Annotated in this window: 44 protein-coding genes and 1 pseudogene (1 of these 45 running past the window's edge); 38 read left to right on the top strand and 7 right to left on the bottom strand. The window is 44.4% G+C overall.

Translation table 11 applies throughout. From position 1 onward, the window contains the following. From MHI37_RS25535 to MHI37_RS25510, 6 genes are all read left to right on the top strand, one after another. Positions 1-1878 carry the 3' portion of a glycoside hydrolase family 78 protein gene (locus tag MHI37_RS25535; RefSeq protein ID WP_076338027.1) on the top strand. It extends 807 nt beyond the left edge of the window, so 1878 of the gene's 2685 nt are visible here — the last part of the coding sequence; its start codon lies beyond the left edge, outside the window; its stop codon occupies positions 1876-1878. A gap of 73 nt (positions 1879-1951) precedes the next feature. After that, positions 1952-2317, top strand: coding sequence for a metalloregulator ArsR/SmtB family transcription factor (locus tag MHI37_RS25530; RefSeq protein ID WP_076338026.1), 366 nt, complete (start codon positions 1952-1954; stop codon positions 2315-2317). A gap of 199 nt (positions 2318-2516) precedes the next feature. Beyond that, positions 2517-3539 carry a LacI family DNA-binding transcriptional regulator gene (locus tag MHI37_RS25525; protein WP_076338086.1) on the top strand — a complete coding sequence of 341 codons (1023 nt, stop codon included), beginning with the start codon at positions 2517-2519 and terminating at the stop codon, positions 3537-3539. Positions 3540-3576: 37 nt separating this feature from the next. Further along, on the top strand, positions 3577-4131 hold the full coding sequence (locus MHI37_RS25520) for a glycerol-3-phosphate responsive antiterminator (protein ID WP_144023733.1): 555 nt from the start codon (positions 3577-3579) through the stop codon (positions 4129-4131). A 32-nt stretch (positions 4132-4163) separates the two neighbouring features. Continuing rightward, a complete protein-coding gene (gene glpK, locus MHI37_RS25515; RefSeq protein ID WP_076338025.1) occupies positions 4164-5654 on the top strand; it encodes a glycerol kinase GlpK in 1491 nt (496 codons plus the stop codon). Positions 5655-5841: 187 nt separating this feature from the next. Then, positions 5842-7527 (top strand): FAD-dependent oxidoreductase, encoded by a 1686-nt coding sequence (locus tag MHI37_RS25510; RefSeq protein ID WP_076338024.1) that lies wholly within the window; start codon positions 5842-5844, stop codon positions 7525-7527. A 1406-nt stretch (positions 7528-8933) separates the two neighbouring features. On the opposite strand, the gene MHI37_RS25505 is transcribed toward MHI37_RS25510, so the two are convergent. After that, complete coding sequence (locus tag MHI37_RS25505; RefSeq protein WP_076340136.1) at positions 8934-9608, bottom strand: hypothetical protein; 675 nt, start codon at positions 9606-9608, stop codon at positions 8934-8936. Positions 9609-10416: 808 nt separating this feature from the next. On the opposite strand from MHI37_RS25505, the gene MHI37_RS25500 reads away from it, so the two are divergent. The 22 genes and pseudogenes from MHI37_RS25500 (at position 10417) to MHI37_RS25395 (ending at position 40659) form a co-directional block, all read left to right on the top strand. Further along, positions 10417-12066 (top strand): helix-turn-helix domain-containing protein, encoded by a 1650-nt coding sequence (locus MHI37_RS25500; RefSeq protein ID WP_076340135.1) that lies wholly within the window; start codon positions 10417-10419, stop codon positions 12064-12066. A gap of 133 nt (positions 12067-12199) precedes the next feature. Further along, the gene (locus MHI37_RS25495; RefSeq protein WP_076340134.1) at positions 12200-13207 is read left to right on the top strand and encodes an ABC transporter substrate-binding protein; all 1008 of its coding nucleotides are present in this window, start codon (positions 12200-12202) and stop codon (positions 13205-13207) included. Between the two features lie 34 nt (positions 13208-13241). Beyond that, positions 13242-14267, top strand: coding sequence for an NAD(P)/FAD-dependent oxidoreductase (locus MHI37_RS25490; RefSeq protein WP_076340133.1), 1026 nt, complete (start codon positions 13242-13244; stop codon positions 14265-14267). A 2-nt stretch (positions 14268-14269) separates the two neighbouring features. Beyond that, positions 14270-14581: pseudogene (locus MHI37_RS25485) on the top strand (IS5/IS1182 family transposase); the annotation flags it as partial. A gap of 691 nt (positions 14582-15272) precedes the next feature. Continuing rightward, positions 15273-16625 (top strand): IS5/IS1182 family transposase, encoded by a 1353-nt coding sequence (locus tag MHI37_RS25480; RefSeq protein ID WP_076340184.1) that lies wholly within the window; start codon positions 15273-15275, stop codon positions 16623-16625. A gap of 1445 nt (positions 16626-18070) precedes the next feature. After that, positions 18071-22390 (top strand): S-layer homology domain-containing protein, encoded by a 4320-nt coding sequence (locus tag MHI37_RS25475; protein ID WP_076339687.1) that lies wholly within the window; start codon positions 18071-18073, stop codon positions 22388-22390. Between the two features lie 232 nt (positions 22391-22622). Further along, positions 22623-24260: a helix-turn-helix domain-containing protein gene (locus MHI37_RS25470; RefSeq protein WP_076339688.1), complete on the top strand. Its 1638-nt coding sequence runs from the start codon at positions 22623-22625 to the stop codon at positions 24258-24260. Positions 24261-24405: 145 nt separating this feature from the next. Beyond that, positions 24406-25401 (top strand): ABC transporter substrate-binding protein, encoded by a 996-nt coding sequence (locus tag MHI37_RS25465; protein WP_256710708.1) that lies wholly within the window; start codon positions 24406-24408, stop codon positions 25399-25401. A gap of 54 nt (positions 25402-25455) precedes the next feature. Next, on the top strand, positions 25456-27171 hold the full coding sequence (locus MHI37_RS25460; protein WP_076339705.1) for an ABC transporter ATP-binding protein: 1716 nt from the start codon (positions 25456-25458) through the stop codon (positions 27169-27171). A 155-nt stretch (positions 27172-27326) separates the two neighbouring features. Continuing rightward, on the top strand, positions 27327-27974 hold the full coding sequence (locus MHI37_RS25455; protein WP_076339689.1) for a 2OG-Fe(II) oxygenase: 648 nt from the start codon (positions 27327-27329) through the stop codon (positions 27972-27974). 208 nt (positions 27975-28182) lie between these two features. Beyond that, a complete protein-coding gene (locus MHI37_RS25450) occupies positions 28183-28950 on the top strand; it encodes a DeoR/GlpR family DNA-binding transcription regulator (protein ID WP_076339690.1) in 768 nt (255 codons plus the stop codon). 200 nt (positions 28951-29150) lie between these two features. After that, positions 29151-29957, top strand: coding sequence for a phosphonoacetaldehyde hydrolase (phnX, locus tag MHI37_RS25445; RefSeq protein ID WP_076339691.1), 807 nt, complete (start codon positions 29151-29153; stop codon positions 29955-29957). Further along, positions 29954-31093, top strand: coding sequence for a phosphonoacetaldehyde reductase (locus MHI37_RS25440; RefSeq protein ID WP_076339692.1), 1140 nt, complete (start codon positions 29954-29956; stop codon positions 31091-31093). The genes phnX and MHI37_RS25440 overlap by 4 nt, the downstream gene beginning before the upstream one ends. A 61-nt stretch (positions 31094-31154) precedes the next feature. After that, a complete protein-coding gene (locus MHI37_RS25435; protein ID WP_076339693.1) occupies positions 31155-32549 on the top strand; it encodes a hypothetical protein in 1395 nt (464 codons plus the stop codon). Positions 32550-32563: 14 nt separating this feature from the next. Next, on the top strand, positions 32564-34204 hold the full coding sequence (locus MHI37_RS25430; RefSeq protein ID WP_076339694.1) for an ABC transporter substrate-binding protein: 1641 nt from the start codon (positions 32564-32566) through the stop codon (positions 34202-34204). Positions 34205-34253: 49 nt separating this feature from the next. After that, positions 34254-35240 (top strand): ABC transporter permease, encoded by a 987-nt coding sequence (locus MHI37_RS25425; RefSeq protein ID WP_083676563.1) that lies wholly within the window; start codon positions 34254-34256, stop codon positions 35238-35240. Position 35241: 1 nt separating this feature from the next. After that, the gene (locus tag MHI37_RS25420; RefSeq protein ID WP_179090324.1) at positions 35242-36093 is read left to right on the top strand and encodes an ABC transporter permease; all 852 of its coding nucleotides are present in this window, start codon (positions 35242-35244) and stop codon (positions 36091-36093) included. Between the two features lie 12 nt (positions 36094-36105). Next, positions 36106-37167 (top strand): ABC transporter ATP-binding protein, encoded by a 1062-nt coding sequence (locus MHI37_RS25415; RefSeq protein ID WP_076339696.1) that lies wholly within the window; start codon positions 36106-36108, stop codon positions 37165-37167. Continuing rightward, the gene (locus tag MHI37_RS25410) at positions 37115-38092 is read left to right on the top strand and encodes an ABC transporter ATP-binding protein (RefSeq protein ID WP_256710709.1); all 978 of its coding nucleotides are present in this window, start codon (positions 37115-37117) and stop codon (positions 38090-38092) included. The genes MHI37_RS25415 and MHI37_RS25410 overlap by 53 nt, the downstream gene beginning before the upstream one ends. A 2-nt stretch (positions 38093-38094) precedes the next feature. Continuing rightward, on the top strand, positions 38095-39063 hold the full coding sequence (locus MHI37_RS25405) for a metallophosphoesterase (RefSeq protein ID WP_076339698.1): 969 nt from the start codon (positions 38095-38097) through the stop codon (positions 39061-39063). A 275-nt stretch (positions 39064-39338) separates the two neighbouring features. Next, positions 39339-39884, top strand: a complete 546-nt coding sequence (locus MHI37_RS25400) for a 50S ribosomal protein L25 (RefSeq protein ID WP_076339699.1) — start codon at positions 39339-39341, stop codon at positions 39882-39884. A 181-nt stretch (positions 39885-40065) separates the two neighbouring features. Beyond that, on the top strand, positions 40066-40659 hold the full coding sequence (locus MHI37_RS25395) for a DJ-1/PfpI family protein (RefSeq protein WP_076339700.1): 594 nt from the start codon (positions 40066-40068) through the stop codon (positions 40657-40659). 159 nt (positions 40660-40818) lie between these two features. Here MHI37_RS25395 and MHI37_RS25390 read toward each other — a convergent pair whose 3' ends face one another. After that, on the bottom strand, positions 40819-40986 hold the full coding sequence (locus tag MHI37_RS25390) for a hypothetical protein (RefSeq protein WP_179090325.1): 168 nt from the start codon (positions 40984-40986) through the stop codon (positions 40819-40821). A 255-nt stretch (positions 40987-41241) separates the two neighbouring features. Between MHI37_RS25390 and MHI37_RS25385 the strand changes: the two genes are divergently transcribed. The 4 genes from MHI37_RS25385 (at position 41242) to MHI37_RS25370 (ending at position 43860) form a co-directional block, all read left to right on the top strand. Next, on the top strand, positions 41242-42264 hold the full coding sequence (locus MHI37_RS25385) for a cation diffusion facilitator family transporter (protein WP_083676564.1): 1023 nt from the start codon (positions 41242-41244) through the stop codon (positions 42262-42264). 80 nt (positions 42265-42344) lie between these two features. Next, positions 42345-42656, top strand: coding sequence for a hypothetical protein (locus MHI37_RS25380; protein WP_076339701.1), 312 nt, complete (start codon positions 42345-42347; stop codon positions 42654-42656). Positions 42657-42921: 265 nt separating this feature from the next. Continuing rightward, the gene (locus MHI37_RS25375; protein ID WP_076339702.1) at positions 42922-43470 is read left to right on the top strand and encodes a hypothetical protein; all 549 of its coding nucleotides are present in this window, start codon (positions 42922-42924) and stop codon (positions 43468-43470) included. A gap of 120 nt (positions 43471-43590) precedes the next feature. Further along, a complete protein-coding gene (locus MHI37_RS25370; RefSeq protein WP_076339703.1) occupies positions 43591-43860 on the top strand; it encodes a DUF2277 domain-containing protein in 270 nt (89 codons plus the stop codon). Positions 43861-43961: 101 nt separating this feature from the next. Here the strand turns inward: MHI37_RS25370 and MHI37_RS25365 are convergent, their stop codons facing one another. Continuing rightward, the gene (locus MHI37_RS25365) at positions 43962-44087 is read right to left on the bottom strand and encodes a hypothetical protein (RefSeq protein ID WP_256710710.1); all 126 of its coding nucleotides are present in this window, start codon (positions 44085-44087) and stop codon (positions 43962-43964) included. A 253-nt stretch (positions 44088-44340) separates the two neighbouring features. Between MHI37_RS25365 and MHI37_RS25360 the strand changes: the two genes are divergently transcribed. Continuing rightward, complete coding sequence (locus MHI37_RS25360; protein ID WP_076340179.1) at positions 44341-45792, top strand: IS1182 family transposase; 1452 nt, start codon at positions 44341-44343, stop codon at positions 45790-45792. Positions 45793-45947: 155 nt separating this feature from the next. Here the strand turns inward: MHI37_RS25360 and MHI37_RS25355 are convergent, their stop codons facing one another. From MHI37_RS25355 to MHI37_RS25340, 4 genes are all read right to left on the bottom strand, one after another. Next, positions 45948-47339 (bottom strand): alpha-glucosidase/alpha-galactosidase, encoded by a 1392-nt coding sequence (locus tag MHI37_RS25355; RefSeq protein WP_076339892.1) that lies wholly within the window; start codon positions 47337-47339, stop codon positions 45948-45950. A gap of 11 nt (positions 47340-47350) precedes the next feature. Next, complete coding sequence (locus MHI37_RS25350; protein ID WP_076339891.1) at positions 47351-48190, bottom strand: carbohydrate ABC transporter permease; 840 nt, start codon at positions 48188-48190, stop codon at positions 47351-47353. Beyond that, entirely contained in the window at positions 48187-49083 is an 897-nt protein-coding gene (locus MHI37_RS25345) for a sugar ABC transporter permease (RefSeq protein WP_076339890.1), read from the bottom strand. Before MHI37_RS25345 ends, MHI37_RS25350 begins: the two co-directional genes overlap by 4 nt. A 96-nt stretch (positions 49084-49179) precedes the next feature. Continuing rightward, positions 49180-50502, bottom strand: a complete 1323-nt coding sequence (locus MHI37_RS25340; RefSeq protein ID WP_076339889.1) for an extracellular solute-binding protein — start codon at positions 50500-50502, stop codon at positions 49180-49182. 256 nt (positions 50503-50758) lie between these two features. Between MHI37_RS25340 and MHI37_RS25335 the strand changes: the two genes are divergently transcribed. From MHI37_RS25335 to MHI37_RS25315, 5 genes are all read left to right on the top strand, one after another. Further along, positions 50759-51490, top strand: coding sequence for a response regulator (locus MHI37_RS25335; protein WP_076339888.1), 732 nt, complete (start codon positions 50759-50761; stop codon positions 51488-51490). An 8-nt stretch (positions 51491-51498) separates the two neighbouring features. Next, a complete protein-coding gene (locus MHI37_RS25330; protein WP_076339887.1) occupies positions 51499-53250 on the top strand; it encodes a histidine kinase in 1752 nt (583 codons plus the stop codon). A gap of 25 nt (positions 53251-53275) precedes the next feature. Beyond that, positions 53276-53413 carry a hypothetical protein gene (locus tag MHI37_RS25325; RefSeq protein WP_179090336.1) on the top strand — a complete coding sequence of 46 codons (138 nt, stop codon included), beginning with the start codon at positions 53276-53278 and terminating at the stop codon, positions 53411-53413. A gap of 236 nt (positions 53414-53649) precedes the next feature. Beyond that, positions 53650-56067: an RNA polymerase recycling motor HelD gene (gene helD / locus MHI37_RS25320; RefSeq protein ID WP_076339886.1), complete on the top strand. Its 2418-nt coding sequence runs from the start codon at positions 53650-53652 to the stop codon at positions 56065-56067. An 83-nt stretch (positions 56068-56150) separates the two neighbouring features. Continuing rightward, positions 56151-57647: an MDR family MFS transporter gene (locus MHI37_RS25315; RefSeq protein ID WP_076339885.1), complete on the top strand. Its 1497-nt coding sequence runs from the start codon at positions 56151-56153 to the stop codon at positions 57645-57647. Positions 57648-57671: the final 24 nt, after the last annotated feature.

Here is a 57671-nt window from a genome sequence, read left to right as displayed (position 1 = left end):
TATGATGCAAGGCTTGAACGAGCGGACTGGAGCACCGCTGCTTATCATGAGCCTGCGAGTGAGTGGCACGCCGTAGAAATATTGCAGCACGGGAAAGAGATGCTGAAGCCTCAAATCAATGAGCCCGTTCGCAAGCAGGAGCATCTGAAGCCGATCGCTCTTTTGGTGACAGCAAAGGGAGAGCGTGTGCTTGATTTTGGCCAAAATATGGTCGGTTGGGTGCAATTTACGGTGCAGGGAGAGCCAGGTGCTGAGGTAAAGCTGCTTCATGCCGAGGTGCTGGATCATGAGGGCAATTTCTACACCGATAATTTGCGTAACGCCAAGCAATGCATTCGCTATGTGTTGAAGGGTTCAGAGCAGGAAGCCTATGAGCCGCGCTTCACCTTCCAAGGCTTCCGTTATGTGCAGCTGATCGGATTTCCAGAGACGTTAGCGCTTGATGATTTTACAGGTGTCGTGCTGCATTCGGATATGAAGGAAACGGGGCAATTTGAGTGCTCGGAGCCGCTTGTCAACCAGCTTCAGCATAATATCAAATGGGGCCTGAAGGGCAATTTCCTCGACGTACCAACCGATTGTCCACAGCGGGATGAACGGCTTGGCTGGACGGGTGACGCGCAAATGTTCATCCAAACCGCGTCCTATTTATCGAACGTAGCTCCCTTTTTCACGAAATGGGTGCGGGATCTGGCGTCCGATCAAGGGGAGGACGGAGGTGTCCCGTTCGTCATTCCGCAAGTATTGGCTGAAAAAGATTCATCCTCTGCTGCTTGGGGAGACGCAGCGGTGATCTGTCCTTGGACGATATATGTTTGTTATGGGGATAAACGGATTTTGGAAGAGCAATATGACAGCATGAAGGCTTGGGTATCTTATATCCAGCGTCAAGGAGAAAACGAATTTTTGTGGAATACGGGCTTCCATTTCGGTGATTGGCTGGGGCTTGATGCGAAATCAGGCGATTATGTAGGGGCGACCGATCGGGACTTTATCGCAACGGCTTTTTATGCGTATTCGGTATCGCTCGTTAAGAAGACCGCAGACGTGCTGAATGAAGCGGAGGATGCCGCCAAATATCAGGAGCTGTATGACAAGATTGTAGCTGCGCTGCGAGAAGAGTTTGTGACTGCTGCAGGAAAGCTTGCGATTCCGACACAAACCGCTCATGTCCTTGCGCTAATGTTTGGTTTGCTCGATGAGAAGGCCGAGAAGCGGGCTATTGATAAGCTGTCAGAGCTGCTGGAGCAAAGTGATTTTCACCTGACGACGGGCTTTGTCGGTACACCGTATTTAAATCATGTGCTTAGTCTTCATGGCCGTAACGATCTGGCCTATAAGCTGCTGCTGCAGCAAACGTATCCATCCTGGCTTTACCCGGTGACCAAGGGTGCTACTACGATTTGGGAGCATTGGGATGGCATCAAGGAGGACGGCAGCTTCTGGAGCAAGGATATGAACTCGTTCAATCATTATGCGTATGGTGCAATTGGCGATTGGATGTACCGGGTTGCGGCGGGCATTCAAACCGTGGAGGAAGCGCCAGGCTATAAGCAAATCGTGATTGCGCCGCAGCCTGGCGAGGGAATTCGTTGGGCAGAGGGCAGCCTAGAAACCTTATACGGGAAGGTTAGTTCAAAATGGAGCTGCTCAGAAGACGGAGCCTTCACGCTGGACGTGAGCATTCCACCGAATACGAGTGCACATATTATTTTTCCAGATGCAGCTGCGGGTACCGTGGTTACCGAGAGCGGCGCGGCTCTTAATGAAGCAGCGGGCATTGAGGTGGTGACTGATGAGGCTGCGAGCATCGCTGTTAAGGCAGGATCAGGCAGCTACTCCTTTGCATGGCAGGGAGTGGCTGCGCAGTTAATCTAGCCGATCAGACTCACCCTTAAATCCTAAACATGTTATAATGTGCTTTAGGACAAATAGGGCTGGTGGGATGATAATGGATAATCCAATTGCCGCAGCATGCGACGATTCGTGTGCAGGCTCGGAGGCAAATATAGAAAATGTAAAAAGCAAATTGATACCGGAGACAACCGCTGCCCAGCTGGCGGATCTGTTCAAGGCGCTTGGCGATCCAACGCGGGTGAAAATGATTCACGCGCTCGTCCAATCGGAGCTTTGTGTTCATGATCTGACGCAGGTGCTCGGCATGGGGCAATCAGCTGTGTCTCATCAGCTGCGGCTGCTGCGGAACATGCGTATCGTAAAACGCAGAAAGGTCGGCAAGACGGTGTTCTATTCGCTTGATGACGATCATGTGGAGCAAATCTTTTTACTTACGCTTCAGCATCTAAAGCATGAATAATAGCTGGGAAAAGGCTGTACGACAGGACGTTGACCTGTTGTGCAGCCTTTTCTATCTATAGGACCTTTCAAAATAAAATTTCTTGATTTTAAGTAAAAATACGTTATAATTTTACTTAATAAATAGGGGAATCGCTTACATGACTGCATATGCTTCCAATCTTGAAAGTATGAAAAATGTGTTCAGAAAGGAACGGAGCATGGCAACGATTAAAGATATTGCACAGAAAGCAAATGTTTCGATCGCAACGGTGTCGCGGGTGCTTAACTATGACCCGGGCATATCGGTAGCGGACGATACGCGTAAACGCATCTTTGAAATTGCGCAGCAATTGAATTATAAGACGCTGCGTCAGCGCAATGGCGTAGTAGCCAAGGACCGTTATCGGATAGGTCTAGTTAACTGGTATTCTGATCAGGAGGAAATGCTCGATCCTTATTATTTGGCGATACGGCTCGGTATTGAGCGCGAATGCTTCCAGCGGCAAATAGATCTGGTTAAGCTGTTTCTGCCCGGTGAATCGGATGGGAAAGAAAGCACTGGCGATTCATTCGACGGCATGATTGCGATTGGCCGCTTCGAGAAGGAGGACCTTGCTCGTTTTCCAGAGGGCTTCGAAAATATTGTGTTTGTAGATTCATCGCCAGATGATAACCGCTTCGATTCTGTTGTAATCGATTTGCGGAAGTCGGTATCAGAGGTGCTTGATTATTTGATCGAGCTCGGACATACGTCGATTGGCTATATCGGCGGGCATAATATCGTCAATAACAAACATGTTCGTGACGAGCGTGAGCTTGCGTTTATGGAGCGGCTTAACGCGGGCAGGCTGTTTGATGCGGGGCTGATCTTTACGGGCGAAAACTTATATTCCGAGGATGGCTATAAGCTGATGAAGAAGGCGATTAACGGCAAACAGCTTCCGACCGCATTTTTTATTGAAAATGATTCAATGGCAGTTGGCGCGCTTCGCGCCCTTCATGAAGCAAAGCTTCGTGTTCCGCAGGACGTCTCCATCGTTGGCTGCAATGATATCGCTATTTCTGAATTTTTGCAGCCGCCGTTAACGACGGTTAAGGTGCATATGGAGCATATGGGGGAGACTGCGGTTGAGCTGCTCGCAGATCGAATGGCTGCCAAGCGGGACATCGCGAAGAAGATAGTGCTGCCTACCCGTCTTCTAGTGCGTGAGAGCAGCGGAAAGCCAGCGGAGAAGCAATAATGTGGATGAGGAAAAATGTGAGGTGGCGAGCATGTCATTGCTGTTGAACGGTCAGAACGTATTGCCAGCTGTGCATAAGCTGAAGGATGTGGAAGCGGTGCTTGCTTCTCCTTTTTCGTATATGGTGCTGCTCGGAGGACATTTGGGTCAATTAAAACACATTGTTGATTTGGCAAGTCAGCATGGAAAAAAGGTGCTGCTGCATGCCGATCTGATTGATGGCTTAAAAAATGATGAATATGCTGCGGAGTTTCTTTGTCAGTCCATTCGTCCAGCTGGCATTATATCGACGCGCTCCAGCGTGATCGGCCGCACGAAGCAGAACGGGCTGATCGCGATTCAAAGGCTGTTTCTTATCGATTCGGATGCTTTAGAGAGAAGCTATACGGTGCTGGACAAGGTTCGTCCAGATTTTATTGAGGTGCTGCCGGGCGTTATTCCGGATATCATTAGTGAAGTGAAGCAGCGCAGCGGAATTCCCATCATTGCAGGCGGGCTTATTCGAACGCGGGAGCATGTGAGGCTGGCGCTGGAAGCAGGGGCTTCGGCCATTACGACATCTAGAAAAGAGCTGTGGAAGAACGAGTTATAGGACGGGTGCTGTATCGTAAAGGAGGAATAAAATTGGAAACCTATATGTTATCCATCGATCAAGGCACGACGAGCACGCGCGCGTTGCTCATTGATCGGAGTGGAACTATTTTAGATATAGTTATAGAGGAGCTGCCGCTCCATTACCCGCATTCAGGGTGGGTGGAGGCAGATGCTTTGTTTATTTGGGAATCAACGAAGCGGGTTATTCAATCGCTGCTGGTTAAAACAGGAGCAAAGGCTGAGCAAATTGCCGGAGTTGGCATAACGAATCAACGGGAAACGACTGTCGTCTGGGACAAAGCGACAGGAAAGCCGATTTATCACGCTATTGTGTGGCAGTCCCGCCAAACAGCAGAGATCAGCGACGGGCTGAAGCAAGCTGGCTATGGACAATTATTTCATGAGAAGACCGGACTTTTAGTAGATGCTTATTTTTCGGGAACGAAGGTTAATTGGCTGTTGGAAAATGTCGAGGGCGCACGGGAACGGGCAGAAAATGGCGAACTGCTATTTGGCACCATTGATACTTGGTTGATCTGGAATTTGACGGGCGGCCATGTCCATGTGACGGATGTATCCAATGCATCGCGAACCTTGATGTTCAACATTCATGAACGATGCTGGGATGAGGAGCTGCTGAAAATCCTCAACATTCCGGAGGCGATGCTCCCGGAGGTGCGTTCCTCTTCTGAGGTGTATGGTCACCTTGATGCCAGCCTGTTAGGGCATAGTATACCGGTAGCAGGTGCGGCCGGTGATCAGCAGGCAGCTTTGTTTGGCCAAAATGCTTATGAAGAGGGCAGTACCAAAAATACGTATGGCACAGGCTGCTTTATGTTAATGAATACAGGCGCGAAGGCGATTGTATCTGAGAAAGGGCTGCTCACTACTATTGCCTGGGAAATCAACGGCAAGCTGGAATATGCGCTGGAGGGCAGTGTGTTCGTTGCCGGTGCAGCTATTCAATGGCTTCGTGATGGCATGGAGCTTATATCGTCGGCCTCTGAGACGGAAGCACTTGCGAAGCAAGTAGAATCGTCGGACGGCGTATATGTTGTACCGGCGTTCGTAGGACTCGGAACGCCTTATTGGAACAGTGATGTGAGAGGTGCTGTATTTGGGCTGACAAGAGGAACGTCAAAGTCTCATTTTATTCGGGCGGTATTAGAATCATTGGCTTATCAGACGAAGGATGTTCTCGCTGTTATGGAGGAGGAGTCAGGCTATACGCTGCAGTCGTTGTCTGTAGATGGAGGTGCAGTGTCGAATAATTTGCTTATGCAGTTCCAAAGCGATTTGCTCGGCGTGCCTGTGGAGCGTCCGCTTGTTAATGAATCAACGGCGCTTGGCGCTGCCTATTTGGCAGGTCTTGCTGTCGGATTCTGGGAAAGCCGCGAGGAGCTTGCTAAGCTTCGAAAGGTCGATAAAGTGTTCTCGCCCGTTATGGACGAGGAAAAGCGCGCTTCTTTATACGAGGGCTGGCATCGCGCGGTTAAAGCGGCCATGGCTTTTTCACAATAAATATGCTATGATGGACATAAGTTAATAATCGGTTGGAGATCAGGAGAAACCACGAAGACCGCTTCCAAACCCTATTTAGGGGCTAGGAAGCGGTTTGAGTGGTTTTTTTGTTTATATTCAATATGTACGAGTAACTATGCGCTTATGGCAGAACAATAATAAATAAGAAGATCGGGAGGAATCCATCATGACAATCCATGCTGAACAAGAAATATTTGCAGCACAAAATCGGGAGAAAGTACTGGCTCAGATGCAGCATTCCCAATTAGATGTATTAGTAATAGGCGGGGGCATTACAGGTGCCGGCATCGCGCTCGATGCTGCTTCACGCGGTATGAAGGTAGCTCTAGTGGAAATGCAGGATTTTGCGGCAGGCACTTCGAGTCGTTCGACGAAGCTTGTTCACGGAGGCTTGCGTTATTTGAAGCAGCTTGAAATTGCTGTCGTTGCAGAGGTTGGCAAAGAGCGGGCTATCGTATACGAGAACGGCCCGCATGTGACAACACCGGAATGGATGCTGCTGCCGTTGTATAAGGGCGGTACTTTCGGCAAGTTCTCGACATCGATTGGCTTGCGGCTGTATGACTTCTTGGCAGGAGTGAAAAGAAAAGAGCGCCGCAAGATGCTGAGCGTAGCCGATACGTTGTCGAAGGAGCCGCTTCTGAAACGTGACGGACTAAAGGGCGGCGGCTATTATGTGGAGTACCGGACAGATGATGCGCGTCTGACGATTGAAGTGATGAAGAAAGCAGTAGAAACAGGCGCTATGTCGGTCAATTATGCGAAGGTGGAGACGCTGCTTTATGGCAAAGATAACAAAGTAACAGGCGCATTGGTTAAGGATACAATTAGTGGTGCAGAATATGAGATTAAGGCGACTAAAATTATTAATGCGACCGGTCCTTGGGTCGATGATATTCGCCAGATGGACGGCTCGAAGAAAGGAAAAACGCTTCGTTTGACGAAGGGTGTCCATATTGTATTCGATAAGAGCAGATTTCCATTGCAACAGGCAGTTTACTTTGATACGCCAGATGGCCGGATGGTGTTCGCCATTCCTCGTGCTGGCAAAACCTACTTCGGTACAACCGATACGAATTATAAAGGCGATACGGTAAATCCTGTGATGACGCTTGAGGATCGTACTTATTTATTGAAGGCTGTTAACTTTATGTTCCCGGACCTGAAGCTTGTTGTTGCAGATGTCGAATCAAGCTGGGCAGGCCTTCGCCCGCTGATTCAGCAGGAAGGCAAGTCGCCTTCTGAAATCTCACGCCGAGATGAGATATTTGTATCGGACTCTGGATTGGTTTCGATTGCAGGCGGCAAGCTGACCGGCTACCGCAAGATGGCGGAGACGGTTGTGGACAAAGTCGCTCAACTTATTGGGGAGGATGGAGGCGGCAGCTTTCCTAAAAGCGATACGACAACGATCACGATGTCAGGCGGAGACCTTGGCGGCTCTCAAAACTTTGAGTCCTTTGTTCAGAAGAAAACGAAGGAAGGCGCTGGGTTCAACTTCAGTAAGGAAGAAGCAGCTTTTCTTGCACAGCGCTACGGATCGAATGTAGACCAGCTGTTTGCATTAGCAAAAAACATGTCATCGCAGGCAGCAGCTTTGCAGCTTCCACTTGTATTGGCGGTGCAGCTGCGTTATTCAATAGAAGCGGAGATGACGGTGAAGCCCGTTGATTTCTTCATTCGTCGCACAGGTGATCTATTCTTCCGAATCGGCTACGTACAGCAATGGAAAGTACCGGTCATTGCCGCGATGACAGAGCTTCTTAATTGGACGCCGGAGCAGCGCGCTGCATACGCAGCGGAGCTGGAGGAGAAGCTGGCGGAGACAGTCGAGGCACCACCGCAAGGCTAATGGATGTTTTTAGATAGTAGGCCGTTGGTATAGAGTTTCAAAAGGTTGAGTCGCAGAAATGTGGCTAGAGAATATAGGACTCGTATTAAGGATCTAAATAGAAGAGACTATTCCAAAGCCAGATTTCCTGGTTAATGGTATAGTCTCTTATTTTTAGAGGCTATTCTTGCAGTGTCCTTAGCTGCGTACGACCCGAAATTTCTATATCATGCACTAAAGTCTCCACTAGAGTAAGGAGATGCGCCTACACTGCACTTAATACAATGAAAACCTCACATGAGAGCTGTTTCAGACGGCTACAATGTACTATTGCAGTAGAATGAGCGCCAAACGAACGAATATCGCCCTAGAATGGGCATTCTATTGCACAAACTACAGTGTACGTGCCCGAGATAGGCGAGTAACGTCGATTACGTTGTACAAACTGCAACGTAGCCTCTTCCTATAGCACTGAACGAAGCGGGCTAGCACGACCAATCTAAGAACCGGAGAAAGAAGGCTAAAGGGTAAGCCAACTAGTACATCATCAGTCTTTAAATTGTGGATAAAGGCGCTTTAATTTGATCCGAGCGTCAGAGGTAGTATTTCTTGAGGTGAGGCTTAAGTTCGCCTTTTTTAGAATACTATCTACTGTGTCTTACGACAGGCTATCGATATACTGCAGTTCGATTGCTCGATCCGCAAGCAACCGCAGCGTCCAACGACACCTTCCCCTGGGAGGTTCAGTGCAACACAACCATCATACACGGGCTTCCATCTGACTACTAGGTGGGGCCTATTTGACGCTCACATAAGTGCGATTGCTACAGTTGGTATATATGTAGTGATTGCTCATTTTTCTAGTACAGATATGAAAGCCATTGATCTGGCAATGAGTCATTATCTGGCTATTAAAGGGGTCATTCTAGCCCTATATCATGATGTCGCTGCGTCTGTTAGGGGGAATTGTTAAGTTGATCGGGAGGTCGATTATGTTTATTTACAAAGATTAATTTAACTTTTGAAAGCAGTTGTTGTAATTTTTGGAAAGCGGAGTTTGGAAGAACCCGTAATCGATGACGCAAGTAGGGTCTAACTAAAAAATGAGAGGTACTGTGACAATGGAACCAAAGATTAACATCACCCGCAGCATCTCATTCTCTAAGAATATAAGCTGATTTCACTCTGCGAATTTAGCCCCTGATTAATGGGTCAACCTAATAATCAGTGCTTGACAGCCTAAAGTAGATTGAGAGGAGAGTAAGAGGGGGCTGAAGAAGCGGAGCGTTTGCCTTTGTTCCCAGATATCACCCCTTAGGTGGGTGAATACAGAATATCTGGGAACAACAGCGATCGGAAGCCCCCTCTTGCTCGCAGCGGTAGTTCAGCTTCCCCAGGTCAAGCACTGATTTCGGTTTGGAGCCTGATTAATCAATCTGAATAAGAAATGGAAGGTTTGAACCACCACCTGTTCCGGCGAAGGATATGAAGCATACTGCATAATTACCATCTAGTGATATATTTCCAAATTCAACAAATTGATTATTTAACACTATAATCGTCTCTTTCTCGATTTTAACATTTTCCACTCTTGAAATTGCATTTATATTAATAAATAATATTTTATTTTCCATACCAGATAAGTCTTTAATTGCATCTTTGTCTACTTTTTTTAAGATTTCATTAAAATGTGAAATGGATAAAAGTTTCTCATAACCTCTTTTATTAGTTGTTTGAGTTGTCAATGTTATAAGACCATTATCTCTTATTTGGTAGTTTTTTAAAACTAATCGGTCTTCGATGTAATAAAATATTGAAAAGGAGATACTGATAACAGACTCCGAAACAGATAATTGAAATCTCGATAAAAATACATTTTCCTCAATAAAATCTTTATCAAGACTTTCAGTGGTCATAATTGCGGGTAAGATCCATTTCCCAATATCACTGTCCGTATTATCCATTCTTAATTCAGGCAGATCTATATGATATTGCAACAAGGGTGATTCATGTCTGTTGTTTAAAGCAAGATATATACCTGTCACTATTACAAGAGAAGACAGTAAAATAAAACTTAAGAAAGTACGCTTTTTTGAATTCATACTTATCACCCCACCATCATTTAGTGAGAAAGATAGGTGCCACTTAATGATGAACACCTATCTTTTGCTATCTAAAGTTAGAACCAGCTATATGGATAGACTCTAGCTTTTTAGTAATCTCTGTGGTGATAACTTTAGCATTGAAGTTTTCCTTCTAAATGGTAAATTATTAACACAAAAACCTTTTTTGGTAATTTGAGTAAGTGAATTATTTCATTTATGTACATGCGTGTCAACCCAATTTGAGTATTTAATAGAATCTTATTATCACAACATCTAGCATTGTGTTAAATTTCTGGTCTATACGTATGGCTTGTACGTTATGCTTCTCCTAATTTGAACCATTAAGTGCAAGTCTTGTTCCACTGCCTATTGGGGTATTAACTACTCACTTTCGGATGAAATAGTTGATCCTACAACTCGTCACACAATAACCATTATGTGACGAGTCTGTTCATAGGGAATAAAACTCTAGGCGATATATGCTGTTAACTCGTCGTACTATGCCTTTTATAACTTGTCGTACAATAACGCCGCAGGAGTGATTACGTATGAAAATCCAGGTCTTGATATCTCGATATCTGCATCCTCTTGCGCCCGAGGGAAATTCTGAAAACACAGTTAAGGGTTATGGTATGCGCGATACAAAAAAACGATGTGAAGTAGTCGTGTTTCGCTTGAGGGGCCACAGGGAAGTCGCCTCAGTCCGAAGGATAGCATTATGATTCGACGCTTAAAACGAGTTCGTGCTACAATTAATACAGGATTTAGGTAGCATGAGATAGATAAACTAGGGTGGTGAGCTTCCTTGTTTAACAAGAAACAGAATGCTAGAAACCATATCTATGCTTCCCTTGAAGGCATGTGCTTTAAGGTTAGAGAGCTGCAGCATATAAATAGAAATAACAGTTCAAATGAATGGGAGCTAAGAGTACAGTTTCTTGAATCACATATGATGATAGTCATCGCGAGCGGTCAGGGCTGGCTAACGATTGATGGACGTTTTTTCGAGTTGCGTGAAGGTAGGACCTATTTTTGTTCACCTGGACAGCTTGTAGAAGGTTTCCTCCAGTCTTTTGATGAGCGAGGTTTTTATGAATTGCGTTTTGATGTAATTGTTGATGATGGAGTAACTGTCGACTACACAGACATTGTGAGACAAGAGGAACTTTTTCCTGTAAAGGGAGAGGTCATTGCATCATCCCCAGTATCCATAATCGTATTATGTGAACGGATTGGTGATCATCTGCAAAGAGATGAGGACTTGCTGAAAAGATTCCGTGGACAAATTTATTTTCAAGAGCTGTTGCACACTATTTTGGCAGACGCTCTGCTGCTAAAGGAACGTGATTCGGAAACCGCGCTTGAGAATGCAAAGTGCTACATTGAAGAGTACTATCAGTTGGATTTAAAGATTGAGCACTTGGCCAAAGTTGCGGGAATGAGCGAAAGACATTTTATGAGGTTGTTCAAAAAAAGATATGGTTGCAGTGCGATTGAATATTTGACCATTTATCGAATTAGTCAGGCACAGCAGCTAATGCGCTCAGGCGGGCAATATCGACTCAAGGATATTGCAAGGCATGTTGGTTACAATGATGATGCGTACTTCAGACGGAAATTCAAACGGGTGTCAGGCATTCCTCCAGCAGCGTTTATGAGAAATTGTAAGCTTAAAATCGTCGCATACCATCCAGCGATTATCGGGCAATTGCTCGCGCTAAAGGTTATACCTTGCGCTGCACCTTCCGACCATCCATGGACTGATTATTATCATAGAAAGTTTGAAACGAATAACGTTCTGCCCTTAAGCACGGATACCTCGCTAAAACTAGCAGAGCTTAGGCTTGCGGCTCCTGACTTCATTGTTGGCTTGGATAATTTGCTAACTGGGGAGGAGCAAGCAAGTCTTCGGGATATTGCGCCTGTTTTATTGCTGCCCTGGGAGGAAATTGATTGGCGCAGCCAATTGACTCTTATCGCCCAGTTTCTGAATAAAAAAGGTGCAGCGGAAGCTTGGCTCGAACATTACGAACGTAAGGCTCGTTTTGTAGCCGAGCAGATCACACCGGACATACATGGAGATCGCCTCCTTATACTGAGAATTAACGGAGCAGGGCTGGAAATGATGGGGAACAGAAGCATACGAACTGTATTTTACGATGATTTACGCTTGCAGCCAGCAGTCGGTATCGAATATATGAACAAGAATCGGCAGATTACAATCGCTCAGGTTGCTGAATATACTGCCGATCGGTTATTGCTGTTTATAGATGAGAACGCCCATCCAAAAATAAGCAAGCAAACGCTTATGCGATCGGAGAAATGGTGTGTTATTCCAGCAGTTCGAAATGGTCGTGTGGATGTGCTTCCAGTCTATCCATGGACTGAGTATACTGCATTTACCAATGAACTTATGTTGGATGAAGTACTGAAGTTGTGGCGGGATCGTACATGAAATAAAGTCATTTTCATCAGTATTACATCATAAGAAAATGAACTATACTACTAACTAATGATAATGATAATCAAAATCTATTGATACATTCAATAGTTGTTTTCATTACAAATAGTTGTAGGGGGATTAATGAATGAAAAGTAAGTGGAAGATTGGTTTATTTATTATGTTGTTATTGTTGGTAGGAACGGCATGTGGTGCTGTCAACAATAAGGGGGAAAGTACTACTCCTGTATCGGAAGCTCCTGCGACGTCGTCAAACGCCACGGATTCCGCAGCAAATCCATCCAGTCCGTCGAAGATTGTGAAGAGCGAAAAGGGGGATATTAGTATTCCGGCCGAGCCTAAACGAGTGATCGGACTTTCTGTTGTATATCCAGAGTTTTTGTACGCGCTGGGCGTAACTCCGATTGCTGTGCAAAATTATCATGAAGAGTTTCAGAGTTATCTGGAACAACCTTTTAAAGATACGAAAAAAATGGGAATTGCAAAAATCCCAAATTTTGAATCTATTTTGGATAGTGAGCCTGATTTGATTATTGCCCCTGCATGGTGGTCTGATAAGGATTATGATCAGCTATCATTAATTGCACCAACAGTGCTTTTGCCGCAACGTGACGATTGGAGAGATGAACTGCGAGATATTGGCGAGGTTCTGGGTAAGCAGGATGCAGCTGAGAAGGTCATTGAAGACTTGAAAATTAAAGAAGCGAAAGCCAAGGAGCGGCTTGACGAGCTTGTCAAGGATGAGACAGTGCTGTATCTGCGAATAATGGCTAAAAGTATCGTTATTAATGGACCGAATATTGACCGAGGTAGCTTTATCCATAATCAGTTGGGTCTGAAGCCGGTCGAAAATTTCCCGCAGAATGAGTCTGCTCTGTCCATTTCGTTGGAAGTGCTCCCGGAGTATGATGCTGACCATATAATTGTACAGCTTGATGATGAGACGAACGCTGAGCTAAAGGATAGATATGAGCAAATACTGAACAGCTCTTTGTGGAAAAACATGAAAGCTGTCAAAGCAAATCATGTTTACATGGTCGGAGGCAAGGAATGGTTTAATCTGGGTATGGCTCCGCTTGCCGATAGTTATGCCATAGATGAGGTTGTTGCCATATTTGAAAGCAAACAACAATAGTCGGAAACGGCCAGCAAAAAGGAGATTACTGATCATGAACAAAGATGAGCTTTACGATGTCACGATCATTGGTGGTGGACCGGCTGGCATGTATGCAGCATTCTACGGCGGCATGCGTAATATGAAGATTAAGCTGATAGAGGGAACAGGTGAATTGGGTGGATTTCTACATACCTACTCGGAAAAAACGATTTGGGATGTAGGGGGCATTCCCCCCATTCGCTGCGATAAGCTTATTTCGTGGCTCACGAGCCAAGCTTTAACTTTTAAACCGACACTAGTGTTTAAACAGCGAGTAGACGAATTGCAGCGTCAGGCAGATGGAACATTCGCATTAAGAACGAAAACAGGGCAACGACATTACACTAGAACGGTTATTATAGCTGCTGGACGTGGGATTACAGAGCTGCAGAAGCTGGACATTGAAGGTGCGAATCGGTATGAGCTCACCAACCTTTACTATACTGTTCAGGATTTGAATAGCTTTCGTAATAAACATGTACTCATTTCTGGTGGTGGCAACTCAGCAGTGGATTGGGCGCTTGAGCTTGCTGAAGTTGCGGAGCGAGTAACGGTTGTTCATCGTAGCAGGGAATTTCGCGCTATGGAGCGGAATGTAGCCAGCGTACATGAATTGACGAATATCCGAACACCCTATCAGATCATTCAATTGCATGGACAAGGAGAGCAAATTCGACAGGTTACAATTGCTCATATGACGAACAATGAAACCGAGCGGTTTGACGTTGATGCTGTCATTATTAGTCATGGCTATAGCGGGAACTATGGATCGCTCCTAAATTGGGGGCTTAATATTGGTGAAAATGGGCTACTTGTAAATGAGCAGGCAGAAACGAATGTGGCTGGCATCTTTGGCGCAGGTGACTGTGTCACTCATAAGAGCAAGGTGAGGCTGATTGCCGGTGCATTCAACGATGCGGCTCTGGCAATCAATAGCGCGAAACGTTATCTCGACCCGGAAGCGCCCGGAATGGCTTATGTTTCTTCTCACAATGAGCGGTTCAGGGAGCTGAATAAGCAATTATATAACAAGAAGTGAGTGCGGCTTACTCCGAAAAGGATAACATTACGTATACGAAAATGAACGGGATTAAACTTGTTGCAAAGCTCAATCCCCTCATTGCACAAGGTGCACGCAAGAAAGGAGACGAATTTCTATTCAACAAGGATGCTGGCATGTATGTATGCCCTGCTGGTCACATGGCCATCCGAAAGGCTCGACAAGGAAAATAAGGCGTCGGTAATAACCAAGTGGACACCTATTACTTTGACGTGGAGCGATGCAAGAATGGTTTGCTCAGAGAAGGCTGTTACAAAGAAAACGCCAAAAGCAAGAGCTATTCCGTAAGTATTATCATACCAATCAGGAAATCGGATTCTTATTCTCAACAAGAGTTCATACTTGAAGGGGAAGTTATGACACACGATTCTATCTGTGATATTGTTCAAATTACTTTCAAAGCTAGTACAGACGGATATAAAGCGAGTAATTTCCGTGTTATCCGTACCCAAAATACAATCTTCCATTCAGCTAAGGGGATACTATGGCGTCACAATCACCAGGACGAGGCTGCCAGCATGACACGGTAGCCTCGTTGAGCTAGCGGTCCAATCTGTGGTATTGTTTTTATGGATGATTCAGGTGATCCCATCAATGCTAAGGCGTCTATTTTACTCTTTCATATTTTGCTGGTAAATGGTGATTGAAAAATGTTTGTTTTCGGCGGTATATTATTTATTTTTATTGGCATTTCAATGATGCTAAATCCAAAATTTTTTTGGGAACTAAATGATCAATGGAAGTCTAAAGATGGAACAGAACCTTCAGATCTTTATATTTTTAATAAAAGAATTGGAGGAATAATCTGTACTGTTGTAGGAGTTATATTATTATTGATAAAAATTTTATCTTAACTGAATCAATTTCATAAATATAAAGCCTTGCTACGACTAGCTTCTTAAGGCATAGAAAAAGGAGTACCTCCCCAAATCTCGAATAGGTAAAGTTACCACACCATACCAAAGAGAAAAGGAGGAACTCCCTATGCCGTATATTCGACATGAGAGCTTATTTACCCTGCAAGAGCTTTATCAGATGGAACAAAAAGATCGTTTTAGGGAGATTTTTTCTACCATTGAGATTACGCCTATTTTGCGTTTGGTCAGGAAAACATCTCTTTATGGGGCCCCCATCGAAGTGAATTATAGGGCGATGGTCTATTCCTTGATAGTCAGGATCATGGAACGTATCCCTACGATTAAAGACTTAATCAAGCGACTTCAACATGACATCTTATTCCGTCTTGATTGTGGGTTCATGCTCTCTGAGCCCATTCCATCTGCCTCTTCCTACTCTCGGTTGGTACGCAAGATGAGCCAAGGTCATGCGCTGGAAGACATGCAAGAACAGTTGCTAAAGCAAGCCACAGTAGAAGGTTTTATTACAGATGATACGGTCGCCATAGATGCGACCCATATCGAAGCTCGGGATCAAGCACCTGCAAAGCAAGAAAAGAGAAAAACAGAGCCGAAAAAGCGTGGACGAAAATCAAAAGTTGATCGTGAAGCTTGGCTGGAACAAAAACAACAAGAAGAGGAACAAAAGTCAATCTTCGAAAAAGAAATCGCTGCACAACTGGATGAACCATTCCATCTTCTTCGGGATCAAATGCCTCTTGACCCGAAATGGGGAGTCAAGAAGAATAGTGATGGGAAAAATATCTTCTGGTATGGCTATAAAGGTCATCTTGCAGTAGGAACTAAGAGTCAATATATCCTTGGAGCCATGCTCTCTTCTGGGAACTTGAATGATGGTAAAGCCGCGATTCCGCTCCTAAAAGGGGTTGCTTTGCAGTATCCAAATTCCCATTTCAAATATGCAGCCATGGATGCGGGTTATGATTATGAGCCCATATATAAGCAAGTTCGAGAAGCGAAGGCTCATGCCGTTATTGCTTATAACCGTCGGCGGGAACCCGAACTTGTCGGGTTTGATGAACACTTCGCCCCAACCTGTGTTAGAGAGCATTCTTATCGTTATGAAAGCTACGACTCGAAATATGAAACGCTCAAATACGTTCGACCTAAAGAATGTGAGAGCTGTCCATTAGCGCAAGATTCACTTTGTCAGAAGGTTTACAAGATGAAGATCACGATTGATCTTAGAAAGTATACAGCTCCGGCTCGAGGCTCGAAACTTTGGAAAGAAATCGCTAAAAAACGATCCGCAGTCGAAAGAGTGAATGCTTACCTAAAGGAATTCTTCCAGTTGAACAATGTGAGACATCGAACAGGTCAAAAAGCGAAAGCACATTTTAACTTGGTAACGCTGGTTTATAATTGCACAAAGTTAGTATGCGATCGTCTAAGTCGCCAATTACAAGAACTAACAGCATAATTTTAAAAAACGAAAATGCTCAAATTCGGTTAGTCTACGATTCTATAACTAAGCATTATGAAATTGATTCAACTAAGAAATAAAATCGTTAAATTAATCTATTAAAGTAACGGATAACGTTAGTTGAATAGCTTAAAACGATGAGCAGGTACTGCGGTAGCTTGCCCTTTTTTATAAATTTAGCGGTTAACTAGAGCTTATTGGTGCTTGAAAATGATGGAGAAAATATTCTGTATATAAGAGGTATTGCATCCCTGCACCTCCACCATGTAAATCCACAACCACAAGAGGTTGTGGATTTTTACATTTTCTCGACCTCTAACACATCTCCACGAATGTTTTATGCCGATGGTACATTAATTGATTTAAAGCTGACGCATCAGTGTGTAGCATGGACACACTTAGAAATATATTTAAGGCAATATGAGTTTAATTATTTGCAAAATGTAATCACGATTACAGATCGATTACCTTAAATGAATTTACAATAGTAGAGGATTACTTTCTATGACGGTATAGGACAACGATTTGATCTATATAAGTTGAAATGAAAAAATGAAGTTGAGACGAAGTGAGATGATCGTTGTGGAGAAACGGACTATTCGTTTTTGCAGCCCTTATTCTTGGTCTTTAACCGTCTAAGAAAATCAAAGCAGTTTGCTGTACTCGCGACACTCAAAAATGATCTACTCGCGCAGCGCTCAAAACGTAAATCCCTAGTTCAACTTATCTCGTTGGGATACTTTAGCTATCTTTCTGCAACTCTTGGATTGCTCGTGTTAGCTCGATGGGTTCAGTGCTAAAGGAAGAGGCTGCGTTGCATTTTGTACAACGTAATCGACGTTACTCGCCTAACGAAGGCGCGTACACTGTAGTTTGTGCAATAGAATGCCTATTTTAGGACGATATTCGTTGGTTTGGCGCTCATTCTACTGCAATAGTACACTGTAGCCGTCTGGAACAGCTCTCATGTGAGGTTTTCATTGTATTTAGTGCAGTGTAGGTGCTTCTCCTTCATCTAGTGGAGACTTTAGTGTAGGATATAGCGGAATTTCGGGTCGTACGCAGGTAAGGATACTGCAAAGATAGCTGTGCATTGGAGCCTTTATTCTCACCTGGGAATCTATAGCATAGATAAGATGGTGCCGCTCGTATACTTTGACGTGTTATGGATGGGAAGTGGCATCGGTTCATCATCAGGAACATTGCCATCGAGAACGTAGCAGTCAACGTGAGGATCTCCGGCGAATGTCAGCGCATTATGCCCGGATCGAAATGTTTACGGGTTTCAACAACGAATGATTCTCTATACGAAAGGAAGGAAGAATGGGACAAGCTTAAGTAGAAAATTAGCAATTATGGTTTTGATTATTCTTTTAACAATAGGTAGTATTCTGATTCCGAGAATAGTATATTGATATTTTTTGATGAAATGGGGAGTAATAATGAAAGAAAGAATTCTAATTCTATTAATGACTATTGTTATTGTATTCACGATAATCACACCCGGGTTGGTACCAGGAGCTGAAGCGGCAGGGGGCACAGTTACAAAGTCCTATACAGCCACGATGGATACCATGGAATTAAATGGTCATATTCAGTATGACGGCATTCATGATAATGATGGGGATGGTTATCTTAGTATTGGCAGGAGTAACGACGAGTACGGGAATGTTCGGCAGAGGGCTGGCATAACGTTTGATTTGGGTGTGCCAGAAGGGAGTATTATATCAGCAGAGTTGGTCTTGACTGTTGCTGCTGTTATCAGAAATTCTAACCATACTTTGTATATGGAAGCCAGGGGATCTGCGGCGAATAATTTGAATTATGCAGCCTTCCCCTCGTTAGATACGAATAGTCCTTATGCAGATAAATTCACTGCGAAAAGCATTGCGGAAGTGCCTATAGGTACGTATCTTCAAAATCAATCCATTACATTTAATGTGAAAAGTGCTGTAGATGCTTTCACAGATATCTCGGATCGTAAAATTACCTTTATGCTCAATGGAAATGAGACAGATGCAGATAGCGGCTGGTTCTCCATTCATTCCTTGGAGACTTACGGGAATGCTGCATACCGCCCGAAACTGGTCATTACTTATGAGACTGGACCGGTTAATACTCCTCCTTCGGTTTTTTTTACGATTATGGAGGGAGTAATGACAAGCACAAGCACTGTCAATCTATCCATAGCAGGATCAGATCCTGATGCGGGGGATAGCGTTACCCATATGAGGTTTGCGAATAGCACTGCGAATTTATCAGCGGCATCCTGGCTACCATTCAGCAATACAGCAACATTCAGCCTAACTGGAGGAGATGGGGTGAAGACCATCTATATGCAGCTTAGAGATTCCAACAATGGGATCTCAGCCAATTCTTTTCAATCCATTCTATTGGATCAGACTGCTCCAACAGGTACGCTGATTATTAATGAAGGTGCTACATGGACGAAATCAAACACGGTCACTTTGAAGGGAACCTATACGGATGGAAGCGGCTTAGGAGTTGAGCAGGCACGTCTCTCCAATATTAACGGCAGTTGGCAGACCAGCTGGTTCAATATCGCTGACCTTAGCGGGAGGTCATGGGTCCTTTCGGCTGGCGAGGGAGATAAGACCGTATATGTACAATATAGAGATAAAGTCGGAAATTCGAACAGTTCTGTTATTAGCAGTACGATTACAGTAGATACGATCGCTCCTGTTATTACGAATGTAGAGAATGGCAAAGTATATAATAGCACAGTTACGCCTCTATTTAACGAAGGCAGCGGATTGCTCAATGGGAACCCCTATTCCAGTGGTACAACGATTACGCAGGATGGAGCGTATACGCTGTCCGTTACTGATCCAGCAGGCAATGTAACGACGGTAAGTTTCACGATTGATAGAGTCGCACCTATCGTGGCGGGAGTAGCGAGCGGTGGAATATACAACACAAACAAAACGATTACCTTTAACGAAGGGACAGCGACCTTAAACGGAGCAGCTTTTGTTAGTGGTTTACAGATTACTCTAGATGGAGCTTACACACTTGTCGTAACGGATGCGGCAGGGAATGTTACGGCGGTAAGCTTCACGATTGACAAGACGGCACCTACCGTTACTGGAGTAAACGCTGGAGGAACATACAAAGAACCCGTGACAGCTACGTTTAACGAAGGAACGGCGACGTTGAATGGGGCGGCTTTTGTCAGTGGTACGGAGATCGAGCTTGATGGAGCTTACACGCTTATCGTGATGGATGCGGCAGGCAATGTAACGACGGTAAGCTTCACGATTGATAGAGTCACACCTATCGTGGCGGGAGTAGCAAGCGGTGGAATATACAACACAAACAAAACGATTACCTTTAACGAAGGGACAGCGACCTTAAATGGAGCAGCTTTTGTTAGTGGTTTACAGGTTACTCTAGATGGAGCTTACACACTTGTCGTGACGGATGCGGCAGGCAATGTAACGACGGTAAGTTTCACGATTGATAGAGTCGCACCTATCGTGGCGGGAGTAGCGAGCGGTGGAATATACAACACAAACAAAACGATTACCTTTAACGAGGGGACAGCGACCTTAAACGGAGCAGCTTTTGTTAGTGGTTTACAGGTTACTCTAGATGGTGCTTACACGCTTATCGTGACGGATGCAGCAGGCAATGTAACGACGGTAAGCTTCACGATTGACAAGACGGCACCTACCGTTACTGGAGTAACCGCTGGTGGAACGTACAAAAAAGCCGTGACGGTTACATTCAACGAAGGAACGGCGACGTTGAATGGGGTGGCTTTTACAGGTGGTACGGAGATCGAACTAGATGGAGCTTACACACTTGTCGTAACGGATGCGGCAGGCAATGTAACGACGGTAAGCTTCACGATCGACAAGACGGCACCTACCGTTACTGGAGTAAACACTGGTAGAATGTACAAAGAAGCCGTGACTGCTACATTCAACGAAGGAACGGCAAAGCTGAATGGAGCGGCTTTTGTTAGTGGTACGGAGATCGAACTTGATGGGAATTACACGCTTATCGTGACGGATGCAGCAGGGAATGTAACGACGGTAAGCTTTACGATTGACAAGACGGCACCCACGGTTACTGGAGTAGACGCTGGAGGAACATACAAAGAACCCGTGACAGCTACGTTTAATGAAGGAACGGCAAAGCTGAATGGGGCGGCTTTTGTCAGTGGTACGAAGATCGAGCTTGATGGGAATTACACACTTATCGTGACGGATGCAGCAGGGAATGTTACGACGGTAAGCTTCACGATTGACAAGACGGCACCGATTGTTACAGGAGTAGTCAACACTGGTGAATACACTAATAAGGTAACAGTCAGTTTCAATGAAGGAACAGCAACATTAAATGGTGCAGCATTTGTCAGCGACACAGAAATTGATAGGGTTGGAGCTTACACACTTGTCGTAACGGATGCAGCGGGCAATGTAACGACCGTTCAGTTCCGCGTAATTGAATATAGTGGAAGCACAGGGAACACGGAAACCCCCTCTCAATCAGAAGTATTGATTAGCTTAGGTGGAAAATCAGTAAAAGCACCTAATTTGGATGTGCATTTCGATACAGATGGGAAAAAAGTAACTACCGTTAGTTTGGACGAAAAACAGCTCCTAGAGATGTTGAAGGGAGCAAGCGATAACTCTGTCATTACGGTTACGATTCGCAATCAGTCCGATATCGTTATCTGGGAGATGAACGCGGCGCTCCTAGATATCTTAGGAAAAAGCAACGTTATCATTCAAATGCTTACAGAAAACGCAGCATATAATTTCCCATTAGATCAAGTTCATGTTGATGAATGGCGTAATCAATTAGGAGACAATATCCCTCTGGAGGATATAAAGATCAAGGCAGAGATGAGTAAACTTCCGAATTCGGCTTTTGTGTTTAACAATTCGGGCGATGGGCAGGTTTCACTTGTCGTCCCGCCGGTAAGTTTTTCTATAAAAGGGTCGCATGGGAACAAGGAAATAGAATTAAATCAATTCGATACTTTTGTAGAAAGGCGCATTGCAATACCCGTAGGGATAGATCCTAAACGTATTACGACGGGAGTAAAGCTTATGTCGGATGGTACGATTATTCATATCCCGACGAAGGTAGTACGTGAAGAAGGACACGATTACGCTATCCTTAATAGTATGACCAATAGCATTTATGGACTTATTTATCATAATAAAACCTTTAATGATGTATCCACACATTGGGCTCAAGAAAGTATCAATAGCTTAGCATCAAGACTCATCATTAAGGGAGCAGACGAGCAGCGGTTTTTACCGGATAGCGAAATTACGCGCGCAGAGTTTATGGCTATTATTACCAGAGCATTAGGCTTAAGCTCAGCTAACAAGACGTTTCAATTCAAGGATATAGCGGAGAAAGCATGGTATTATCAAGCAGTTCAGATCGGATATTCTTATGGGCTGGTTGATGGATATAGCGATGGTTTCTTCAAACCTAATGAGAAGATTACTCGACAGGAAGCGATGGTTATTCTATCTAGGGCAATGATGCTTGTGGAGCTGAATATGGAGATAGATAATACGAAGCAGCAAGGTATAGTCAACAATTTCGCAGATAGCGAACAATTGGCTTCTTGGGCTCGTCAAGCTGCAGCGTTAACCATTGAAATCGGCGTTATAGGTGGTTACAATAGCGAACTGCGTCCTCTGCAAAATATTACGAGAGCAGAAACCGCAGCGATCATTCAGCGATTTCTTCAAAAAGCGGAATTCATTTCATAAATGGTTCGCCTCCACCATGAAAAGCCCGACCTTAAGTGGTCGGGCTTTTGTCATGCCTACATAATGTACACATTGCTGTTTTCTATATAAACGTGTATTTATGAGGAACGACTCTTCACCCCTATATTTAATTATATTCTTTGGTTATAATGAATTATTGAGAACGATTATCACTATAATGAATTTATTTGATTTTCTTATAAAAAAATATAGTAAAGAAGTTGGAGATCATATGGGGAGCATTGGCGATTCTAGCAACTATAAAGATATATATGTACAAAGAATTAATGTATTGAAAGAAGCATCGATATTTCGAAATGAGATGGGACAGGGCCCGTTCATTAAGCATGTGAATTCACCAACCTTGCTTTCAATTGGTAACGGAAGGGCTGAACTCTTAATTAATGACAAATCAATAGACCTTCAACAAGGGAATATTGTGTTTATATGTCCGGACACGACCTTCGAATTTCATAATCACAGTGCTAAATCATTGCAGATCTATCTGATTTCGTACGAGACTTATGAAATGCGGCAGCGAACGGAGCAGGACATCATTTATACGTTGTCTCGTGATCCATTAGGTAATACTGGCATTACCGAAGGCCAATTAATCAAAAAAACAGTGGATCTCATTAGAGAACTTGCCGACTGCTGGGAGAGAATGAAGGAGACGGGACGTGCTCATGATTTGCTAACTCAATTGCTTCATCTCGTATTCAAGAATGGCATCCTATCCGGAAGAGGTATACTTGATGGTTCCTGTGAACAGCTGCTTTCCTATATTCATAAACATTATGCCGAAAGTCTTGATCGTTCAACGATAGCACATTTAAAAGGCTTTAATCCGCGCTATTTTTCGGAATGGTTTCGAAATCAGACGGGCTGGACCTTCACTAAATATGTGACTCGGATTCGTGTGAATGAAGCTAAACAACTTCTGCTTTCTAGTGGAGGAACGTTAGATGAAATCGCAAATAAGGTCGGTTATTCAGACGGATTGTATCTCAGCAGAAAGTTCAAACAAGTGTCTGGAATGACGCCAAGTGAATTTCGCTCTAGACCAAAGCCGAAGCGCATCATAGCACTACAATTTGCAGGGAATTTGCTGGTGCTTGGAATAAAACCAATAGCCGTAGAAACGAATTTACTGCATCATTCGATGTTGTTGTCTCAAGAGCTTGAAGACGTATACTCGCTAGATATTGAAGATCATGCTTCTTTGGAGGGGCTGGCAATGCTTGAAGCGGACATGGTCATCGCCGCTACTTATCCCGATCCGAAGCTGATGAAAGTATTAGAAAAGGTTGCTCCGGTCGTTACGATTCAATGCGACCAAATGGATCGTTTGGAGGAGATGCGGTTGTTTGGTCGGCTATTTGACGAAGAAGAGCGTGTCGAAGAATGGATTGAGAGCTACCATAAAAAAGCGGTTTTAGCCAAACTGCAGTTAATGCCGCTAATTCGAAATAATGAAACGATTGCCGTCTATGAAATGCGTGGTAATGACTATCTTTACATTTGGAACCGGACGACAAGGGGCGTATATAATTTGTACGATATGCTTGATATGTGCCCGCCGGAACGGGTGAAAAAGGATGTACTGGAGCGGGATGAGCATTTGTACGTACACGAATCGTTTTTGGTTGAATATGCAGCGGATCATATGTTTGTTGTAGCTGCAGACGAATTAATGGAGCATACGAAGAATTGGGTGGAAAATAGTCCGATTTGGAGTAATTTGCCTGCCTTTATGAATAAAAAGATTTATTTCCTAAAGCTTGAAGCGTTTTGGCATAGCGAAGGGCTGTCTCTGGAGAGACAATTAGAGGTCCAGACAAAAATGCTCATTGGAAACGATACAATCTGACAAGTGTCCATACCTAAATGGATGTCCTTCTGTGAATTCACACAAAATCTAATAAAGAGTATATTAAAAAAGCCATACAATTGATTATGATTATCAATATCAACAATTCGATTGATGAGCAATATATTTTATAGGGGTGTTTCATTTGTTAAAGCATGAGGGTTGGAAAGCATTGCGTTATACATTATTGGTATTCATTATTTTTATCGTGAGTGCATGTGGGGCTAACGTAAATCAGAACGACATAAGTTCTGAAATAACCGAACCGATCAATAGCACTGTTGAATCCAACGAGAAAGAAACTAGAGATTACGTGAGCGATAAAGGAACCATTCAGATTCCAGTTAATCCTCAGCGGGTCGTTGTAGCGGTAGACGATTTTATTGGTGACTTGTTGACCTTGGGGGTGACTCCGCTCGCAGTTGCAGGCAACGATATCAAGGAACATCCATATTTTAAGGAATCGCTTGTTAATTCGGAGATTGTGGGCGATAATACGACGGTGAATTTTGAGAAGATTGCGAGCTTAAAGCCTGATCTGATTCTTACTTATCAAGAAGAGGTTTATAGTCAACTATCCAAAATAGCCCCGACCGTATTTATTCCTTGGGGTAAATACAATTATAGAGAGCGACTGGTAGAGTTTGGGAAAATACTGAATAAGGAGCAAGAAGCTGAGAAATGGATAACTGACTTTGATGCGAAGATCGAAGAGAAGAAAAAGCTTCTGGCGGATGTTATTGCTGCAGATAAAAAAGTCGTGATTTTTGAAATAGCAGGTAAAGATTTATATCTGTATGGTACGTCATATGGACGTGGCGGAGAAATTATTTACAATGCCCTTGGATTGCATGCGCCGGCGATCGTAGAAGAAGCAGTTGCCAAGGAGGGATGGTCACAAATATCGCTTGAAGCAATTCCTCAATATCTTGGAGAAGCCGATTATATATTCCAGGGCTTCAGCCGAGGCGAGGAACAGGATAAGAAGGATGTGCTGGAAAGTCCAGTGTGGAATAGCGTTTCTGCGGTTAAAGCCGGCAATGTCTTTAGCTATGATGTGCGGAGCTACTATTTCTCCGATGCGTATGCGTTGGATAAGCAACTGGATGAAGTGGTTGAAAAGCTGCTGGCAATTAAATAAAAACTAAGCTTTAATTATCTAGAAAGTAGGGAAGAAGGAGGGGGAACATTGGACTTGCTGAGGCGTTTTTATGCCTATTACCGCCCCTATAAAAGGTTGTTTATTGTTACTTTTACTAGTGCAATATTAGCGGCTTTATTTGAATTGATCTTCCCACTCGCAATCAATTGGGTAGTTGACGACTTATTGCCTAGCGGAAACTGGAGTCGAATTTTATATGCTTGTCTAGGGCTGCTCGGTATATATGCAATTAGCTCCGTGTTTCATTATATCGTCACTTATTGGGGACATAAGCTGGGTATAAGTATTGAATCCGATATGCGCAAGCAGCTGTTCGAGCGAGTGCAAAAGCTATCCTTTCGTTTTTTCGATAACAATAAAACAGGTCATTTGGTATCGCGTATGACGAATGATTTAATGGATATTGGAGAAATAGCCCACCATGGGCCGGAGGATATGTTTATTGCAGTCATGACGCTTGCAGGGGCTTTCGGTATTATGCTCAGTATTAACTGGAAGCTGGCTGTTCTAACCTTCATAATTGTACCGTTAATTGTATATTTATCCTTGTATTTCAGCAGGAAAATGTCGCGTGCATTCGACACTATGTTCAAGGATATTGCAGATTACAGTGCGCGTGTTGAGAATAATGTAAGCGGAATTCGAGTTGTTCAAGCTTTCTCTAACGAAAAATTTGAAATCAATCGGTTCTCGCAAAACAATGAACGCTTCCGTCTTACAAAGCTGCGTACTTACCGCATTATGGCGTGGAATTCCTCTTTAAGCTTTATTATGATGAAGTTTGTTTTACTATTTATTTTGGCATGCGGAACATGGTTTGTTCTACAGAAGCAAATGACAGCAGGAGAATTTTTCGCGTTCATCATGCTATCAGGTGTGTTTCTTGGTCCCATGCAGCAAATAAGCTCGATTATCGAAACCTATCCGAAAGGTGTCGCGGGATTTAAGCGATTTATTGAGCTTCTTGAAGAAGAACCGGATGTACAGGATGCACAGGATGCGAAACCTTTTCATGAAATAAAGGGAGATATTCGCTTTAATGGAGTAAGCTTCGGCTATGAGAATAAGGAGCGGGTTTTGCAAAAAATAGATCTGCAAATACATGCTGAGGAAACAGTAGCTTTGGTCGGGCCTTCCGGTGCGGGAAAAACGACGTTATGCAGTCTATTGCCGCGTTTTTATGATGTGGAAGAAGGTTCCATTACAATCGATGGCCACGATATTCGTAATATGACGCTTGCGTCATTGCGGTCACATATTGGAATTGTCCAGCAGGATGTATTTCTGTTTGATGGTACCATTCGTGAAAATATCGCTTACGGCAGATTGGACGCATCAGAGGATGAAATCTGGGAAGCGGCTCGGCGAGCACAACTGGAGGAACTGATTTTGCAGCAAAGAGAAGGGTTGGATGCATGGATTGGGGAGAGAGGCGTCAAGCTATCAGGCGGACAGAAGCAGCGGCTTTCTATTGCTAGAATGTTCTTGAAAAATCCATCTATTCTGATCCTGGATGAAGCGACCTCAGCACTGGATACGGAGACGGAAGCAGCCATTCAGCTAGCACTTTCCGAGCTCTCTCAAGGTCGCACTACACTCATCATTGCACATCGTCTTGCAACGATTAAAAACGCTGATCGAATCATCGTTGTGGCGGACCAAGGTGTCGCCGAGCAAGGCAATCATGAGGAACTATTGAGCATTGGCGGAGCATATAGTCGGTTGCATCAAGCACAATACGGTGCTTAAGTAGACTGTGTAAGCAAGCTTTCCTATATCCCGAACCCTGACTTTCATTTAGGAATATTTGGCATCGCTTTTCCCTGAATTTGATAGAGTAAATAATTCCATTTTATGGTATGGTAGTTTTATGATGTATGACATACTATAGGGGCTGGATAGGAATGCCAGGGGATACGAATGAGAAGGAACAGACGATATTTGATCATGCTGGGAATACGATCAAGACAGAAGATCGAGAGATTCGAATTCTTGCCAAGTATGAGGAACCTTTGGTTGTCGTATTAGGGAATGTGCTTAGCGATGAGGAATGTGATGAGCTGATTACACATTCAAGGGAACAATTGCAACGTTCAAAAATAGGCGGAGATCATGCGATCAATCAAATTAGAACGAGCAGCGGGGTGTTCTGTGAGGAGAATGAGACGATTACAAGAATCGAGAAGCGCTTCTCTCAAATTATGAATATTCCTATCGAGCATGGTGATGGCTTGCAAGTTCTGCTGTATACCCCCGGCCAAGAGTATCAACCCCATTATGATTTCTTTGCAGAAACGAGTCGAGCAAGTGCAAACAATCGAATTAGTACGCTTGTGATGTATTTGAATGATGTTGAGGAAGGCGGAGAAACGGCGTTCCCTATGCTTAATTTTTCTGTTATTCCTAATAAAGGTACGGCTGTCTACTTCGAATATTTTTATAGTAATCATGAATTAAACGATTTCACCTTGCATGCAGGTACACCAGTAATTAAAGGCGAGAAGTGGGTTGCAACCATGTGGATGAGAAGACAAGCCTTGCGCTCATCTTAGATGTATTGTGATCTTCAGGCAGATGCTCAAATCTCCACGCTTCCTCCAATATGATCAGAAGAAGCACCTTGCTAGGTGCTTTTTTTGTTTGTTCTGTATTTATTGACGATTGGAGAAGGCCTATACTTTACCTGTTAATCTTGTTTTGATATGATATTTGCAATAGTAACAGCAAATTATCGCAAAAAACAGTAAATGGGGCGTGTTTATGTTAGCATCAGAACGGCATAAGCTTATTCTTTTGGAGCTTGAAGAGAGAGGGAATATCTCTGTTAAGGAATTGAAAGCGAAATTAGAGGTGTCGTTGGACACGGTTCGGCGCGATTTAGAATATTTGGAGAAGATTGATAAGATAAGGAGGGTGCATGGAGGAGCTGTTGCTATCGAGGATACTGCAACGAATCAGACCTTTATGAGACGAAAGGTCACTTTTCTTGAACGCAAGCAGGAGCTGGCGAGCTGTGCAATGAGCTTTGTTCGAGAAAATATGGCGTTGTCTCTAAATGCAGGGACGACGAATATTGAGGTTGCTAAGCAGCTTGCGCAGCAATTTGAGAGATTAACCATCATTACCAACTCGATAAAGGTTGCAGAGGCACTTGCCTCTAAGCGAAACTTTACGGTTATTATGCCTGGCGGCGTATTAAATCATGATGAGTTTTCATTATATGGAAACTCCTTCGAGTTGGAAATTGCGAAATTCAATATCGATGCAGCCTTTATAGCAATTAATGCAATATCTCTGGATAAAGGCTTAACGGACTTCCGACAAGGGGAAATTGAGATTATTAATGCGATGATTAACAATGCCAGCTATAAGATTGTTGTTGCGGATTCAAGCAAATTTGAGACGGTATCTTACATAAATATTTGTGGATTGGATCAGATTGATGCTATTGTGACGGATACAGCGCTTGATCAAAGCTTATTAGAGCGTTACTCTGCCCAAAATATACGCATCGTACAGCAGATATAGCCGCAGCTCGTATTCATACACATCGTTTACAAAACACGAAGCATTCGCATAGAATGCTTTTTATTTGTGCTTTTTTATTATAAAAAAGCAAAATACAGCAAAATATTTTAAAGGTTATGTAAAAACAAGCAAAATGAATTGATAAATCGCATTTCATTGCTTATACTCCGTTTGTAGAAGAAATAAATCGCAGAGGTGAAATGGTGGGTAGAAAAATTGAGGCTGTTATATTTGATTGGGCTGGAACGGTTGTTGACTATGGATGCTTTGCTCCGGTGCAGGCATTTTTGAAGGCTTTTGAGAAAAAGGGAATTACGGTTGAGCTAGAGGAAGTACGCAGGCCTATGGGACTTTTGAAAAGGGATCATATCAAGACGATGCTAGGCTATGCACGCATTAATCAGCTATGGCTGGAACGCTATGGCCATGAACCGGATGATGCTGATATTGACGAGCTATACATCTATTTTGAAGAACTGCTCATGGAATCCTTGCAGAAATTCACAAATCCAATACCTGGCGTAGTTGAGCTTGTAGAGAAGCTGCGGCAGAAGGGGATGAAAATTGGCTCAACAACAGGTTATACGAAGTCGATGATGGAAGTTGTAGCTTATCATGCGAAGCGTAAAGGTTATGCGCCAGATTTTATGATTGCTTCGGATGAGCTAAAGGCAGGACGGCCTTATCCCTATATGATTTTTAGAAACCTAACAGAGCTTGATGTGTTTCCTCCAAGTGCAGTCATTAAAGTTGGGGATACCGTGTCGGATATGCAGGAAGGCAAAAACGCAGGGGTATGGAGTGTTGCTGTCATGAAAGGAAGCAGCGAATTAGGCTTGACTGAAGCGGAAGTAGCGTCATTGCCTGAGACTGTGCTTCAAGCAAGGCTAGAGCAGGTATACCAAAAGTTTAAAGAAGCAGGAGCGGATTTCATTATTGAATCGATTGATCAGCTTCCCCAGGTCATTGAAGATCTAGAGCATCATAGAGACGGAGTGGTTCAATGAGTCAGTTTTACAATCCGGTTCGACTATATTTTGAGGCGAATGGGATAGCCGAGCTTGCTAGTAGGTTAGTCCGGCATTACGGTGCTGAGAATCGTGTTCTTGTATTAACCAGAGGCAGCGAGGTCGAGAAAAGTCATGTGCTAATGCCAATCATGAAAGCATTGGAAGGAACAAATGTTTACATGAAGGAGCTGCAGCTATCAAATCCAGATTTGACAGATATCATTCATTTAACGAAAGAACTGAAAAGCTTTGATTATGAGCTCGTTATTGCTATTGGCGGCGGGAGCGTCATGGATATGGCCAAGGCTTTGATCGCCATGAAAGAGAATCGTCTAACAAGTGAGGAGGATCTGCGCGAGGCAATTACAGAAGAAAGATATTTGCAGCAGGAAAACGTTATTCCCTGGATTGGTATTCCAACGACCTCGGGTACGGGTTCAGAGGTGACGAGCTGGGCGACGGTCTGGGATAAAGAAAAGGGAGTAAAGTATTCGATTTCTAATCCGAAGTTGTATGCGCGCTATGCCTTGATTGTTCCAGAGCTAACGCAATCTATGCCGCTTCGGCTTAGCGTTATTACATCCTTGGATGCGCTGTGCCATGCGACTGAGGCTTATTGGTCGGTACGAACTAATCCGATAACAAGAAGTTATGCTTTGCATGCGATAGAGCGTATTGTTACTTATTTGCCGCTTCTTAAGGAAGATGCTCATCATTTGGAGTGTAGAAAGCAATTGGCTATGGCAAGTGTTTATGCGGGTCTAGCCTTCAGCAACACGATGACGACTGCCTGTCATTCGATCTCCTATCCATTGACTCTTATACATGGCATTGAGCACGGGATCGCAGCCAGTATTACACTCGGAGCCGTGTTTAAGCTGAATCAGCATAATATAGTAGAAATCGATAGTTTGCTTAAGGTATTTGGTGTAGAAGCACCAGCTGATGTACAACGGAAAATAATTGAGATTTATGAAGGGTATCAGATTTCAACCCAGCTTCGTGACTATGGTGTTACCTCTAAACATATTGAGGAGTTAGCGGAGCGAGCTTATACAAAAGGAAGAATGAATAATAATCCGGTTATTCCTTCTAAGCAGCAGGTTGAAGCGCTGTTAATGGCGCTATTGTAGCAGCTAGGAAGTACAGCGGGAAGATTTACAAAAAAATCGATAATTAAAGCGAGGTGCAGCTGTGCGGTTTATTTTAAAGGGACTGATGATTCTGTTTTGCGGCAGTCTGATTTGGGGCAGCTCTACGAATTACACCGAAGCTAGTGTTTCATCGACGATTTCTTTTGATTATGACAACAAAAATGTAAGAGTTAAGGTGTATTCTCGCGACGTAGGTGAAACCAAGAACCACCCGATTTTTAAGTATGGAGACCTGATTAACCGGGCTATTGCCTACAAGGCTGCCAACCCTAGTACGGAGGTCAAAATCAAATTTGCTGTATATAAAGTGAGTATGGATGCGTATGTTGGATTCAATCCTGCGGATGCCTCTTATGGTTATGTGAAGGGCTATGACCATGGCGGTGACAATTCGGAGAAGCTGGTGTATTCCCTTGTCAAGGCAGCTAAAAATCAAGTCCATGTTGATCTGGTCTACCATAAAGACAGTTCCAATGATGTATACAATTATTTGAACAGCTTTATGAGTGATCCGACTTTAACAGATGCTTCAAAAAGAGTTAACGATTACTTCAGCCTAAAAAAGGTCAGCTGGGGAAATGAAGCCTCGGAGCAAATGCACGCCAAATTTATGACGGTGAGCCACTATGCTTCAGATAGTAACAGTCTTATTAAGGATACGGTATTTATTACAACAGGCAATATTGACAGTCATGCTAATAACGGTATTCCTGTTGCTAAGGATTGGGTACAGTCCGGGATGCTTATTAATGGGCATCCAGAGCTTATGAACTCCTTCAATACGTACTTTGATCTTATTTACAACAACGCGACTGATCAATCGGCGTTCCATGATGCCGTCCGTGAGAAGCATGCAGTGAATGCTTTGAATTATTCTGATACGCATTTCAGCAGCTATTTCTTCCCGATCCCTGTTGAGCCAGAGGGCAATTACACCTATGTTCCTGAAACAGGTGATGGAGATCCTGCAAACGGAAATGCATGGAATACGACATTTAATCCTATCGCAAAATATGTTAATCGTATGGCTTCATTGACTGGCGATCGTTACTTTAAGGCGAATGTCTATCATTTGAAGATGGATAACTTCGGGCAAAAGCTTTATAACGAAATGTCTAATATATACAACTCGTCAAGCCCGGGCTTAAAGCATTTTCGCTGGGTCGCAAATCTGAATTCGTATGAGCATTTAACGCCAGCTAGTGTGTTTAACAATATTGGAATTATTAAATATCCGAAGCTGACGCATGCCAAAGATTACTTATTCGCCTTCAATAATGCAAGCGAGTATTACACGATTACAGGCTCTACAAATTTGAAGCTGGATGAGTTCGTATCAAAAGCGAATGCAAGCATAACCGTAAAAGAGTTTACGAGTGATCACCCGGTTTATAACGAATACAAAGAGATTTACAACTATCAATATACCAATTAGGAGGCAAAAAAACAGTGAAAAAGCATATGGCAAGAAAACTTTTAATCTTACTTTTTTGTATCGCGATGATTTCAGCTTGTACGAATACGAAAGGTCAAGGCGGAGCAAACAAGAATCAACCAAGCAACCAAGAAACACAAGCTGCTGCTGGGCAGTCGACAGCAGAACCGAGCAATGAGGCTCAAGAGATTGAGCATTTACGAATTGGAACGAATGCTTTCACAGCCGGACTAGAGCCGACACGCACGTCGAATGCGGATGCTCAGCTTCAATATAATATTTACGATACGTTAATTTTAAGAGATCCTTTTTCAAAAAGCTTGGAGTTCCTTCCTGGACTAGCTGAAAGCTGGGGGAATATCGAGCCGACGGTGTGGGAATTCAAGCTGCGCCAAAACGTGAAATTCCATGATGGAACGATTATGGATGCGGAAGACGTTGCCTATTCCCTCAATCGGATCTTTAAACAAGAGGATCCAAGATTCGATAATGCCTATGGCCGTTATTTCAATACGTTCGACAAGGTTGAAATAGTAGATGAGACTACCGTACGCATTCACACCCTGCAGGCTGATCCGCTCGTTGAAATCTTTCTTTCAGATCTAAGCGGTGCGATTACATCGAAGGAATATATCGATCGTGTCGGATTGGAGCAAGCGGATTTGATGCCGATAGGCACAGGTCCATATAAGGTGGCATCCTTTGTGCCGAAGGAAAACGCAGTGCTGGAAAGATTCGAAGACTATTGGGGCAAGAAAGCACCTATTAAAAAAGTAACGTATACGTACATCCCAGAAATCTCTTCACGTGTAACCGCAATTGCCAATAATGAAATTGATTTTGTTGTAGGCATTCCGCCAGAGCAAGAGGCAACTCTAGCTAATCAACAAAATGTGAAATTGCTAGAGGCTGCTTATCCGCTGCTTCATGTTCTCGTTCTGAATATGAACAATGAGGTTATGAAGAATAAAAAGCTGAGACAAGCACTTGATCTTGCTGTCGATCGTGAAGCGCTCGTAAGCGCACTTTGGGACAATAAAGGAATTGTACCGACGTCGCTGCAATTCCCGGATTACGGAGATATGTATCTGTCGGATGTACAAACGGTGGAATACAATGTCGAGAAGGCTAAGCAATTGGTGAAGGAATCAGGCTATGACGGTACACCAGTTGAAGTGACGATTCGTACAGATTATTATACTCATGGTGATCTTGCTGTTCAGGCGATGATTGAAATGTGGAAGGAAATTGGAGTTAATGCAACGCTTAGACAAGTACCGGATGTCAATGCTTTTGAAGACTCTACGATTATGATTCGTTCTTGGTCTAACCCGCTTTATTACCCAGATCCAATGGGACTTATTGATGCTTCCTGGTCTGATAATGTATGGGTAAGCACACGCGGCTTCTGGGATCCCCAAACAGAGGAATGGGACAAAAATATGGAAATCGCACGCTTCTCTATGGATAACGCAGAGCGTAAGGCAGCGCTTAGAAAGCTGCAGGAAATTACGAAGGATGAGGCAGGCTTCATTCTGATGTATCAGCCTTTCGAATATTTTGCCACAAGCAGTAATTTGGAATGGAAAATGCCCAAAAATTATCGTGCATATACAATCTCATTACGTGCAGGTGAAATCGCGCTAACAAACTAATGCTATGATCAAGAAGCAACAGGTAAAGCAGTAACCTTTATGGGCTGCTATGCGGGATGTGCATGCCTTCCTTCATAGCAGCTCTATTATTCTCAATCAGGAAGCAGTGATTGGATTGTACTTCTTTGCAATAGAAAAGGTGATAAAGGCTGGACTAACGATTTTGGCCGTGCTGATATTTGTATTTATCGGTGCGAGGTTAACTGGAGACCCCTTCAGCATGATGTTTCCTGACGGATTGACTCATGAGCAGAAGCAGCTGCTGATGGAGCATTATGGATTAGATAGGCCGATTTATGTGCAATTTCAAATCTATTTGCAGGAGGCTCTACGCGGCAACTTTGGGACAAGCATTCATGATGGCCGTATGGTCACACTTATTTTCAAAACGGCTGCTCTAGAAACCTTAAAGCTTGGTATATGGGCCTTTCTTCTGAGCAGTGTCATTGGGATTACTGTCGGTATACTCGCCTCATTAAAGCCAAACAGCAAGCTGGCGAAGCTGCTGATGTTTATCGCTTGTCTTGGATATTCTGTACCCGGCTTTGTCGTTGGCATTCTGATGATTGTTATTTTCAGTTTTTATTTAAAGCTGCTTCCTAGTATGGGAATGGGCGGCTGGCAGAGCTATATTATGCCTGTAGTTTCCATATCCGTTCATCCGATTGCAACGATTGCACGCTATGTATATACAAGCTTTACAGAGGTTTTGTCACAAGACTATATTCGTACGGCTAGAGCGAAGGGCCTTAGTGAATCGCTCGTCATTCTCAAACATGCTTTTCGTAACACGTTAATACCTTTGGTTACTGTACTCGGGATGCTGGTCATTAATATACTTGGCGGAGCGCTGTTCGTAGAAAGTATATTCTCATGGCCGGGGCTTGGAAAGCTGCTGGTTGATGCTGTTATGAACAAGGATTTTCCGGTAATTCAGTTTGCGGTTGTTGGCTTCTCATTTATTGTTATCGTAGTCAATTTATTGGTTGATTTCCTGTATGGGATCGTTGATCCAAGGATTCGGAAGGCGGGATAAGGTGAGTGCATTATTGAAAAAATGGTCCTATATTCCATGGCAGGTTAGGCTAAGCATGATCCTCGTAATCTTTCTATTTATTGTTATTGTATTTGCGGATTGGATTATGCCGTATAATCCCAATTCCACGAAGCTGCTCGATAACAATACACCTCCTGTATTTCTGAATGGCAGCTGGGAGCATGTGCTTGGTACGGATCAACTAGGAAGAGATTTAATGAGCCGAATTATTTATGGAATGAAAACCAGCTTTAGCATTGCTGCGGTGGGGCTCGTTATTGGCTGTATCGTCGGTGTTGCAGCCGGCCTAATTAGCGGTTATGTGGGCGGATGGGTAGATAAGCTTATTATGGCGCTCGTTGATTTTCAATTTGCGGTCCCCTATACTCTTATTTTGCTTATGGGTATCGTTATTTTTGGCACGGATACCATTGTCCTCATCATATTAATTGGATTAGCTAACTGGGAAAATTACGCGAGAGTAGTGAGGGGACTGGTTCTCTCACTTCGCGAAAATCAATATATAGAAGCTGCTCAGACATCAGGAGGTTCGGCCTTGTATATTATGACCAAACATATTTTTCCGAATATATTGCCTACTATTCTCGTCATGATGACACTATATTTTCCTTCTGTGCTAACGATGGAATCCTCACTTTCTTTTTTGGGAATAGGCATTCAGCCCCCAACAGCCAGTCTTGGAAGAATGGTAGGGGAAGGTCGTAATTACTTAATGACCTCATGGTGGATTTCTATTGTACCTTCGCTCCTTATCGTGTTGATGGCGATGCTTATGCAGACGATTGGCGACTGGTTCAGAGACCGCATGAATATTTCCAACAATATGGAATAGAGGAGCTATGAGATGGATCCATTACTTCGAATTAGAGGGCTGCGGGTTGGTTTTAAACGACGGGAAAAACATATTTATCCCGTTAACGGCTTCAACCTGGATATTTATAAGGGAGAGACGATTGCGATTGTCGGGGAATCTGGCTGTGGTAAAAGTCTTACAGCACTATCGATTATGGGGCTGATCGGTGAAAATTCACCAGTGGCCAATTCTATCGTCAACGGCCAGATTATATTGCATACAGATGATCATAATGAGCTGGAGCTTACCAGCATGAGTCCAAAAGAATATGAACGTATTCGCGGCTCCCTTATTTCTATGATATTTCAGGAGCCGATGACAGCTCTGAATCCGTTGCTTACAGTCGGAGAGCAGATTATAGAGGTGCTTACTAAGCATAAAGGGCTATCGCGTCGTGAGGCAAAGAAGCAAGCTTTAGCTTCATTGGAGGCTATAGGAATACCAGATGCCGCCAATCGAATGAAAGCCTACCCGTTTCAATTGTCAGGCGGGCAGAAGCAGCGCGTCATGATCGCGATTGCGATGGCCTGTAATCCGAAGCTGCTAATTGCCGATGAGCCGACAACAGCATTAGATGTCACGATTCAATCTCAGATTTTGTATTTACTGAAGCAAATTAAGCAAGAAAATAATATGTCGATTATGTTTATTACGCATAATTTAGGCATTGTCGTCCAATTTGCTGACCGAGTTGCTGTTATGTATCGCGGAATTGTCGTTGAATATGCGACAGTGCAGCAATTGTTCACATCCCCGCAGCATCCCTATACAAGAATGCTGATAGGGTCGCTTCCGAAGAAGGGCTTGCGTTCTGCCTTAGGGGATCGACTGGAAGCCATTCAAGGTACAGTGCCTAGTCCAAACGAAATAGTGACAGGCTGTCCATTTCATACGAGATGCAAAGAAGCTGAGGAGCGTTGTACGAGGGAGCTTCCCAATGAGACTTTTATTGATGGTACGCACCTTGTTCGGTGTTTGGTTAGAGAGGAGGAGCAGCAAGTTGGAGCAGCGCAGCATAATGGCCAGCACGAAAAACTTGAGTGTTTACTTTAAGCTTCCATCTATTCGCAAGAAACTGTGGGTTAGGGCCGTTAACGATATTTCATTATCTATGTATAAGGGCGAAGTGCTCGGCTTAGTTGGTGAATCCGGTTCGGGAAAAAGCACTTATGGAAGAGCCCTGCTGCGCTTGAATGAAGCACAGTCTGGACAAATTTTCTTTCAAGACGAGGAGATCACGCATTTATCGACGAAAGAGATGCGTCCCTTGCGGAAAGAAATGCAAATGGTATTCCAAGACCCCAACAGCTCGCTGAATCCTCGAATGAAATTAATGGATATTATTAGAGAGCCGCTTTATGTGAACAAACTAGGTACGAAGCAGGCACAGGAGCAGGCTGTGCGCACCATTCTCGAGCATGTTCAGCTGCCGCAGGATAGTTTGGGGAAATTTCCTCATCAATTGTCCGGTGGCCAAAGACAGCGAATAGCGATTGCTAGAGCTTTAGTAACAAGACCGCGGTTTCTGGTCGCGGATGAGCCGGTATCCGCATTAGATGTATCCGTACAAGCGCAAATTATTAATTTGCTTTCTGATTTGCGTGAAGAGCTGGGTTTAACCATATTAATGATTTCACATGATCTGTCCGTGGTGCAATATTTTGCCGATCGGGTGGCTGTCATGTATCTTGGCAAATTAGTAGAGGTTGGTACAGTAGAGGAAGTTTTTAATGTGCCTGCTCATCCTTATACGAAAGCACTGCTCGATGCGGTTCCAGAGCCCGATCCTACTATTATAAAAGCAACGCGTCCAATTGATGGTGATATGCCGAGTCCGGTTCATCCGCCTAGCGGCTGTGTATTTCGAACGAGATGTCCTCTAGCGAAGGAGGACTGTGAACGAATCGTGCCGGAGTTAAAGGAGATGACACCTGGACATCTGGTCGCCTGTATTTTAAATGAACAAGGAGGTAATTGATCATGGGGAAATTCTCATTTGTCATTATGCCGGATACGCAGAAGCTCACAAGACATCACTCAGAGCTGCTATGCAAATCTGTAAAGTGGATTACGAAGCATGCCTCCGAATTAAACATACGAATGGTCCTGCATGTCGGAGATGTGGTGGATCAAGGGGCTGATGCGGAAGAGGAGTACCACGCGGCAGAGAAAGCGCTGAGCGGACTAGATCAAGCCAATATTCCACTTCTTATTGCACCAGGCAATCATGATTATGATACACCTATTATTTCAACCAGCGGTCCCATTCCGGAGCACCAACATCGGGATTTAAAGATGTTTAACCAATATTTCGGCTTGTACAGAATGGAGCATATGCCTTGGTTTGGCGGAGCGTTTGAGCCGTATAAGGCAGAGAATATGTATGCCTGTATACATATGGACAATATAGATTTGCTTGTGCTTGTGCTAGAATTTGTGCCTCGTATAGAAGTGATGGAATGGGTAGACGAAATCGTGAAGCGTTATGCTGACCATCAGGTCATTGTTGTTACCCACAGCTATATGTATATGTATGGTGAGAGAGTCAAAGCGGGGGACCGCACAAATCCAAAGGAAAAATACGTGGCAGTCGCTTCGGGCTGCGATGGTGAAGAAATGTGGCAAAGTTATTTGAAGCACTATCCTAACTTAAAAGCAGTTTTTTCAGGACATCACATTCCTGAGCATGTGAGTCATCGCATTGATGCAGGCGTGCATGGCAATCAGGTACTGCAATGCTTTCAAAATTGGCAAGCGGCAGAGCTTGGCGGAGAGGGCCGCATTCGCCTAGTGGAATGGGATCCAGACCATTGTTATATATCCAGCAGTGTATTCAATCCGAATGCCGAACAATTTGAGAATGAGCCGGGATACGATATAGACATGCATTATATTTTCGGACCAGTCATAGAAAAACATAGTAGTGAGAAGCTGAGATTCTCAAAATAGCCGAATCAATCGCATTTGCACGTAATTGACCAGCGTCTTGATTCGACATCTTAGCGTTTCTATGATATGGTGTGGGTTACAGGTAGGCATTCCACTTTCCGAAGTGGGGTGCCTTCGTGTATATCTATGGGAGTTTTACATTAAATGTATTGTGCCGTAATCGGCAGAACATGGAGGTGGTGATGCTATGTTTCGCTCTTTAGCCCCTTACGGGGAAGATTCAGCGACTAAGGAAACAGCGCAAAAATCTTTTAATAAAGAGGAGAGAGTTAAGCATGACGACATTTATGCAAGCAGAGAAACGTACACATTTGAATACATCGGGGCTTCGTAATCTACGTAAATCAGGACGTCTGCCAGGTATTGTGTTTGGTAGAAATGTAGAAAATGAGATGATTCATATTTCAACGATAGAATTTCATAGGTGGTTGAAGCAAGGTGCTTCTGGTTTTATCGATATACAGCTTGAAGGGAAAGAGTCGGTGTCCGTACTGCTCGAGGATCTCCAGCGGGACTCGGTAACGCGTGACTTGATTCATGTTGATTTCCAGCAAGTGCAGACTAACCAGATCGTACGCACCAAGATTCCGATCAAGTTCAATGGCAACCCAATCGGAATGAAGCAGGGCGGAGTCGTGCAAATTCAGTCCGAGTTTATTGAGGTAGAAGCTTTGCCAAGGCATCTGCCATCGGTGATCGAGTATGACATCAGCGGCATGAATATCGGAGAATCCATCTATGTGAAGGATTTGGAGTTGTCATCTGAGGTTACACTAATTTCCGGTAAAAATGAATTTCTCGTATCTGTAGTGAAGCCTTAACTCATCCTATTAGGTTTCAACTATCAAAAACACGTCGTATCTGTAGCTTACCTGCAGGTACGACGTGTTTTTGCGTAATTCGACACTTTGCTCCCGTTCTTAAGCACCATTGACGACGCTTGCAGATTATACACATAATAGAAAAAGGCGTTACATAAATTTACAGTTGGGAGAGGGTAAAATGTCCAAACGGGTGCTTATTCTAACCGGTGACGGTGCAGAGGTTCTGGAGGTTTATTATCCATTCTATCGCGTAAAGGAAGAGGGCTACGAGGCGGTGATCGCTTCGCCGAGGAAGAAGACATTGCATACGGTATGCCACGACTTCATTGAGGGATGGGATACCTATTCGGAGAAGCCAGCTCATCTGCTGCCGTCCGATATAGCCTTTGCGGACGTGGAGCCCGCTGACTACGATGCCTTGATCATCCCAGGCGGACGCGCTCCTGAGTTTATCCGCAATGATCAAGACCTTCCGCGAATTGTCCAGCACTTTCTGGATGCGGACAAGCCTGTAGGTGCGATTTGCCACGGTGCCCAGGTATTCCTGGCGCTGCCAGACCGTTCCTACTTCAAAGGCAGAACGTTAACGGCATACAATGCGTGCAAGCTGGAAGTCGAATCACTAGGCGCAGAATATGCAAGTGAGACACTGCATGTAGACGGCAATTTAGTGTCGGGTCATGCATGGCCTGATCTCCCTGGATTTATGCGCGAATTTCTAAATCTGCTGGGCCGGACGTCGAACAAGGAACTAACCTCAACTACGAATTAATACTTAATATAGCGAAAGGGCCAGTGGCTTTCATGCGCTGGCTTTGCATACGAATATCAGAAGAAAAAGACACCGTGAAGGTGTCTTTTTTGCTGTAACCATGAGAAGTCTAAATTTAAGTAAGAGCTATATCACTTAACAGCAGAGGTGATTAGAACGTTATTGTTCATTATTTTCATGAGCTTCGCTTGCCGATTGATTTTGCTCAAATGCTTCCGCAGCTACTTCCGCAGAAAACTCTGTGTCATTTTTTTTCAGGGCAGGAATTTTATTCAGCTTTGTAGTCTGAACCTCGGTCTTCGTCGGTTCGTTCTGATTTTCAGTCATGGGAGGACCTCCTTGTTTATTTTAATAACAGCACTCCTATATTCCCACAGTTTGGATAGTAATATGTATGACTGGTGTTTTGAAAATTAGACAGGGTCTCTTGAAGTATGTTGTAACGAGCAGTGGTTGCATCATTGGATACAATTACATATAATATACATATGAGCATGTATTCATATGTTATGGTGATGAAATAACTTATTATGATACAGACTACTATCGTTGTATTTGTACAATGAATCGGGGGAATGCCAAATGAGTAAAGCTAATGAAGACAAAGAAGCAAAAAAAGAAAAGAAGATTGTGTCAAGTAAAGAAAATCATGAGGGAGAACATGACCATAGCCACAGCCATCATTCTCATGGACATCATCACGGGCACGCACACGGTCATCACGGACATTCGCATGCCCCTAATAATAAGGCGGGTTTGCTCATTGCGCTGATTATCACGGCTGGAATCATGATATTGGAGTTTGCAGGAGGCTTGATCACGAACTCTTTGGCGCTGCTATCGGATTCAGGACATATGCTGAGCGACACGGCAGCGCTAGCGCTAAGTCTAGTTGCTCTTGGGTTTGCCGTTCGTCCGTCCTCATCCAATCGAACCTTTGGCTTTCATCGTTTTGAGATATTAGCTGCGCTATTTAATGGAATCACGCTGTTTGTTATTGCGGCATTCATTATCGTCGAAGCGTTTAAACGGTTCGGAGAGCCGCCAACGGTTGCGAGCGGGACGATGATGATTATTGCAAGTATTGGGCTGCTTGCTAATCTTGCGAGCGCGTGGTTTCTTATTCGCAAGGCTGATACAAAAGATAATCTGAATGTGCGCAGCGCCTACCTTCATGTGATTGGGGATGCCATTGGCTCAGTAGGTGCCATTATTGCCGGAATATTAATGTCCTTGTTCTCTTGGTATATCGCCGATCCGATCATTAGCGTTATTGTTGCTCTCCTTATTTTGAAGAGTGCTTGGGGAATGATTCAATCCACCGTCCATATTTTAATGGAAGGAACACCTTCTCATGTCGATGCGAAGCAAGTGGAGAAGACGCTGCGTCAAATCGCGGGCGTTAATGACGTGCATGATCTTCATATTTGGACGATTACATCCGGACTTGATTCCTTGAGCTGCCATTTGACCGTCGAAGATCATATCGATTGCCAAATCGTGCTGCAGGAAGCGATAAAGGTTATTTCAGCTGATTTCCATATTGAGCATACGACGATACAGATTGAGAAGTCACAATTGAAGCATCCTGAATTAAAAGTATAAACAGAGTAACCTTTTTCCAAAATATTACGTTTAGGAGGATATACCGTTTAGGAAGAAGGTGAGCTCTCATTGCAGGAAAAATGGCATTAGCATTGTCCATTCAAATTATGGCATGGGTCATGATCATCTGTTCATTGCGGTTTGAACCATTTCACTGGTTTTTAATCCCGACTGTAAATAATACTCCAGCCTTTATTACTGCTTCGAAATGGTTAGCGCAGTCGCTGCTTATTACCAATATTATTGGTTTTTCCTTATATAAATTACGCAGCGGTTCTAGTTTTTCTGAAACAGATAGAAGTGTTGTTTCTTTTCTTATTGTATTTTCTTTGATTCATATTATCGTCGTCTGTTTTCTCATTTTTTTGGTCGTTGGTTTTGAAGATTTATAGAGGACTCGATGTTGCAACGCTCATAATAGGAGGCATCCAGACGGTTTGAATTTCTTAGAGACTTCCAGGTGAGCATAAGGACTCCAAAGGCGACACTTCGTTTCTCCAGTACAAGTCATGGCTAGATGAAGGACAAGGAGAAGCGCCTACAATGCACTTATTACAATGAAAACCTCACATGAGAGCTATTTCAGATGGCTACATTGTACTATTGCACTAGAATTCGCTCCAAACCAACGAATATCGCCCTAGAATAGGCATTCTATTGGTTGCTTTATTTGTTTTCCTTTTGTCCAACCTAAATGATGATAATAACAATGATCGTGTCGAGACTAATGACGGAATTACAAAAGTCGAGAGCTTTAGTATAACATCTGAACATACGGATTTAAAAACTTCAGTCGATGGAACGATCTTCTACAATGGAAAGCAAGCTAGTGCACAAATTGTTGCTTTATTTTATATTGATCCTCTTGATTGGGGAGGGGTCGCTTTTTACTTTCCTAGTGGTTGGCATATATCTGGGGTTAAAAGCAGTTATCCTCAAGGCAATCAGGAAGTAGATCCTAGTGATTCACTAACAATATTGACGACCAAAAGCGAGAATGTGAAATGGAGTACCTACCTGGAAATTTCCAGGGAATTTATAGCGGCATCCAAGCATTCTGGTGGCTATGGTTATGTTGTTATTGACCTAGCGTATCAAGATGATGAACTAGAACGCGCTCTGAAGTTCGCTGTAAGTATTGGATCGAGAATTAAAGATGGGATTAAAATTATCGGTACGGATAACATTGAAATTAATTTAGAATAAGTGTGAGATAATCCAAATAGAAGTAGCTTCTTTTCATTGTTGTGGCGGCTGCATATGATTGCTAATCTTCTTTATGCTACTATAATTTGATAACGATAAGCGAGCGAAGGAGAGATGACGATGTGCAGAAATATTAAAACGTTATTTAATTTCGAGCCGCAGGCTACGGATGCCGAGGTTGAAGCAGCTTCGCTTCAATTCGTAAGAAAGCTATCTGGATTTAATACACCTTCCAAGGCGAACGAGGAGGCATTCAGTCTAGCAGTGCTTGAAGTGGCTGCTGCTGCGCAGAAGCTGTTGGATTCATTGATTACGAATGCAGAGCCGCGTGACCGAGAGATTGAAATTGAACGAGCCCGCATTAGAAATGCCAAAAGATTCGATAAATAGTAAAAAAGGAAGAGATCGTTATGACTCGATCTCTTCCTTTTAATACGATATGCAGCCATTCATATATTACAAGTTCCTACAGAATTTGTGTAGTTTAAAGCTTATTCTTTAATTGGAGCAGCATAATCAATTGCACGTAAAATTAGCGTTAATGCTTCAGCTCTTGATGCTTCAAGGTTAGCTCCAAATTCATTTTCGGTTGTCCCCTTAATCAAACCATGCTTCAAAGCTGTAGAGTGACACTCCAGTCCGTTTCTCGAATTCCGCTTCTTCAAAAATATCTTGTTGTTCTGTAATGAGCATTAATCGTTTCATCGCGTAGGGTAGTCCAGCGACAGCACGAAAAAAAGCAGCCCCTTCTCAAAAAGAGGCCACTGAAAAAGTCCTTTAATTAAAAACAGGGTACTCTTCCGCAGAGATGCGGAAGAGTACCCTGTTTTCTTGTATAATAGAGGTAACAATAAACAGGCGGTGACCCGGATGATTTCAAATCAACAAAGCTTAAACCTTAGTCCTTATATGGGCATATACGATATCGTTGTCCCTAAAGATAATATGCTTCGAGAGATTAATGACCTTGTGGATTTCTCTTTTATCCATGAAGAGTTAGAAGTGAATTATTGTTTGGACAATGGTCGAAATGCTGTTCCCCCTATTCGGATGTTTAAATATTTGTTATTGAAATCCATCTTCGATTTATCGGACGTAGATGTGGTTGAACGCTCAAAATACGACATGTCTTTTAAATATTTCTTAGATATGGCGCCAGAAGACGCAGTTATCAATCCCAGTTCATTAACGAAGTTTCGCAAGCTTCGCTTGAAAGATATCCTTCTGCTCGATATGCTTATCCAAAAAACAGTAGAAATCGCCTTGGAAAAAGAACTCATTAAAAGCAAATCAATCATCGTAGATGCGACACATACAAAAGCAAGATATAATCAGCAATCGCCGAAGGAATTCTTAATCGAGAAATCAAAATTACTTCGCAAAGCTGTCTACCAGATCGACGAATCGATGAAAGAGAAATTTCCATCGAAAACAACAACCAACGAATTAACAGATGAATTGGCGTATTGTCAAAAAGTGATTGCGGTTGTTGAAAAGGAAGAAGCCATCAGCCAATATCCAAAAGTTCAGGAAAAGCTGAACTACTTGAAAGAGATAGTAGCGGATCATCATGAGCAATTGCAACTCTCAAACGACACGGATGCTCGTGTGGGACACAAGTCAGCCGATTCTTCCTTCTTTGGTTACAAAACACATATTGCCATGAATGAAGAGCGAATCATCACTGCCGCTATCGTGACAACGGGAGAAAAGAATGATGGAAAGCAATTGCAAACCTTGATTGAGAAGAGTATAGAAACAGGTATGGAGATTGACACCGTTATTGGGGATACCGCTTATTCAGAAAAGGATAATATCCAGTACGCCAATGAAAACGAACTTAAACTGGTATCCAAATTAAATCCAATGATTTCAGATGGCGCTCGTCGTAAAGAGGACGAATTTGATTTCAATAAAGATGCAGGCATGTACGTGTGCAAAGCTGGACATATGGCCATCCGCAAGGCAAGAACTGGAACAAAGAATGTAGCGAAAAACCAAGTCAACACCTTTTATTTTGATATAAACAAATGTCAGCAATGTCCTTTCAAAGATGGCTGCTATAAAGAAGGAGCAAAGACAAAGACGTACTCGGTTAGCATTAAATCAGCAGAACATAGCGGACAAAAGGAATTTCAAGATAGTGAGTACTTCAAAGAGAAGGCAAAAGAACGCTATAAAATTGAAGCGAAGAATAGCGAACTAAAGCACCGACACGGGTATGATGTAGCCGATGCCTCGGGTTTATTAGGAATGGAGATGCAAGGTGCCGTGGCGATATTCACGGTCAATGTGAAGCGGATATTGAAACTAATGAAGTAGAATAGGGCAGAAAATGCATAAAACAAGGCTAATTCTCATTCAATCTCGAATGGAATTAGCCTTTGTTTTGTGCAGAGACATGCTTGTGCATTTAAAAACGACAGATTTTCAGTGGCCTGCTCAAAAAGGGATTGCTTTTTTTTCTATTGTTTTTGCTACAGTTCCCAGCCAGGCAGCATTGATTTCGTGTTCTGAAGCATTTTTCCAAACAATGCTGCGCCAGCTTGCTCAGGCAGCCTGACCAGCGGATCGTTCATGAAAGCCTGAAAGGCCAAAGCTTTGTCTTTGTTTAAGGCGGCCTGAAGCGTCATTTCTTGATTCGTTACATGCGGCAGCACCAACTGCTCCACCTCAGGAGTAAGCTTGCCAGCCAGAATTGGGCTTACGTGGTTATAGCTGAATACCGCGTTCGTCTCCACGACGGCTCCCGCGGGCAAACCTTCGATCTGTCCGCGATTCGGCATATTTACGTTCGTAATCAGTCCACCCATTCCAAGTAATGCTTTTATCATTTCGATGCCTTCCTCGCCGGTAGGCTTCACCACAAACGCTTCTTCTCCAGCCGCTAGCCGTTGACCCTTGGCATAAAGCTCCGTCTGGTTTTTCTTCCGCCAATCTACCTTCGTTAGGCTGAATTTCCAGCTTTGCACCGTTTCCGGGTCCTTTAAATAAAGCTCGCCCGGCATAAACTCCGCCAAATGCCTGTCACCAGCCGCGGCAATCATACCATACTTTCGGAATAAGTCAAATTTGACCCGCTGCGCTGATGCAAAGTGATCGTTGAGCCAGTGGCCCTTCTTCTTGCCTTCATAGCCTTCCGCATACTGCTCTTCAACGAATTCCTGGTAAAGCGGGAACAAGTCTATGCCTTGGTAAGAGGCTCTGTCCAGCCATGTAAAATGATTGATGCCCAGTACATTAACCTTGATTTCCCGTCGGTCAACCGAAGCGACTCCCAGCTTACTCTCCACCATGGAAGCGAGCAAATGCTGCGTGCCAAACACCTCGTGACAGCATCCGATGGCCTTCACTTCCGGGAACACCTCATAAAGTGTTCTCGTGCATAGCGTCATGGGGTTCGTATAATTAATGACCCACGCGTCTGGCGCATATTGTTTGATCGCATTCGCAATATCGACATATAATGGGATGGTACGAAGCGCTCGGACAAGCCCGCCGGGCCCGACCGTATCACCAACCGACTGGTAAATCCCGTATTCTTCGGGCAAATGGACATCCGATTCCATCTCCGCAAAGGTTCCTGGCAATATGGAAATGATGATAAAATCCGCACCTTGCAAAGCGTCTTGCAATGCAGGTACCGCCTCATAGCTCCACTTGCCCTGCGTGTCAGCTGCTTGCGATAGCCTGTTGCCGATGATCGCATTTTGCGCGGCCGATTCATAATGAATATCATACAGCTTAACGGTGCCGGCAAGCTCGCTTTCTGCGGCCAGGTCGCTCATCAATCCCCAAGCCCAGCCGCGGGAGCCGCCTCCGATATAAGCGATTTGAACGTTCTCTTTGCGTTTCTCATTTGTGTTCATAGCGTTACTCCTTATCCTTTTAATCCTGTAGTCGAGATGCCTTCAACAAAATATTTCTGTGCCAAAAAGAATAGCACTATGCACGGAACGACGCTCACAACCGACATCGCAAGCACCTGATTCCAGGAAACGGCCGAGGAGGCATCCAGCGACAAGCGCAAGCCAAGCGAGACCGTGAATTTTTTTACGCTGCTGATATAAATAATCGAATTAAAGAAGTCATTCCAGGTCCATATGAACTGGAAGATACCTACCGAGAAAAGAGCCGGCTTGCACAAGGGCAGCAGCACTCGAATGAGAACCATAAACGAATTGCAGCCGTCAATTGTAGCCGATTCATCCAGTTCCCGTGGCAATCCCCGAAAAAACTGAATCAGCATATAGATGAAAAAAGCCGAGGTTGCGAAAGCCGATGGTACGATAAACGGCAGATAAGTATCCAGCCAGCCGAGCTTATTGAACAGGATATAACGCGGAATCATAACGGTAGCATCAGGCAGCATCAACGTTGCCATCATGATAGAGAACAAGAATGTCCGGAGCGGAAACGTAAACCGTGAAAAGCCATAAGCCACGATAACGCTCGAGACGATCGTCAGAACGACCGTAGGCAGAACCAGCTTAAGGGTATTGACAAAAAAATGCTGAAAGCCGTATTGGCCAGTTCCTGCCCAGCCCAAGGAATAGGAATTCCAAACATAGGTATCCGCAAACAACTTGCTGGATCCGAAAATATCCTGATTGGTCTTAAACGACGATACAAATAGCCATAATAACGGATAAATCATGACAAAGCCTAACAATATCAACAGCGCATAAGACAACCACTTATTCGAGCTAGCGTGAGTCATTTGGTTTTACCTCCGTCTTCATAGTAGACCCAGCGGTTAGAGGTTTTGAAAATAATGCCCGTGACGACCATAATAATCGCGAACAAAACCCATGACAGCGCTGAAGCGTACCCCATTTTAAAGAAGGTGAAGGCTTCCTCATACAGCTTCAAAGCATAGAGATAAGTAGATTTCATCGGTCCACCATTCGTAATAACGAAGGCGCCGGTAAATTCCTGGAACGCATTGACCATCTGCATGACCAGGTTGAACAGGACAATCGGCGTCAGCAGCGGCACGGTAATTTTAAAGAACATACGGGTCTTGGAAGCACCGTCGATGGAACCGGCCTCGTACAGGTCGCTAGGAATCTGCTGAATACCTGCTAGAAACAAGACCATTGAGGAACCAAATTGCCAAACCGACAATAAACCGAGCGTATACAGCGCGATATCCGGGTTGCCCAGCCAATCGATCGAAGGAATGCCTACATTAGCCAGCAAGCTGTTGACGACGCCCTCCTTCATGAACAGGAACCGCCAAAGCACAGAAATCGCCACACTCCCGCCAAGAATCGAGGGCAAATAATAGATGGTTCGAAACAAATTAATGGCTCGGAGCTTGGCGCTAAGCACGACAGCAACGAATAAGGCGAAGGCGAGCTTCACCGGCACGGCAAGAACCACATAGATTGACGTTACTTTTAAAGCTTGAGTAAATCCGGGATCATTCATAAAAATTCGTTTATAATTGTCCAAACCAATGAATTTGGGGGCATTCACCATGTTGTAATCCGTCAGGGAATAATAAAATGAAGCGATGAAGGGATACAACTGAAAAATGAGCAGTCCCAGAATCCATGGAAGAACATAGATAAGTCCGATATACCGAAAGCTGCGCTTCTTCCTGGCCACTGGCTCACACTCCTATTCTCTATCCAAAATGAGTAGGGAGCACGCCAGCAGATTCGCTAATCTATTACTGGCGTACACTCCGTTTTTTAAGTCTGATTATCTTCCTTGCAGCTCTTTCAGTTTTTTCTCCAGGCTGCTAACCAGCTCTTGCGCTGCCTTGTCTGGCGTCAGCTTTCCGAAAGCAACTTTCTCGATGATATCCTGCAGCAGAGCGGATACCTCCGAGTTCGTAGCGATCGAATTATCCACAATGCCTGCATTTTTCAGACCCATTTCGACTGCTTTCGTAATCGCTTCGTCTATTTTTCCTGCCTCTACCGCAGCTGTTTGCGCAGAAGAGGATGCTGGAATGGAGCGGACATCGCCTAAGATAACCGCTGCTTCTGCGTCATTCATCAGCCAGTTCAGAAATTTCACGGACTCTTCCGGATGCTTCGACTTGCTGCTTACTGCAATCAGCTGCGAAGGTCTTACCAATACGGCTGAGTCTTTCGCATTTTTATCGATGGCAGGCAAGGCAGTTATGACCTCTACACCTTCAGGCAGCACCGAGCGAAGCGACAAGAGTGTGCTGCTCATAGCCGAGATGATCGGAATATCCTGATTGATCCATTTGGTATTCTGTTCGGTCTTGCCATAAAATAAATCAGATTCTCCGAGCGGCTGATATACGCCCGCCCTCATTGCCTTGTCGATCCACTCCAAGGCACCAACAGCTTCCTCTTTCGAAAAGCCCAGCGTGTAATCTTCATTGATCCACTGGGTTCCGGTGCGCTGCTTCAGCATGTTCGTAAAATCCTGCATCAGCATGCCGTGGTCAGCAAGAAGCAAATACTTGGTATTGTCTTTTTCATGAAGCTTCTTGCCTTCCTCATAGAGGGTATCCCAGTCCCATTGAATATCGGTCGGTACGCCGAGTTTATCGGCTGCCGTCTTGTTAATGACGAGCGCATAAGCATTTACGCCGGAAGGGAGCGCTACCATTTTGTCATTGTATACGCTGAAATTATTCAGGAAGTCTTGATCAAAGCTCTCCAGTGATAGTCCTTCCTGCTTGCTAAGATCGAGGAAAAAGTCATTTTTCGTCAATTCCTTCATCCATGGAACGTCAAGCTGGATAATATCGGCAGACGTAGCGCTGGCTAGCTGTGTTTTGACCTTTTGCTCGTAGCCGTCAAAGCCCTGGTATTCGGCTTCGATCGTCACATTCGGTGCTATCTTCTTGTAAGCTTCAATAGCTGCAAGCGTAGCTTGATGGCGTCCGTCGCCTCCCCACCAGCTAAAGCGCAGGGTAACCTTCTCCTCCGAGCCGCTGCCTGGGTTTTCTTTGTCCTGATTTCCGGAGGAACAACCCGAGATGATGATTGAAAATATGACTATTAAAGCAATGAAACCGTTTAATCCTTTTAATCGCTGCATGTTAACCTCTCCCTTTTGTTTTTATTGGAAACGCTTTCTAAAGTATAGGATTGATTGCTTGTTTACATAAGGCATCTAATCTTAGATTTAAGTATCATTATTTGAGCAATCCCATTCCGCAGTATCATTTTATCAGCTAACGTATCATTTTTATCTTGGATGCTCCTTGGTTTCTCCCTGATCACGATAGTATGACCCTGCTGTGCTATAATTTCAATATCAGCAAGGGAAGATTACATCGTAAAGAGGTGATGGGATGTACAGGCTGCTGCTAGTCGATGATGAGGCGGATACAAGAGAAGCTTTATCCTCCTACTTTCCGTGGCAGGAGGTCGGTTTTCAAATTATCGGCCAATGCGGGAACGGTAAGGAAGCGTTAAATTTCATTGAAAATAATGACAAAATCGATGTCATCCTTACCGATATTAAAATGCCTGTCATGTCCGGTCTTGAGCTTGCCGAGGTCATTCATGAGCAGAAGCATAATATTCATGTTATTTTTCTGAGCAGCTACCGCGAGTTTGAATATGCCCAGAAGGCGCTTCGCTACCGAGTCAACAACTATATCGTGAAGCCCGCAAAATATCAGGTGCTATTGGACGTATTCGCCAGTCTGAGAGACGAGCTGGAAGCGGCTAAGCGCGCCTTGGATCAACCGCCGTCTGTCACGGGAAACGAAGGACTCATCATTACGCAAATTAAATCGTATATCCAGGACCAATATAAAAATGCGAATCTGGAGGATGCGGCTAAGCAGGTTTATTTGAATGCCAACTATTTGAGCTATTTGTTCAAACAAAAAACCGGTCAAAATTTCACCGATTATCTCATACAGGTAAAAATGAAGGTTGCGATGAGGCTCATTCAGGAAAACCAATTTAAAACATACGAAATTAGTGAAATGGTCGGCTACAGCAATGCCAAAAACTTTACCCGAACGTTCAAAAGCTTTTATGGCAAGACACCCAGTGAATATAAGAACGGATGACCTGAACGATGAAAGAGCGCTATTTTATCAAGCATTTGGCTACTTTTCTCATTCCTTTAATTTTGCCTTTAATCATACTAGGGTCGTTGTCCTTTATAACGACGCAACGGGATATGAAGGAAGACATTAACAAGAATAGCCGATTCCTGCTATTGCAATCACAGCGCCAGCTCGAGATGATTTTGGACGAACTGGATACGTTGAAGCTTGCGCTATATCAGAACGCAAAGGTATTCAATGAGCTGTCCGACGTTCTGCAAAATCCAACCTATACGTACGAGAGTTCTACTTCGTACCAAATTATTTTCAGCTATTTAAATGCGCTTACCAGCTCCAAGCCTTATATCCACTCCATTTATTTTTACTCGGAAAATCCGTACGGCCGCTTCGTTTCCTCACTTGACGGCTTGTCCTCGATCAACCGCTTCAATGATACGGGCTGGTTCGAGGAATTCATGGAATACGAAGGACCTGCAACGGAATGGACGTCCAAAAGAGAAGCTAAGATTTTCGCGTTCGAGACGCAGCCGACTGAATTAATATCCATTTACAACGTGCTGGCGCCTCGGAAAATCGGTATTATTTTAAATATTCGTCCAAAATACATTGAAAATATTTTATCTAACATCACGACGTATAAGGATCAGATTCTGCTCGTGCTAAACGAAAATAATCAGGTTATTTTCTCCAATAATGAAGAAAATATTCTGAAAGCAACCGAGCTCGACCAAATTGCAAACCACCCGTCGACCTATTTCGACCTGGATTCCTCTCTGGGAGAGGTCAACGTGACGAAGGTGGAATCGGAGCAATACAACTGGAAATACGTGTCCGTCATTCCGCATGTTTCGTTGTACGAGACGCCCTCGCGCATACTAAACTATACAATCGGTTTTGCATGCTTGTCCTTCTTTTTGGGACTTGCGTTAACCTTTTATTTGACCAGAAGAAATTACAGGCAGCTGCTTGCCATTACCTCGCTGCTGAGATCGGCCGAGAATAATCGTACGCCGCTGAAGCCGCCTAGCAAAGTCAACGATGAATATTCCTACATTATTCAGAACATGATCGCCCATTTCATAGAACATCGGTATATTCAAACCCAGCTGTCTGAGAAGAAATATAGGCTTCAAGTGATGGAGCTGCTTGCGCTTCAATCCCAAATCAATCCTCATTTTTTGTATAACACGCTGAATTCGATTTATTGGGAAACCGTCGGTCTAACAGGAAAGCCGAACAAAGCGAGCGATATGATCGAGGACTTATCCGACATGCTTTCCTATTCCTTCAGCCGTCCAACCAATGAGGTTACCTGGGAGGAAGAAATTGCGAACACGGTCAGCTACATCAATATTCAGAAGAAGCGGTACAAGGATACTTTCGATGTTCTATTTGAATACGACGAAGAAATTCTCAAGCTTCATACGATGAAGCTGCTGCTTCAGCCTTTAGTTGAGAACAGCTTGTACCACGGCATAAAGGAAAAGACCGGAAACGGTCTAATCAAAATAAAAATTTTACGTGTAGGAGAACAGCTTCGGCTTGTCGTCTCCGATAACGGAAACGGCATTCCTTCGGACCGGCTCACCGAAATCAGGAGATCTCTGGTTGCATCCGATGAACAGTCCAAGCATATCGGCTTATTGAATACGAATAAACGGCTGAAGCTGCTGTATGATCGGAACTATCAAATTACGATTAAGAGCAGGCTGGGGCTGGGGACTGTGATCAGCATTATGCTCCCCCAAATCAAGCAATAGAGAGTAAAGAGGGCAGGGATTGTTCTTGTCCTTTTTACGTTATATGACGCTCGATTCATTATTTTCGATTGCTTCTGCAATGGGACTCGGCAGAGGATTACTGCCAGTGGACATAAAAAAAATGACGCCTCATGCTATCGAGGGTCATCTTCTGGCAGCTTAACTCAGCCGCGGTTTAATTAAACTGTCCACAATTCAAGTTAGAGCTCAGAACTGCTGAGATAACAATAAAATATATTGAACACAAAATATCGCTATGATATAATCGATAGCGTAATTGACTAATTTAATGACGGATCGTACTTTAATCTTTTCCTAATTTTATTGTACATCTAGAACTTTGATTTGTCAATGCTCTTTTTTATACCAGAAAAAGGAAAAGGGAGAGTGTTAGGAGAGATGGAAGCGAATGATTGGCGGCAGGAGCAGGAGCGGCTGGAATGGGTCAGGAACAGGCTGCAGGCAAGAATCACTGAACTGGAGCCGGAGGTTGCCGGTTTGCACGATCAAGCGACGGACATCCGCAAGCGATTTTGGGAAGAAGTTACGATCAATACAAGTACGTACGAAGATTTCGAAGAGACCTTCTACACGATTAATCAGCAATCCGCGATATTGGCCGAGCGGGAGCGCGGCCACAAGCTATTGATGCAGCAATGGAAAAGCATGAACCGTCTACTCCCATCTCCTTATTTCGGACGCATCGACTTTCAGGAAGATGGCCTGAGTCTCAACGAGCAGATCTATGTCGGAGTATCTTCCTTCGCCGACGAGGACGGGTTAAACTTTTTGATCTATGACTGGCGCTCACCAATCGCTAGCCTGTACTATGACTACTCCCCCGGCCTAGCGTCTTATGTCACGCCGGCCGGAAAAATCGAAGGGACGATGGAGCTCAAACGGCAGTTTCAGATTCAAAACGGGCAAATCCGCAATATGTTTGACGCGAACGAAACGATTGGAGACGAATTGCTGCAGCAAGTGCTCGGAAAAGGTGCGGACTCGCAAATGAAGAGTATCGTAGCAACTATCCAGAAGGAACAAAACGCCATTATCCGCAATGACAAAAGCCGCATGCTAATCGTACAAGGGGCAGCCGGCAGCGGCAAAACTTCAGCGGCATTACAGCGGGTGGCGTACTTGCTGTACAAACACCGCCAGACGATCAAGGCTGATCAAATCGTTCTTTTCTCGCCGAATCCGATGTTTACCAGTTATATTTCCACCGTCCTTCCGGAGCTCGGTGAAGAGAATATGCAGCAAACGACTTTTCAGGAATATCTCGACTATTGGCTCGGTTCCTCGTTACGGCTGGAGGATTCCTTTGATCAGATCGAATATGTACTGACCGCACAAGGAACACCGGGGTATGAGGCTCGTCTTCAGGGGATCGAGTATAAAGCTTCAGAGGCATTCCTTCAAGCCCTGCAGAACTATGGCATATGGTTGGGACGGGAAGGCATGCGATTTAACGGTATTCGGTTTCGGGACCGCGATTTGATTACCGCAGAGCGAATGAGAGCGAAATTTTACGGTTATGACCGTTCCTTGCCGTTGCTCAATCGTGTCCTTCTCTTGCAGGAATGGCTGCTGAATGAACTAGCTTCGCTGGAACGCCTGGAACGGGAAGCGCCTTGGGTGCAGGAAGAGTTGAATTACCTCGACACCGAGCAGTACGCGGAAGTTTTCGACATGCTGCATAAAGATAGGGAAGTATTCGACGTTGCGGAACAATTCGCCGCAGTTCGCGAGAAAATGAACAATAAGCGCCGGGAAGATGAAGGGGACTTTGACTTCGCTCTGAGAGAGGAAGATCTGCTCTGCCGAAGGATCGTGAAAGAAAGCTTTAAACCGCTAAGGAAAAGTATAAAGAAATTCTCGTTTGTTGATGTCAAAGGCATATATGGCCAATTATTTGAGGGCGAAGCCGCTTATCAGGAGAAAACGAATGGGGCCGTAATCCCTCCGCTGTGGCTTGAAATATGCAGGCAAACTAAGGAAGTGTTGCTCCGGAACGAGTTGTTCTACGAGGATGCGACTCCGTATTTGTATGTAAAAGAACTGATCGAAGGCGTTCGGACGAACACGGAAATTCGGTATGTCTTCGTTGATGAGGGTCAGGATTATTCGTCGTTTCAATATGAATATCTAAAAAAACTGTTTCCCCGTGCCCGGATGACGGTGCTGGGTGATTCCGGCCAAGCGATCTTCATGCAGTCTACAAGTTTGGCCGTATCCGATTCTCCGCTGGTTCGGCTTTTCGGAGAAGCCGACACAAGCCTTGTCTGCCTTGTACGCAGCTATCGTTCAACTAGGGAGATTGTTGAATTTACGAAATTGATGCTTCCAGATGGAGAAGAAATTGCACCGTTTGATAGGGGAGGCCAAAAGCCCATACTGGCGAGACTGGACGGCGGGGAGAAGCGTGATACACAAATTCTGGCAGATATAACGGCGCTCATGGCCGAGGGCTTCGATTCCATCGCCGTCATCACGAAGACCGCGGCAGAAAGCCGTGAAGCCCATGAATCGTTACGGATTCATGGAGGAGAAGCGCTGCGTCTTATTACGAAGGAGACGCTGGGCTTTGAAAAAGGAGTGATGGTCATTCCCGTGTATCTTGCCAAGGGTGTCGAGTTCGATGCAGTCTTGGTCTATGATGCTTCGCCCGAAGCATACGGCCGGGACAACGAACGCAAGCTTCTATATACGGCGTGTACGCGGGCCATGCACCGGCTTCATCTATACACGACGGGCGATTGGTCGCCGTTCGTGCAGGCATTGCCTGAGAATCTGTACGAGAAAGCTCCATATTGACGGATCAGGAGTGCCGTCGGTCGCGATAAGCTGCGCTATTATTTTCATTCGTACACAGCTCGATGAGCAGAAAGCAGGGATTTATGTCAACTCCTACGCAAATAAAACCGCCGGCAGCCGGCGGGGACGACTTCTCGCTGAAAGCCATTCTACCACCGCTCCTGGCGATTATTGCCGCCATGATTATGGTTATTTTGGACAGCACCGTCGTTAATAATGCCATTCCGAAACTCGTTGAATACTTCGACACCGATCTGAAGACGATCCAATGGACCGTCACTGGTTATACATTGGCCTTATCCGCTGTTATTCCGCTTGCAGGCTGGATGACCGATAAATTTGGCTCCAAGCAAATTTTCATGATTACGATCGCCCTGTTCACGATCGGCTCCGTGCTGTGCGGTATCGCGCAAACGCCGGAACAGCTGATCATTTACCGCATTATTCAAGGCTTGGGCGGCGGTATGGTGGCCCCGATCGGGATGACGATGGTGTTCAAGCTCGCGCCTCCAGAGCGCCGCGGATCCATCATGGGCTTACTCGGCATCCCAATGCTGCTGGCACCGGCATTCGGTCCTGTGTTATCCGGCTGGCTGGTCGATTCTGTCAGCTGGCATTGGATTTTTATCATCAATCTGCCGATCGGCATTATCGCCTTCATTCTCGGGTATAAATATTTGCCGAAATCGGGTCGCGATGCGGCACCGCATCTGGATCTCATCGGCATGTGCCTTGCGCCGATCGCCTTCTCCATGCTGGCGTACGGTGTAAGCGAAGGCGGAACCAGCTGGTCCAGCGCTTCGACGATCACAGGCTTGACCGTCGGCGGCATTGCGCTCATCCTGTTCATCTTCGTGGAATTGGCACAGAAGCAGCCGCTGCTGGAGCTGAAAGTGTTCAAGTCGTCCGACTTTACACGCAGCATCATCTTGACGTGGATCGTACAGCTTGCAATGTTCGGTGCAATGCTGATCGTGCCGCTGTATCTGCAAGGCGTAATGCACTACACCGCGCTTGAAACGGGCTGGATCCTGATGCCTTATGCGCTATGCGCCGCAATCGGCATGCCGATCAGTGGGCGGTTGTTCGACAAGATCGGCGCGCGTCCGCTCGCCTTCGCTGGTCTTTCAATCGTATCCGTATCTCTGTTCATCTTGTCCAGCATATCGGTGGATACCTCGCTGTGGGTTATCCTACTGTGCATTTGCATTATGGGTCTAGGCATGGGATTCTCCATGATGCCGCTCAACACGCATGTGCTGAACTCTGCGCCTCGCCGTCTAGTGGGCCGCGTTACACCGCTGACAACAGCAGCTCAACAAGTCGTCGTTTCGTTCGCGGTCGCGGGCCTGACTGGTTATCTGACGTCGCAAATCACTTTCCACGCAGCAAGCGCGAGAGCGGACGCAAATCCGCTGAGCGCCGTCGTCGCAGGTTACGGCGACACGTTCTTCCTGTCCGCATGCCTCGCGACAGCGGGTGTCGCATTGTCGCTCCTGCTGCGTAAACCGAAGCAGCAGGAAGAAGACGTACTAACCGGCGGGGAAAATCCGGACCCGGCGGCGATGATGGGGCATTAATCGCGAATCGGCTCCGATTCGCTC

The organism is Paenibacillus sp. FSL H8-0548 (assembly GCF_038630985.1).
In the GTDB taxonomy this organism is placed as follows: Bacteria; Bacillota; Bacilli; order Paenibacillales; family Paenibacillaceae; genus Pristimantibacillus.
This window is presented reverse-complemented; position numbering and strand designations above follow the sequence as displayed.

Bases quoted from the DNA above. Each gene is read 5' to 3' on its own strand.
- MHI37_RS25530 (WP_076338026.1), top strand. From the start codon at position 1,952: ATGGATAATCCAATTGCCGCAGCATGCGACGATTCGTGTGCAGGCTCG.
- MHI37_RS25525 (WP_076338086.1), top strand. From the start codon at position 2,517: ATGGCAACGATTAAAGATATTGCACAGAAAGCAAATGTTTCGATCGCA.
- MHI37_RS25510 (WP_076338024.1), top strand. From the start codon at position 5,842: ATGACAATCCATGCTGAACAAGAAATATTTGCAGCACAAAATCGGGAG.
- MHI37_RS25505 (WP_076340136.1), bottom strand. From the start codon at position 9,608: ATGAATTCAAAAAAGCGTACTTTCTTAAGTTTTATTTTACTGTCTTCT.
- MHI37_RS25495 (WP_076340134.1), top strand. From the start codon at position 12,200: ATGAAAAGTAAGTGGAAGATTGGTTTATTTATTATGTTGTTATTGTTG.
- MHI37_RS25490 (WP_076340133.1), top strand. From the start codon at position 13,242: ATGAACAAAGATGAGCTTTACGATGTCACGATCATTGGTGGTGGACCG.
- MHI37_RS25480 (WP_076340184.1), top strand. From the start codon at position 15,273: ATGCCGTATATTCGACATGAGAGCTTATTTACCCTGCAAGAGCTTTAT.
- MHI37_RS25475 (WP_076339687.1), top strand. From the start codon at position 18,071: ATGAAAGAAAGAATTCTAATTCTATTAATGACTATTGTTATTGTATTC.
- MHI37_RS25470 (WP_076339688.1), top strand. From the start codon at position 22,623: ATGGGGAGCATTGGCGATTCTAGCAACTATAAAGATATATATGTACAA.
- MHI37_RS25455 (WP_076339689.1), top strand. From the start codon at position 27,327: ATGCCAGGGGATACGAATGAGAAGGAACAGACGATATTTGATCATGCT.
- MHI37_RS25450 (WP_076339690.1), top strand. From the start codon at position 28,183: ATGTTAGCATCAGAACGGCATAAGCTTATTCTTTTGGAGCTTGAAGAG.
- phnX (WP_076339691.1), top strand. From the start codon at position 29,151: ATGGTGGGTAGAAAAATTGAGGCTGTTATATTTGATTGGGCTGGAACG.
- MHI37_RS25440 (WP_076339692.1), top strand. From the start codon at position 29,954: ATGAGTCAGTTTTACAATCCGGTTCGACTATATTTTGAGGCGAATGGG.
- MHI37_RS25425 (WP_083676563.1), top strand. From the start codon at position 34,254: ATGCGGGATGTGCATGCCTTCCTTCATAGCAGCTCTATTATTCTCAAT.
- MHI37_RS25415 (WP_076339696.1), top strand. From the start codon at position 36,106: ATGGATCCATTACTTCGAATTAGAGGGCTGCGGGTTGGTTTTAAACGA.
- MHI37_RS25405 (WP_076339698.1), top strand. From the start codon at position 38,095: ATGGGGAAATTCTCATTTGTCATTATGCCGGATACGCAGAAGCTCACA.
- MHI37_RS25400 (WP_076339699.1), top strand. From the start codon at position 39,339: ATGACGACATTTATGCAAGCAGAGAAACGTACACATTTGAATACATCG.
- MHI37_RS25395 (WP_076339700.1), top strand. From the start codon at position 40,066: ATGTCCAAACGGGTGCTTATTCTAACCGGTGACGGTGCAGAGGTTCTG.
- MHI37_RS25390 (WP_179090325.1), bottom strand. From the start codon at position 40,986: ATGACTGAAAATCAGAACGAACCGACGAAGACCGAGGTTCAGACTACA.
- MHI37_RS25385 (WP_083676564.1), top strand. From the start codon at position 41,242: ATGAGTAAAGCTAATGAAGACAAAGAAGCAAAAAAAGAAAAGAAGATT.
- MHI37_RS25380 (WP_076339701.1), top strand. From the start codon at position 42,345: ATGGCATTAGCATTGTCCATTCAAATTATGGCATGGGTCATGATCATC.
- MHI37_RS25370 (WP_076339703.1), top strand. From the start codon at position 43,591: ATGTGCAGAAATATTAAAACGTTATTTAATTTCGAGCCGCAGGCTACG.
- MHI37_RS25360 (WP_076340179.1), top strand. From the start codon at position 44,341: ATGATTTCAAATCAACAAAGCTTAAACCTTAGTCCTTATATGGGCATA.
- MHI37_RS25355 (WP_076339892.1), bottom strand. From the start codon at position 47,339: ATGAACACAAATGAGAAACGCAAAGAGAACGTTCAAATCGCTTATATC.
- MHI37_RS25350 (WP_076339891.1), bottom strand. From the start codon at position 48,190: ATGACTCACGCTAGCTCGAATAAGTGGTTGTCTTATGCGCTGTTGATA.
- MHI37_RS25340 (WP_076339889.1), bottom strand. From the start codon at position 50,502: ATGCAGCGATTAAAAGGATTAAACGGTTTCATTGCTTTAATAGTCATA.
- MHI37_RS25335 (WP_076339888.1), top strand. From the start codon at position 50,759: ATGTACAGGCTGCTGCTAGTCGATGATGAGGCGGATACAAGAGAAGCT.
- MHI37_RS25330 (WP_076339887.1), top strand. From the start codon at position 51,499: ATGAAAGAGCGCTATTTTATCAAGCATTTGGCTACTTTTCTCATTCCT.
- helD (WP_076339886.1), top strand. From the start codon at position 53,650: ATGGAAGCGAATGATTGGCGGCAGGAGCAGGAGCGGCTGGAATGGGTC.
- MHI37_RS25315 (WP_076339885.1), top strand. From the start codon at position 56,151: ATGTCAACTCCTACGCAAATAAAACCGCCGGCAGCCGGCGGGGACGAC.